Source organism: Streptomyces sp. NPDC111802, assembly GCF_055634335.1.
In genome coordinates this window covers 1-57,671 of the sequence record NZ_JBVKCZ010000002.1, presented here as the reverse complement: position 1 = coordinate 57,671, position 57,671 = coordinate 1, and the positions used below count along the sequence as shown (strand labels likewise).

The window sequence follows — 57,671 nt, the reverse complement described above, 5'->3', positions numbered from 1 at the left end:
CTCGGGGCCGGGGCCGATCCGCAGGCGGCGATCACCGCGTGTGTGGCCGTACTCGTCGTGGCCTGCCCCTGCGCGCTGGGCCTGGCCACCCCCACCGCGCTCATGGCCGCCACCGGACGCGGCGCCCAACTCGGCGTCCTGGTCCGGGGCCCGCAGGCCCTGGAGGGGCTCCAGCACATCGACACCGTCGTCCTCGACAAGACCGGCACCCTCACCTCCGGGCACATGAGCGTCGCCCGGGTCACGGCCGTGCCCGGCGGACTCGGCACGGAGGCGGTGCTGCGGCTGGCCGGCGCGGCGGAGCAGGGCTCGGAACACCCACTGGGCCACGCCGTCGTCGCATACGCCCGCAGGACACAGCCCGAGCGGGGCCCGCTGCCCGAAGTGCGGGACTTCCGCGCGGAGCCCGGCCGGGGTGTGCGCGGCCGGGTCGACGGCCGTCTGGTCGAAGTCCTCGCGCCGGACGGCGAGTTGCCCGCCGCGCTGGCGGAGGGGCTACCGGTCGCGGAGGCCGCCGCGCACACGTCGGTCCTGGTGCGCATCGACGGGACCGCACAGGCGCTGATCGAGATCGGGGACGTCGTACGCCCCGGCAGCTACCGGGCCGTGGACCGGCTGCGGCGCCTCGGCGTCCGCCCCGTGCTCGCCACCGGTGACCGGGAGGCACCGGCCCGAGCGGTCGCGTCCGTCCTCGGCATCGAGGAGGTGCACGCCCGCCGCACACCCGAGGACAAGGCCGACCTCGTACGGGAGTTGAGAGCACGGGGCCGCCGGGTCGCGGTCGTCGGCGACGGCGTCAACGACGCGGCGGCGCTGGCCTGCGCCGACCTCGGCATCGCCATGGGCACGGGCACGGACGTCGCGATCGGGGCCGCCGACGTGACCCTGGTGCGCGGCGACATCGAGGCGCTCGGGGACGCCGTACGGCTCGCCCGGCGCACCCTGGGCACGATCCGCGCCAACCTGCTGTGGGCCTTCGGCTACAACGTGGTGACCGTGCCCCTCGCCATGGTCGGTCTGCTCAACCCGATGGTCGCCGCGGTCGCCATGTCGGTGAGTTCGCTGCTCGTGGTGGGCAACAGCCTGCGGCTACGGGCCTGGCAGCCGACGCCCGCCGGGAGCCCTCGGCACGTCGGAGCCGGAGGTGGTTCCCGATGACCCCGCCCACCGCGGCTCCCCGGACCCGGCGCCGGGTCGCCGACGGACTGCTCGCCGTGCTCGTCCCGATCGCCATGTGCGGTGTCGCCCTGGGGGGCCTGACCACCTGGGCGAACTACGGCAACGCGGGCAGCCCCGCGCGGATCGCGGTCGCCGACGGGCGGGTCTTCCTGCCCTACGGCGATGTCCGGGACACCGCGGCGTTCTTCCGGATCGCCAACTCCGGCGGTGCGGACGACCGCCTGCTCAAGGTGACGTCGTCCGAGGCGGAGGACGGTACCGAACTCAGCCGGCACCACATGATCAGCGACAGCGCGGCGTCCGCGGAGACGGTGCACTCGGCCCGGGTCCCGGCCGGTGGCGGTCTCGTCATGTCGCCGTTCGGCCTGGACGTGACGCTGCGGGCGCGGCCGGAGTGGGAGGAGGGCACCTTCGTGCCGTTCACGCTGCACTTCGAGTACGCCGGCCGGATCGAGGTGCAGGCGGTCGTCGTCCGCCCTGGCGGCGCCGGGTGAGGACAGCCCCACTCCCTTAGTGGTCGGTCTGCGGGCGCGCCCGGTTCCCTTGCATCGATGTGTCCTGTATCACTCTTCTGGGCTTGAGTGCGAGACAGGGGTGTTGTGCGTACCCACCCGTGACGAGCGGGCCCAGGATGCGAGGATGAGGGCCGTCATGACAGCTGGGTGGGGTGTGCGCACGATACGGGCCGCGGTGTTCGCGTCGGTCTGTGTGCTGCTCGCCGCCCTCGGCCACGTACTGATGTCGGGCGCCACCGTCCCTTGGTGGACACTGGCGGCCGGTGTGCTCGTCACGGGCGGTGCGGGCTGGTGTCTGGCGGGCCGGGAGCGTGGACTCGGGCTGGTCGTGTCCGTCGTGGTCGTCGCTCAGGGCGGGTTGCACGCGGTCTTCGAGTTCGCGCAGTCCTCCGCTGCCGCCGGGCATGACGACATGGGCACCGTGTCCACCCACATGGGTTCCTTGGACACCATGGGTTCCATGGGTTCCATGGGGGCCATGGACTCTCTGGGTTCCATGGGTGCGGGCCACATGGGCATGGGCCACATGGGCGCAGGGCACACAGGCGGGGGCCACATGGGCGCCGGCCACACAGCCATGGGCCACGACATGACCGGCACCTCATCGCTAGGCATGTTCGCCGCCCACACACTGGCCGCGCTGCTGTGCGGGCTGTGGCTGGGCCACGGTGAGCGTGCCGCGTTCCGCATCCTGCGTGCCGTCGCCGGCTGGCTGGCCGCGCCGCTGCGGCTGTCGCTCACCCTGCCCGTACCGCCGCACCGCCCGCGCCTCAGGCCGCGGCGCGGTCGCTCCGACCGGGCGCCGCGGCTGCTTCCGCTCGTCCACACGATCACCTCTCGGGGACCTCCGGCGGGGACCGCTGTCGTCTGAGACAGCCGGTTCCCCGAGGCCGCACGGCCACGGACGTCGAGTCGTCGACGCCGACCGTGCCCTCGGGCCCCGGCCGTACCTGCCGTACGGCCGAATCCCCTGCTTCCCGGACTCGTCCGGTACGGCGTGCCCGACACGTCGCGCGCCGGCGTGCCTCGATGCCCGGTGGTGACGCCCTCGTGGCCGCCGCCGTACCGGAGTCCGGTCTACCCGAGAAGGACTTCAAGTGATCACTCCTGCTCTGCCCGCACGCGCGGCGCGCGTGCGGCACACGATGGCGGACGACACTGCGACAGCGGCCTCCGGCGACGAGTCGACGACCGCGTGGGCGCTGGCGGCCGGCGGCGGCGACCCGGACGCCGCCGACCGGTTCGTCCGCTCACTGCACCGCGACGTCGTGCGGTACGTGGCGCATCTCTCCGCCGATCCGCAGGCCGCTGACGATCTGGCACAGGACACGTTCCTGCGGGCGCTCGGCAGCCTGCACCGGTTCGAGGGCCGCTCCTCGGCGCGGGCGTGGCTGCTGTCCATCGCGCGTCGCGCGGTGATCGACAGCCACCGTTATGCCGCCGCCCGGCCACGGCTGTGCGACACCGACGACTGGACGCTGATGGCGGAACGCGCCCAGCCGACCGGCCTGCCCGGGTTCGACGACGGCATCGCGCTGCTCGACCTGCTGGACGCGCTGCCCGACGAGCGCCGCGAGGCGTTCGTCCTGACCCAGTTGGTGGGCCTGCCCTATGTGGAGGCGGCCGAGATGAGCGACTGCCCCGTCGGGACGGTCCGCTCACGCGTGGCCCGGGCCAGGGCGACCCTCGTCGAACTGCTCACGGAGGCCGAGGCGGACACCGAGGCCGTGGCCGAACCGGTCGCCGTGGCCGCCTGACCTGGAAACCCGGTGTCGGTTCCCCTGCCGGGAACTGACACCGGGTTCGCCCCGACTACTGGATCGGGCGGTGGAGATCCGCCCGAGCATCCAGTGGATCCAGGGGAGTTGTTTCGATGCGTTCTCGTAGGTGGCGGGCGACGACGGCCGTGGCGCTCGGCGGCCTGTTGGCGGCGGGCTGCGGCAGCGCGGGCGACGGCGCGGCAGGCTCGGCCGCCGGCAAGGGCTCCACGGGCTACCCGGTCACCGTCACCGACTGCGCCGGCGCGAGAACGACATTCACCTCGGCCCCGAAGCACATCGTCACCAGCAACGCCTCCAGTCTCGAACTACTGCTGCGACTGGGCGCCGGGGACAAGGTGATCGGCACCGGCTTCCCACCCGGCAAGGGCACCCTGCCGGGCGAACTCGACGCCCGGGCCCAGCGGGTGAAGGTGCTCGGCGAGAACGTCATCCCCAAGGAGAAGCTCCTCGGCTCCGGCGCCGACCTGTACATCGACACCTTCGCCTCGATGGACATGGGCGCCGGGATGGGGGACACGCCGAGCGAGGAGGAGTTCAAGGCGGCCGGGATCAAGCACACCTTCCTGAAGTCCACGGCCTGCGCCGCCATGAGCGAGGACCCGGTCACCGACCTGTCCGCCGTCCAGGACGACATCACCTCCCTCGGCGCGGTCACGGGCACGAGCGCGAAGGCGAGGGAACTCGTCGACGGGATGAAGGAGAAGGTGGGCGCCGTCCGGAAGCTGGTGGCCGGCACCCCCGAGGACGAGCGGCCCACGTACTTCTTCTTCGACTACGACGCCGGAACCAAGCAGCCCATGGCCGTCTGCAACCGTCAGATCGCCAACGCGGTCATCACCCTCGCCGGGGCCCGCAACGTCTTCGCCGACTGCGACGGCGACTACAAGCAGGTCGGCTGGGAGGACGTGATCGCGAAGAACCCGGACTGGATCCAGCTCGCCGTGCGCAACCGGGGCAGCGAGGCCGCGAACGACAAGGCGTTCGAGGAGGCTCAGAAGTGGCTGGAGTCGAACTCCGCCACCAAGGGCCTCAAGGCCGTCAAGGAGGGCCACTTCCTGCGCATCGGCTCCGAGCGGACCACGATCGCCGGTGTCGCCAACGCCGCTGCCGTCGAGGAGATCGCGCGGACGCTGTACCCCGGCAAGGTCGGCTGACCGTGACCGACACCCTGGTGGGCCGGAAGGACACGGCGGATCCGCAGGAGCGCTCCCGGACGCGCTCCGTGCCCGCCGCGCCGCTTGTCCTCGCCCTCGCCCTGGCACTGCCGGCCGCCCTCACCGCGGCGGTGTCCTGGGGCTCGACGTCCATACCGGCCGGGGAGGTGTGGGCGGTGGTCTGGCGCCGGCTGTCCGGTGCGGCACCCGGCCCCGGCACCGACGACCTGATCGTCTGGCAACTCCGCCTGCCCCGCGCCCTGTTGGCGGCCCTCGTCGGCGCGGGCCTCGGTCTGTGCGGTACGGCGACGCAGGCACTGGTGCGCAACCCGCTGGCCGACCCGTACTTCCTCGGCATCTCCAACGGCGCCTCCCTCGGCGCGGTCGCCGCGATCGTGCTCGGCCTCGGCACGGGCGGCGCGCTCGGACTCGGCCTGTCCGGCGCGGCCTTCGCGGGCGCCCTCGGCACCTTCGCACTGGTATGGACGGTGGCCCGGCGCCGCGGGGGATTCGCGCCGCTACGGTTGGTGCTGGCCGGGGTGGCGATCGGGCAGTTCCTGTCCGGGTTCACCAGCTACCTCGTGCTCCAGGCCGGTGACGAGCAGCAGACCCACAGCGTGCTGTTCTGGCTCATGGGCAGCCTGAGCGGCGCGAGCTGGCCGCTGCTCGCCGCCCCCGCCGTCGCCGTTCCCGGCACGCTGCTGTGGCTGCTGGCCCGCGCCCGGGGGCTCAACGCCTTGACCATGGGTGACGAGACGGCGGCCGGACTCGGCGTCGACGCCACCCGACTGCGCCGGGAACTGTTCACGCTCACCAGCCTGCTGACCGGCGTCCTCGTCGCCGTGTCCGGCGCGATCGCCTTCGTCGCGCTCATGGTGCCGCACGCCTGCCGCCTGGTCGTCGGCGGCGACCACCGCCGTCTGCTGCCCGTCTCGGCGCTGTTCGGGGCGCTGCTCCTGGTCGTCGTCGACATCGTGTGCCGTACGGCCATGGACACGCAGGAGCTGCCGGTCGGCGTGGTCACCTCGCTCATCGGGGCCCCGGCACTGCTGTACGTGCTGGACCGGCGCCTGGGGAGCGGGAGTTGAGGACCTGGAGGAGTCCAAGGTGAGAATCGACATCGAGGACCTGCATGTCGCGTACGCCGGCCGTACGGTCGTCGCGGGCGCCCACCTGATCGCGTCGGAGGGCGAGATCACCGGCCTCGTCGGGCCGAACGGCAGCGGCAAGTCCACGCTGCTGCGCACCGTCTACCGGCACCTGAAGCCGGCCGCCGGCCGGGTCCTGCTCTCCGGCACCGACCTGCGCCGGCTGGGCTCCGCCGAGGCGGCCCGACATGTCGCCGCGCTGCCGCAGGAGCGCGGCGGTGACTTCGAGCTGACCGTACGCGAGGTAGTCGCCATGGGCCGTACGCCCTACAAGCGGGCCTTCGCAGGGGAGGACGCCACCGACCGGGACGTCATCACCCGCGCCCTGGCGGACGTCGGCATGGCCCGGCACACCGGGCGCCCTTTCGCCGAACTGTCCGGCGGCGAACGTCAACGCGTCCTGCTGGCCCGTGCCTTCGCCCAGCAGCCGGACGTCCTGGTCCTGGACGAGCCCACCAACCACCTCGACATCCGCCACCAGGTGGAACTCCTCGCCCTGCTGCGGGCAGGACGCCGTACCACCCTGGTGTCGCTGCACGACCTCAACGCCGCCGCCTCCGTCTGCGACCGGCTGCACGTCCTGCACGGCGGCCGGGTGGTCGCCTCCGGCCCGCCCCGCGAGGTGCTGCGACCAGCCCTGCTGGCCGAGGTGTTCGGCGTACGGGCGAGCGTCATCGACCACCCGCTGACCGGAGACCCGCTGATCGCCTTCGACCACCGCACCCCGGCGGGCGAACCGGTCCCGGAACCCGTCCCCACCGACACCGTCCCCACCTGATCCAGGAGCCCGCATGTGCGGAATCACCGGCTGGGCGTCCTTCCACGGCGACGCCCGCACCCAGGCCCCGGTCATCGAGGCCATGACCGGCCGGCTCGCCCGGCGCGGCCCCGATGCCGGGGGCGTATGGCTGGGAGAGCGGGCCGCGATCGGCCATCGCCGTCTCGCCGTCATCGACCTCGAAGGCGGCGTGCAGCCGATGACCGATCGGCCGCACGAGCCCACCGCCGTGCTCAGCTACAGCGGAGAGGTCTACAACCACCACGCGCTGCGCGCGCAGCTGCGCGGCCGCGGCCACCGCTTCGACACCCGCAGCGACACCGAGGTCGTGCTGCGCGCCTACGCCGAGTGGGGGGACGGACTCGCCGACCACCTGGAGGGCATGTTCGCCTTCGCCGTCTGGGACGAGCGCGCCCAGCGGCTGCTCCTCGTCCGTGACCGGCTCGGCGTCAAACCGCTGTTCTGGGCGGCCGTCGACGGAGGACTCGCCTTCGCCTCCGAGCCCAAGGCGCTCTTCGCGCACCCCGAGCTACGGCCCCGGGTGGACGCGGACGGGCTGCGGGAGGCGTACAGCCTGCTGTTCAACACCGGGCCCACGGTGTGGTCCGGTGTACGGGAGGTCGAGCCGGGCGGCCTGCTCGTCCTGGACCGGGACGGCATCCGCGAGCGCCGCTACTGGCAGTTGGAGGCCGGTGCGCACCAGGACGACCGGGACGCCACCGTGGACCGGATCGCCCACCTGGTCGGCACGGCCGCCCGCAGTCGGACGGAGGCCGACGTCCCGCTGTGCAGCCTGCTGTCCGGCGGCATCGACTCCACCGTCCTGACCGCCCTGTTCGCCGACGAACTCCGCCTGCGCGAGGGCCCGGACACCCGCCTGCGCTCCTATGCCGTCGACTACAGCGACCAGGCCGAGCGGTTCACCGGTGACGTCCTGCGTACCGGGCACGACACCCCCTACGCCACCGAGGCGGGCGCGTTCATCGGCACCGACCACAGCACGGTCGTACTGGACCCGCGTGCGCTGCTCGACCCCGAGCACCGCAGGGCCGTCGTCGTGGCACGTGACTCGCCGATCGGCGTCGGAGACATGGACACCTCGCTGTACCTGCTGTTCGGGGAGATACGGCGGCACTCCACCGTCGCACTGTCCGGCGAGGCCGCCGACGAGGTCTTCGGCGGCTACCCCTGGTTCCACAGCCCCAAGGCACTCGCGGCCGACACCTTCCCCTGGCTGCTGGTCACCGGCGACGAGGCCGCGATGCCCCTCGCCCCCGAACTGGACCTGAACATCGGCGAGTTCCGCGCCGACACCTACCGCAGCGCCCTGGCCGCCGTACCCCACCTCGACGGCGAGACCCCCGCCGAGCACCGGCAGCGCGAGATGCAGCACCTGTCCCTGACCCGCTGGCTGCGTCAACTCCTGCACCGCAAGGACCGGTTGAGCATGGCCCGGGGACTGGAGGTCCGCGTGCCGTACTGCGACCACCGGCTCGTCCAGTACGCCTTCGACGTCCCCTGGGCGCTGAAGAGCTTCGACGGACGCGAGAAGAGTCTGCTGCGCGCCGCCGGAGCGGGGCTGGCGCCCGACTCGGTGCTGCGGCGTCCCAAGAACCACTATCCGGCCACCCACCACCCCGACTACAACCGCGGCCTGCAGGACCTGGCCCGTGACGCCCTCGCCGACGAGCAGGTCCGGGCGCTGGCCGACGAGAGTCGCGTCAAACCCTGCCTCGACACCCCGCCCGAGCGGCTGGAGTGGGGCCACCGCCTGCGCCTCGAACGCGTCGTGGACCTCGCCCTGTGGCTGGACCACCACAAGCCCGAACTCGCCCTCTGAGGAGCCCCGCGCATGACCCTCCAGGAACCCCTTCCGGCCGTGGACGGCGGCGGCACCCCGGCGAGTGGCGGTGGCAAGGAACCGCTCCCCGACCCGGTCCCGCTCATGGGCTGCCCGTACAAGGCCGACCCCTATCCCTTGTACGAGCGGATGCGCGAGGTCGGGCCGGTCCACCGCGTCCTCTTCCCGAGCGGCGTACGAGCCTGGCTCGTCACCGGCTACGAAGCCGCGCACGCCGCCCTGAACGACGACCGCCTCGGCAAGAACCACGACCGGGGCAACGACGGCTGGCGCGCCCGCGCCTCGATCATGCCCGAGCCGCAGCACTCCCGGCTCCAGGTCCATCTCCTCCACCAGGACCCGCCGAAGCACACCCGCATGCGGCGCTTCGTGACGGACGCGTTCACCCCCCGCCGGATCGAGCAACTGGAGCCCCGGTTCCAGGAGGTGGCCGACAGTCTGGTCGACACCCTCCCGGAGGGCGGTCCCGCCGACCTCGTCGCCGGTTTCGCCGCCTGCTTCCCCTTCCAGGTTCTCGCCGAAGTCATCGGCCTGCCGGGGGAGTTGGCCGAGCGCTTCGACCGCGACTGGGGCAAGGTGGTCCAGCCGGTCGGTCCGACGGATCCGGGACGGCCGCTGTACGAGGCACGGCTGCACGGTCTGGAGAGCTATATCGCCGAGGTCGTCGCCCATAAGCGGGAGCACGGGGGCGAGGACCTGCTGGGCCGCCTCGTCGGGGCACGCGACCGGGGTGAACTGGCCCAGGAGGAGCTGGACTCGATGATCTTCCAGCTGCTGGTCGCGGGCCAGGAGCCGGTCACGAACCAAATCACGACAGCCCTGATCGCCCTGTTCCGCCACCCCGACCAGCTCGCCCGGCTGCGCGACGACCCCGGCCTGCTGCCCCGCGCCGTCGAGGAACTCCTGCGCCACGACAGCGCCTTCGAGCTGACCACCTGGCGCTTCTTCGACCGGGACAGCGATCTGCACGGCACCGAGGTGCCGGCCGGCGACTCCGTGATCGTCTCCCTGTGTGCCGCCAACCGCGACCCGCGCCGCTTTGCCGACCCCGACGCCCTCGACCTCGACCGCAGCCCCAACCCCCACCTCGCCTTCGGCCACGGCATCCACTTCTGCCCCGGAGCCGCCCTCGCCCGCGCCGAACTCAGGATCGCCCTCGGCACCCTGCTCGCCCGGCTGCCCGGTCTGCACCTCGCGATCAGGGACGAGGACATCGAGTGGATCCCGTCCGTCCTGGGCCGCGGCACGCACCAGCTGCCCGTCGGCTACGACCGACGCCTGTGAGACCTGCTCACGGCTGATCCCCCTCACCTGAACGACAGCGCCCGGCCCGCCGAGGCGCCACGCCCGCATGCCCCGGAGGAACGACATGCTGCTGACGACCGCACCGGACACCCTCCCCAGGATTACCGCCACCCGGATCCTGAACCTGCTCCTGCCGCACCACCGCACGACCGACCACGACCAGGCCCCGGCCGAGGCCTTCCCGCTTCAGCTGCGCCGGATCTCCGACTTCGTCCGCGCCGGCGCCCCGATCGTGTTCACCCTGCCCGGCTTCCCCTGCAAGTCACCCAACCCGGCCAAGACCCTGGGCCACCTCCCCGACATGGGCGAACGCCTCTCCCTCACGTTCCTCGACACACTGTGCGCGGAGATCGAGAGGGTCCATCCGCCCGGCGCCCGCGTCGTCATCTGCTCGGACGGTCATGTCTTCGGCGATCTGATCCATGTCCCCGACCACCACATCGACGCCTACGCGGACGAACTGCGCACGCTCATACGGGAGTCGGGCCTGAGTCACCTGTCCGTTCTCGACCTGCGCGACATCCTCGGCGACCTCCCGCCCGACACAAAACGCGCCCATGTCCATGACCGCCACGCCCCCACCCTGGACGCGCTGCGCACCGAGGTCCGCACCGACGCCCCCACCCTCGCCCTGTACCGGGGCATCACCCGCTTCCTGGTCGAGGACACCGCCGACTTCACCGGCACCCGCTCCGCCCTCCAACGCGAATGCCGCAGACGGGCGTACGGCGTCATCCAGCGCAGCCGGGCCTGGGGCGCGCTGATCGCCGAGCACCATCCGAGCGCCGTACGTCTGTCGATCCACCCGCAACCGATCGGCGCCTCCAAGTTCGGCATCCGGCTCCTCGACACCCCGGACGTCTGGACCACCCCCTGGCACTCGGCCGCCCTGCGGCAGCCCGACGGCAGCTGGACCCTCATGCCCCGCGCGAGGGCCGAGCGGCTCGGCCGCCTCGTGCACCGCGACGGAAGACCGAGCCACTTCGAGCGCGTCGGCGCCGGTGATCACCGCTCCTCGGTGACCGTCCGCAGATACGCGCCGAGCCGCGCGACGGCCGACGGGTCGCGGGGGCTCTCGACCAGGTCGACATAGTCGAGTACGAAGATCCGCCGGTGCTTGAGGACCGGTCCGCCCGGCAGCGCTCATCGCTGTCGCGCCATCTCACGGGCCTGATCCGCGGCGCTCGCTGGCCCGGCGCCGCGCACGGCTCCCCGGCGGCCCGCAGCGGCGGCAGCGCGCGGCTCCGTGATCGACTGGAGGCCCGTGCGGCACCGGCGTACCGTCGAATGGTGGCGGGAACCAGCCACCGAGCCCTCGCCACGGCGCGATGCCATGACTAATGCCGAGCCGACACCCGAAGCACGGGCCACCCCGCAGGAGACGGAGCGGGGCGAGGGCCGCGGCAGCGGCATGGCGCTGTTCGTCATCGCGTCGTGCCAGCTGATGGTGGTGCTCGACATCACCATCGTGAACATCGCCCTGCCGCACATCCAGAGCGCGCTGGACTTCTCCACGACGAGCCTGTCCTGGGTGGTCAACGCCTACACGCTCACCTTCGGCGGTCTGCTGCTGCTCGGCGGCAGGATGGGCGACATCCTCGGCAGACGGCGCGTGTTCATCTTCGGCGTCCTGCTCTTCGTCCTCGCCTCGCTGCTCGGCGGACTGTCCCAGAACTCCTGGCAACTCCTCGCCGCCCGCGCCCTGCAAGGCGTCGGCGGCGCCATCGCGTCCCCGACCGCCCTCGCCCTGATCAGCACGACCTTCCGTGAAGGGCCCGCACGCAACAGGGCGTTCGGCGTCTTCGCCGCGGTCTCCGCGGGCGGCGGCGCGATCGGACTGCTGATGGGCGGCATCCTGGTCGAGTGGCTCAACTGGCGCTGGGTGCTGTTCGTCAACGTGCCGATCGGGCTGCTCATCGTGCTGGCCACCCCGCGCTATATCCGGGAGTCCGAGCGCCACCCAGGGCACTTCGACATCGCGGGCGCGCTGACCTCCACCATCGGCATGGTGCTGCTGGTGTACGGGTTCATCCGGGCCGCGCAGGACGGCTGGCGGGATCCGCTCACGCTGGGCGCGTTCGGGGCGGCCGTCGTGTTCCTGGTGCTGTTCGTCCTGGTCGAGCAGCGCTCCAGACAGCCCATCACACCGCTGCACATGTTCGCGGACCGCAACCGGGCGGGCACGTACGGCATGATGCTGAGCCTGGCCGCCGCGATCTTCGGCATGTTCTTCTTCCTGACGCTCTTCGTGCAGGACGTGCTCGACTTCAGCCCGCTGGAAGCCGGACTGGCCTTCCTGCCGGTGAGCGCCGTGATCGCGGTGGGCGCGGGGCTGGCCTCTCAGCTCCTGCCGAAGTACGGGCCCAAGCCGTTCATGGTGACGGGCGCCATCCTCGCCGCCGCGGGCCTGTCCTGGCTGACCCTGACGGATGTCGACTCCACCTACCTCGGCAGCATCCTCGGCCCGATACTCGTCTTCAGCCTCGGCATGGGCATGGAGTTCGTGTCCCTGACCCTGATGGCGCTGTCCAACGTGACGACCCAGGAGACGGGCGCCGCCTCGGGTCTGCTCAACGCCACGCAGCAGGTCGGCGGTTCGCTCGGCCTGTCCATCCTGGTCACGATGTTCGGTACGGCCAGCCGCAACGAGGCCGACAAGCAGATCCCCGCCTTCATGTCCCAGGCGACCCCCGCGGAGCGGCTGCGCTTCGAACGTACCGGTCAGCTCCCGTCGCAGTACGCCGACGAGATCCTCGCCTCGGGAGTCTCCGCCGCCTTCATCATGGCCGCGATCTTCACGGGCATCGCGGCGGTGATCGCCCTGCTCGTCATCCAGGTCCGCCCCTCCGACCTGGAGCGGCTGCAGGGCGGCGGGATGCCGACGCCCTGACTGGACGTCTGTCGTTGGCGCATCCGTCACTCCGCGCTCTTACTGTGCGCGCCATGAGAAGAATTACGATCATGGTCAGTGCCGCGGTGCTGACCGCCGGCCTCGCGTCCCCCGCCGCGGCCGACCGCGGTGGGCAGGACTTCGGACGGGCCACGCTGACCGGCTTCGCGTCGCTGCCCGCCGAGACGTTCGTGCCGGGCAGCGAGCCGTCCGGCTCCGCCATCGGCGCGGGCCCCTTCAACGGGATCGCGGCGCCCTTCGCGCACCAGCCGGTGCAGGGCTTCAGCGGTGTCGTGAACCGGCGTGACGGCACCTTCGACGTGCTGTCGGACAACGGCTACGGCAACAAGGCCAACAGCGCCGACTTCCTGCTCCGCGTCCACCGCATCAAGCCGGACACGCGCACCGGCGAGGTCACGGTGCTCGGCGGGTTCAACCTCAGCGACCCCGACCACCATGTGCCGTTCCCGCTCACCCGGGCCGACCGGGTGCTCACCGGTGCCGACTTCGACGTCGAGTCGATCCAGCGGATGCCCGACGGGACGTACTGGACGGGCGACGAGTTCGGCCCCTGGCTGCTGCACTTCTCCGCGAAGGGCCGCCTCCTGGAGGCTCCCATCGCGCTCGACGGGGTGAAGGCGCCGGAGAACCCGTACCTGAACGGTGCCCAGCCGAACATCGCGAGCAGCAAGGGCTTCGAGGGCCTGGTCCGCTCCGTGGACGGCCGCCGTCTCTACCCACTCCTCGAAGGCACCGTGAACGGGGACACGCCCGGTGATCTGCGGTTCAGCGAGTTCGACCTGCGGGGGCGTGCGTACACCGGCAAGCGGTTCGTCTACCGACTGGAGTCGACCGCGAACGCCATCGGTGACGCCATCGCCGTGGACCGGCACCGGTTCCTGGTCATCGAGCGCGACGGCGGGCAGGGCGACACGGCCAGGTTCAAGCGGATCTACCTCGCCGACACCCGGGACCGCGACGGCGACGGGCTGATGGACAAGACCCTGGTCGCCGACCTGCTGGACATCGCCGACCCCAAGGGGCTCGGCGGCTTCGGGGAGACCTTCCGCTTCCCGTTCCAGACGATCGAGGACGTGAACCTCGTCGACGACCGGACGCTGGCCGTCCTGAACGACAACAACTTCCCGTTCTCCTCGGGCCGTACGGCGGGCAAGGCGGACGACAACGAGTTCATCACCATCCGGCTCGCGGAGCGGCTGCACGCCGACAAGCGCGCGTTTCGCTGACGTCCGATCGCGGCTGGACCGGTCGTGGGGGCGATCGGTCCAGCACGCGGAACGACATATTCGGCGCCGTCCATGATCCGGCGCCCCCGGAGACGCAAGCCCGCTGGCCTGACGCGTGCATCGGGCTGATCGACGATCAGATCGCCCAACTGGCCCAGGCCGCCCCGCCCTTGCTCCGCGCGGTCTGCGCTCGGACGCCGCGGAGCCTGACGGACCGTGCCGGACACCGTTCGCCCTGTCACCGGTGACAGTTCTCGCGCCCCATCCGATGAGTGACTTGTGGGGAAGACGCGAGCGACTGGTGCACTTGATGTGTGACCACGTTCACCCCGATGTGGCAGAAAGTGATGAATTCTTTACGCAAGTGACGCGTAAAGGACGGTAACCCAGACAACGTCCGTGGAGGTTTCGAGTGCGACCGTTCACCCTCAACTACGCGATACCCAGAGGGCTTCCGAGCGGGGTGACCCCGTATCACTTCGACCCGGCCCGGCAACTGAACATCCTGCCCGACGGCCGGCCCGCCGTCAGTGACCCGGACCTGATGCTGGCGGCCGGCACGACGACGTCCACCGCCGGGTCCGCGACTCACTTCGACGACTGACGGACAGGGCCGCGCATGACGGTTCTGATCCTCACGTCCGACGAGGACGTGACCGCCGACATGGTGGTGTCCAGGCTGCACGGGACGGGAACGCCCGTGATGCGTCTGGACCCCGCCGACCTGCCGGGCAAGGCCGTGCTGTCCGCCGACTACGCCCACGGCGACTTCGACGGCCATCTGTCGGTCAACGGACACGTGCTCAGCATGGGCGGCCTGCGCTCCATCTGGGTGCGCAGGCCCGGCGAACCGGCCGCGCACGCGGCCGAGCCCTCGGCATGGCTGACCGCGGAGACCCGGCAGGCGCTGTACGGGATGCTCCACTCCGCCGCCGCACGGTGGATGAACCATCCGCGCAGCGCCGACCAGGCCCGGCTGAAGCCCTGGCAGTTGCGGGTCGCCCACCTCAGCGGCTTCGCCGTACCGCCGACGGTGTTCACCACGTCACCCCGGCTGGCGCGGGAGTTCGCCGAGGAGTACCGGGACGTCGTGGTGAAGTCCGCCTCGGGGCCGCCGCCCGGTGAGCCGGCGCTGGCCCTGCCCACCACCCTCGTCGGCCCCGACGCGGACTTCTCGGCCGTCGCGGCCGGGCCCGCGCTGCTCCAGAGATACGTCCCCAAACGGGCCGACATCCGCCTCACCAGCGTCGGCACCCGGCTGTTCGCCGCACGCAAGACCGCCGAACCCGACCAGGTCGACGGCCGCTACGGCGACACCGGGCACGGCTGGGATCCGATCCAAGTACCGGACCGTATCGGCAAGTCGGTGTACGAGTACGTCACGCTGGCCGGACTGGCGTACGCCGCCTTCGACTTCGCCGAGGACGAGGACGGCATCTGGTGGTTCCTGGAGTGCAACCAGGGCGGCCAGTTCGGCTTCGTCGAACTGGAGACCGGGCAGCCGATCGCGGAGGCGGTCGCCCTGTGGCTGGCACAGCGCAGGGCGGACCGCCGCGGTGGGTGAGCCGGGCCGAGGCCCGCGCCGTACGGCTTACCCCGCCAGCTCCTTGCGGATGCGGTCCAGCATGAACGCCGACGACTCCTCGGCCCGCTCCTCCCAGGCGAAGACGCAGGCGGTGGCGACGCCGTCGAAGTTCAGCTCGCGCAGCGTGCCGAAGAAGGCGTCCCAGTCGACCTCGCCCTGGCCGATGTCCAGGTGCTGGTGGATACGAGCCGGGGTGCCGGGCGGGTTGAGGATGTAGCGCAGGCCGGACGAGCCCTTGTGATTGAAGGAGTCCGCGATGTGCACGTGCTGGAGCTTGTCGCCGGCGTAGCGCAGCATCGCGGCGATGTCGGCGCCGACCTGCGAGGCCCCGGAGAGGTGGAAGGAGTGCGGGGCGCAGTGGAGGTAGTTCACCCACGGCTTGTTGATCGCGCGGACCAGGTCGACCGCGGGCGTGTTCTCCTCGCAGAAGTCGTCCGGGTGCGCCTCCAGGTTCAGCGCGATGCCTTCGCGTTCGAACAGCGGGAGCAGTTCCTCCATCGAGCGCCAGAACGCGGCCTCGCTCTCGGCGGCGCGTTCCGGGCGGCCGTTGAACTCGCTGTTCATGAGCGGGCATTCGAGGTCGGCGGTGATCTCGATCATCCGCTTCCAGTAGCGGACGGCCGCCTGTCGCTCCGTCTCGTCCGGGGAGGACCACTGGTACAGCGGCAGCACGGAGGACAGCCGCACGCCGTGGGTGCGCAGCGCGTTCTTCAGCTCCGCGATCCGCTCGTCGTCCGCGCGTGGGTGCAGGAAGAAGGGCATGAAGTCGTTGCGCGGCGACAACTCGATGTACTCGTAGCCGAGTTCGGCGACCGTGCGCACCATCTCGTCGAGAGGCAGCGAGCGGAGCATGTACGGGTCGAGGGCGATTTTCACGCGGCACCTCCGTAGCAGGCGGGACGGGGCTTGATGTCCGTGGCGACGACCCGGCCCGACTCCAGGGCCTCGACGGTCGCGGCGGTGATGACGGTGGCGGCGTAACCGTCCCAGGCGGAGGGGCCGGTGGGCTCGTCGCCGGCGGCGGTGCCCGCGATCCACTCGCGGAACTCGGTGTCGAAGGCATCTCGGAAGCGGCCCACCCAGTCCGTGAGCACCTCGGTGCTGTGCCGAGCCGCGGTGCGTACGCCGACCGTGGCGGGGTCGGGCAGCCGGACGAGGCCCTCCTCGCCGACGGCCTCGCACTGGATGTCGTAGCCGTACTGGCAGTTGACGAAGACCTCCAGATCGATACGGACGCCCTTGGCGGTCTCGAAGAGCATGATCTGCGGGTCCCTGAGGTGCGCGAACCGCTTGCTCGTGGCGCGCGGGGTGATCACCTGGGTGGAGACGATCTCGTCGTCCAGCAGCCAGCGCAGTACGTCCACCTCGTGCACCGCCGTGTCGAGGGCGGCCATCGAGGAGGTGTACGACTCCGGGACGGTCGGATTACGGTGGGCGCAGTGCACGATCAGCGGCTCGCCGATCCGGCCGGCGTCGATGACCTGCTTCATCTGCCGGTAACCGGCGTCGTAGCGGCGCATGAAGCCGACCTGGACCAGACGGCGGCCGTGCGCGGTCTCGGCCTCGACGATCCGCAGGCAGTCCTCGGCGGTGGTGGCCAGCGGCTTCTCGCAGAACACCGGCTTTCCGGCGGCGATCGCGTTCAGCACGTGCTCGGCGTGGGTCGGGCCCCAGGACGTCACGAGGACGGCGTCGACGTCGTCCGCCGCGATCACGGCAGCACCGTCGGGCAGCACTCGGGCGCCGACGGGGGCCGCCGCGTCCTCGGCACGGGCGGCGTCTATGTCGGTGACCGCGGTGACCCGGGCGCCGGTGACGGTGTCGGTCAGCCGCCGGATGTGCTCCGTGCCGATCCAGCCGGTGCCGATGACGCCTACTCGCACAGTCATGCGTGGTGGTCCTTTCTGCGGTCCCCGGCCGCGATGGGCCCGGGAACGGGGGTGATCACGAGAAGCGCGCCCGGAGTTCGGCTTCGAGGGATTCGAGCGAGCGGCCCTTCGTCTCGGGGACGTAGAGCTTCACGAAGGTGAGCGAGAAGATGCCCGCCACCACGAACAGGAAGAAGGTGTGGGAGATCCCGATGCCGGACACCAGCGACGGGAAGACCAGCCCGATCACGAAGTTGGTCAGCCACAGCACCACGGCCGCGACACCCATTCCGAAGCCGCGCATCCGCATCGGGAAGATCTCCGACAGCATCAGCCAGGTCACCGGCGAGATCGCGCCCTGCTGGAAGGCGAGGAAGGTGACGGTCATGGCGAGCACGGCGAAGGCACGGGCGTCACCGGACGGCAGCACCAGCGAGAACACGCCGATCAGCAACAGGGCTGCGGTGGTGCCGGTCTGACCGGCCATCAGCATGGGACGGCGATTGACCCGGCCGAGCAGCCAGATGCCGACGAAGGTGGCCAGCACCGAGATCACACCGTTGGCGATGTTCGCGGTCAGGGCGCTGTCGGCGGCGAAGCCGGCGTCGGTGAGGATCTTGGTGCCGTAGTACATGATCGTGTTGACGCCGGTGATCTGCTGCACGATGGCGATGCCGAAGCCGACGAACATCAGCTTGCGGATCCATGGCGTGGCCTTCATGTCCTGCCAGCCGCCGAGCTTCTCCTGCTCCTCCTTGACGGCGAGCGCGGAGACCTCGGCGAGTTCGGCCTCGGCACGCTGCTGGGACCTGACCTGTTCGAGGACTTCCAGAGCCTCGCTGAACCGTGCCTTGGAGGCGAGCCAGCGCGGGCTCTCCGGCATGACCAGCATGCCGAACCACAGCACGACGGCCGGGATGGTGGCGATCACGAGCATCCAGCGCCACACCCCGCCGGACTCCCCGCCCACCTGGGCGATGACCGCGTTGGAGGTGAACGCCAGCAACTGGCCGCTGACGATCATGAGTTCGTTACGCGTGACCAGGGCACCGCGCCGCTCGGCGGGGGAGACCTCCGCGAGGTAGACCGGCACCGTGACCGAGGCGCCGCCCACCGCGAGTCCGAGCACGAAACGGGCGACGACCATGACGGCGGTCGTCGGCGCGAGCGTGCAGCCGAGCGCGCCGATGAAGAACAGCACCGCGAGGACGAGGATCGTACGGCGCCGGCCGCGCGCGTCCGACAACCGCCCGCCGGCGACGGCACCGAGGGCCGCGCCCAGCAGCAGCGAACTGGTGACCATGCCCTCGGTGACCGCGGTCAGGCCGAGGTCGTCGGTCATGTACGGCAGGGCGCCGTTGATGACGCCGGTGTCGTAGCCGAAGAGCAGTCCGCCGAAGGTGGCGATGACGGTGATGAGCCGCAGTCGTCGGGAGACCGCGGGCGGGGCGTCCGGTGTGACGGCGGCGGGGGCCTCGGTCGCCTCGTCCCTGACATCCATGGGTCGCTCCCCTCACCGGTGATCGGGCGTCTTGAGGGCGGGGCGTCGCGTCCCGGACAGGCCGCAGCCCGCCAGGTGCTCACGCGTACCCACGGCGATGGGCAGCGGCACCTCGGCGGCGCACGGGTACAGGTCCTGCTCGACCATCACGAACAACTCGGCGTCCAGCCGGGCGAGTTCGGCCACGACATCGGCGGGATTCGGCACTCCCGCGGGCGGCGAGACACACACGCCGCGCCTGACCGCCTCACCGAACGACAGGTCCTCCGCCGCGACCTGGACGAGGATGTCCGGGTCCATCTGCTTGATGTGGACGTACCCGACGCGCTCACCGAGACGCCTGATGAGGTCGACGTTGTCGCCGCCGCCGTAGGCGACATGCCCGGTGTCCAGGCAGAGGTTCGTCCAGCGGCGGTCCGACTCGTTCAGCAGCCGCTCGATCTCCGGCTGGGTCTGGATGTGGCTGTCGGCGTGCGGATGGATGACGAGGCGTACGTCGTAGTCGTCGAGGAGCAACCGGCCGAGCCGGTCGGCGGCCTTGCCGAAGCCCGCCCACTGCTCGGCGGTCAGCACCGGGGACTCGGTGAACGCGCCGGTCCTCTCGTCCCGGTACATGGGCGGGATGAGGACCAGGTGGTGGGCGCCGGCGGCGGCCGTCAGCTCGGCGACCCGGCGGACATGAGCGAGCATCCCGTCCCACGCCTCGGGGCGGTGCAGCGCGCCGAAGGCGGTGCCGCCGGAGACCTTGAGGCCGCGCGCGTCGAGCTCCTCCTTGAGCCGCCGAGGGTCGGTGGGGAGGTAGCCGTACGGCCCGAGCTCCAGCCACTCGTACCCTGCCTCGGCGAGCTCGTCGAGGAAGCGGGTGTACGGGACCTGCTGGTCGTCCTCGGGGAACCACACGCCCCATGAGTCGGGGGCGGAGCCCAGGCACAGGTTGCCCGCGGTGGTGCGGAGTGAGGTTGGCGCCGTTGCCATGACAAGTCCTTCGGGGAGGGGGACGGACGTCAGTGGTGGTGTCCACGCATCTTCTGTCGCGCGCTACTAGCGCGCTCTAGTACGAGTACGATGACCCTGGTCCAAATGTCATGTCAATAGGTTGTTGCCGGGAGATTTCCCAGACCTGGCTAAGGTGAACGGCGTCGAAGGGTGGGTTCACAGGTGGATGCGGCAGGCCGTCAGCGGCCCACGATGACGGACGTCGCCTCGAAGGCGGGCGTCTCCCGGGCGCTCGTCTCCATCGTCTTCCGAGGTCTGCCCGGCGCCAGCGGCGAGACCCGCGAGCGGGTGCTGCGCGTGGCCGACGAGATCGGGTACCGCCCGGACTACGCGGCCCGGCTGCTCGCCCGGGGCCGCAGCCGCACCCTCGGCGTGATGTTCATCGTCCACCAGACCTTCCACACGGACCTCATCGCGGGCATCTACCCGGAGGCAGAGCGGCTCGGCTACGACGTGCTGCTCTCCGGGACGACCCCCGGCCGCAGCGAGGCCAAAGCGATCGAGGCACTGCTCGGCCACCGCTGCGAGGGACTGATCCTGATCGCACCCGACGCCGAACCGGCCTACCTCGACGAGCTCGGACACCGTGCGGCGACCGTCTCGGTCGCCCGTCGCGCTCCCGGCGCCCATGTGGACTTCGTGCACAGCGCCGAGGGCAAGGGACTGCGGCAGGCCATGGAGCATCTCGTCGAGCTGGGCCATCGCCGGATCGTGCACATCGACGGCGGACGCGGCCCCGGCTCGGCCGAGCGGCGGCGTGCCTACCGGGCCGCGATGCGCAGGCACGGGCTGGAGGCCGAGCTGCGGGTGATCCCGGGCGCGCACACCGAGGAGTCGGGTATCGAGACGGGTCGCCTGTTGCTGGCGGAACGCGACCAGGGACTGCCCCTGCCCACGGCGGTCCTCGCGGGCAACGACCGGTGCGCGATGGGCCTGTTGATGACCCTGACCCGGGCCGGCGTGGACGTCCCGCGCGACATGTCCGTGGTCGGCTACGACGACAGTCATCTCTCCCACCTGATGCCGATCGGTCTGACCACCGTCCGCCAGGACGCTGTCCTCATGGCCGAGCGCGCGGTCCGCTACGCCGTGGAACGACTGGACAACCCGGAACTCGAGCCGCGCGAGGCCGTGTTGGACCCCCAACTCGTCATCCGGGGCACGAGCGGGCCGGCCCCGCAGGAGCCGGCCTGACAGCAGTACGGCGGCGAGACCGGCCGCGCCCCGTCGCGAACGCGGCCGGTCCCGCCGGTCCCTGTACGCGCCTAGCGCGTGCCCTTCGCGGCGAACTCGGCGACCGCGTCGACGTTGTCCTTGGTGATGAAGGCGGGCCCGGTCAGCACCGGAGCGGTGCCGCCGCCGCTGAAGTTGCCGTTCGTCCTGTACAGCCACAGCGAGTCGACGGCGAGGTAACCCTGGAGGTAGGGCTGCTGGTCGACGGCGAACTCGACCTTGCCGTCCTGAACGGCCGTCACCAGCTCCTTGTTGAGGTCGAACGTCGCGACCTTGGCGTTGCCGCCCGCGTCCGACACCGACTGCACGGCGGTCAGCGCGAACGGGGCGCCGAGCGTGACGACTTGGTCGATGGAGGAGTCCTGCTGGAGTTTGGCGGTGATCGTCGACTTCACGGACGGCATGTCGGTTCCGTTGACGTAGAGGATGTCCGTCCGGCCCTTGAACCCCTTCTTCAGGCCGGCGCAGCGAGCCTCCAGCGCGACATGGCCCTGCTCCTGGATGACACAGAGGGCGTGCTTGGCGCCGACCTCGCCCAGCCGCTCGCCGAAGGCCTCGCCGGCGATGTTCTCGTCCTGCCCGAAGTACTCGAGCATGCCGAGGCCCTTCCAGTCGTCCAGGCCGGCGTTGAAGCCGACGACCGGGATGCCGGCCGACGTGGCCTTGGCCACCACGGCCTTCATGGCGCTCGGCTTGGCGGCGGTGAGGGCGATGCCGTCGACCTTCTGGTCGATGGCGTTCTGCACCAGGTTGGCCTGGTTGCCGGCGGTCGGGTCACTGGAGTAGACGAGCTTGATGTTGTCCTTGGCCGCGGCGGCCTCGGCACCCTTGCGGATCAGGTCCCAGAAGGTGTCGCCCGGGGCCGCGTGAGTGATCATGGCCACGGTCATCCGGGGAGTGGTGGCCTTGCCCGCCGAGGCGTCCGCGGAGCCTTCCTCGGACTGCTTCCCGCCGGAGCTGCTGGAGCATCCCGCGGCGAACAGGGCGGTGGCCAGAGCGGCCGCCGTCAGGGTGGCGGCTCGGTGGTGTCTGCGCATGTCCCATGCACCTCGCTGTGCTGGTCGGGGCGGGTCTCAGGTGGGGGGAGGTTCACGGGTACCGCCCGTTGGATACCGACTGGAGCGCTGCACTAGAGCGCTCTAGTGGCAGGTACTATGCGGCCGTCCGTAAGGGATGTCAATGGGTTTGTCAGGACGTATCGACAAAGCCGCAACGCAAGACACCCCGCCTCGAAGGAGACGGGGTGGTGAGGGCCGGTCGACCGCTCAGGCGGGGCGTATCGCGCTGTGGATCGCCGCCTCGCCGGCGTAGTGGATCGACTCCTCGCGGATGATGGCCCCCGGGCCCGGGGCGTGGATCATCATGCCGTTCCCGGAGTAGATGCCGACGTGACCGACGTGAAAGAGCACCAGATCGCCGGGCTCCAGATGGGTCAGGGCGACTCCCTGTCCGGCGGTCGCTTGCTCCTGGGCGGTGCGGGGGAGTGTGATGCCGGCGGCCTTCCAGGCGGCCTGTGTGAGACCGGGGCCGTCGTACGCCTCCGGTCCGGTCGTGCCCCAGACGCAGGGCTTGCCGAGCTGGGCGCGGGCGAACTCCAGGGCGCGGACGGATCGGGTGTCCTGCGACCCGGTCGAGGTGATGGCGGGGCTCGGGCCGAGGGTCTGGTCAGTGACCGGGATCGTGAGGGCGTCCTCGATGGGGGCCGGCGCGGTCGTGGGCCAGGCGGTCGCGCCGGGTGGGACCGTGGTGAGGTCGGCGGCCGACTGGGCTTGCAGTGCCTGCCACTGCGCCTCGGGTGAGGGCTGGGTCACGTCGGGCGTCGCGCTCCAGGCGTCGGAGGTGGGCAGGGCGACCGGCGCCGTGAGCGGATCGCTCTGCCGCGCGAGGTGCATGGACAGCAACTCCCGGGCCCGGTCCAGCTTGCGCTGGTTCTGCACCTTGGTGGCCCGCAGTGCGGAGCGCCGCTGCGGCTCGGCCGTCGGTGCGGTGTCCGGGGCGGTGCCCAGGGCGATGTCCGGAGCGTTTCCGGACGGGAGAGCGAGGACCGGCGGGATGACCTGGGTGGCCTGAAGATCCGCGTCCGGGGCCTGCGGGGCGGTCGGCGGGGCGGTGAGCTCCGGCATGGCAGTCGTGCCGATGGCCGGAGCGGACGTCGACTCGGCGGCCGGCGCGGCCGTGAGCTCCAGCGCCGGGCGGGCGGAGGAGTCCCGCGCCCGGTCGAGGCCCTCCAGCGCACGCGGGGGTCGGCGCGGGGTGGGCCGGTCCGGTGTCCGGTCGCTCGGCAGCGCCGCCTGCACGGTCGGACCCAGCTTTGCGCGCGCGACGTCGAACCACTGCCGGGTGACGCTGTCGAGCGCGGGGTCGCCGCCCCTGCTCTCGCCGGCGCGGGGCGCGGCGGCGTCCGCCGGCCGGGCGGCCCGCTTGCGCGGTCCCGTCGACGACGCGCGGGTGGCGTTGAAGGTTCCCGTGTCGGTCTCTGCCCGGTCGTAGAGCGAGGCGACGCGTTGGCTGACCTCTTCGCGGCTGGGCGCCTCGTCCGCGAGCGAGGGGGTGGCGCCCGCCGTCTGGCCGAGCAGGGCCACCGAGGTGAGGGCCGCCGACGCGAGTGCGGAGTTGCGCATGCCGGGCAGGCTGAGAGCCCCCGGCCGCGCGGTGCCTTCCGGCGCCATGGGCGACGTACTCCTTCCTGATCCGCCTACCGAGTCAGCGGTGGGGGTACCCCCGGGCCGTTCAGGCTCTGGGGGAGGGCTCGGGCGGTCGGTTCCGGAAGGTGTGCCCTACGGCCCTTGCCCCGAGAGGCAGTTGGGCCGATTCACCCCGAGTTCGGTTGGGTCCCCGGCTCCGGTGACCCCCTGTGTGGGCGTACCGGACTCGGCGGAGGCCGCGCGTCCCGGCGGGGTTCGCCGGAGGTCGTCGTGCGGCCTGAGCCGTAACCTAACCAACTTGTGCGCCTCCCGTGAAGGTTGAGGCGCTAAATGTCCGATACATTTCTGTGACCTTCGACGCTTGGGCGGCGCGGGTGCCCGGTTCACTTCGCGGTGCGCCGACGCCGCCACGCTGCGTAGTGGTCCAGGACCGTCTGCTCGATCGGGCGGTAGGTGATGCCCAGTTCGCTCACACTGCGGCTGTTGTCCACCCGGAATCGGATGCCAAGGTGTTTGCGGATGTAATCCTGGCTCAGTCCGAAGGCCGGGCCCAGGACGCGTACCGGCCAGTGCGGGAGCGCGGTGCGCGGGAGGCGTAGGTCGCGGGGATATCGGGTCCGGAGGATGCGGGACATCTCGTGGAACGACGTCATGGTCTCGGAGGCCACGATGTAACGGCCCTTCGCGTCCGGGTGCTCGGCCGCCGCGATGTGCGCGTCGGCCACTTCGCGCACATCCACCGTGGTGAAGCTGAAGTCCGGTGCGCCGTAGAAGAAGTAGCCCTTGAACAGCTCCTGGAGCAGGAACAGGCTGCCCGACTCCGAGGTGGGTGTGAGGGAAGGGCCCAGGATCAGACCGGGGTTGACCGACACCATGCGCCAACGCCCCTGCGCGGCCTCCGCGTCCCACGCGGCGCGTTCGGCGACCGTCTTCGCGTAGTGGTACGGATTGTTCTCCACCGTGCTGGTGGTGTTGAAGTACCGCTCCGACAGCACCCCGTCGTCCATCTCCAGGACGTCCGCGTAATCGCCGAAGATCGCGCCAACGGTGGAGGTGAGGACGAGTCTGTCCACCGTGGGCGTCCGCTCGATGGCCGCCAGCACATTGCGCGTGCCGAACAGGGCCGGGTCGACCATCTCCCGGCGCCCGTCCCTGATCTTCTCCGGCATGCGGAACGGCGACGCCACATGGAACACCGTCCGGCACCCGGCCATCGCCTCGTCGAAGGAGCCCTCGGCCAGCAAGTCCGCCTCGAACAGCGACAGTTGACCGGGAAGCGCCTGCTGCATCTCCCGCAGCGGCCGCACCTTGGCCGTGGCCGCGGTGCTCCGTACGGTGGCGTGCACCCGGTGGCCGCGCTCCAGCAGCCGCTTCACCAGATGACTGCCGACGAACCCGCTGCCACCGGTCACCAGCACGGCCGTCGACCCGTCTGCGCTCACCCTCATCACCTCGGTGTCCGTGTTGTGTGCGGGTCCAGGTCCAGCAGGAACACTCCGGCCCGGCGTCGAGTTCACCGGCCCCGGGTCACCAGCGTGGCAGCCGGAGTTCGTACTCGGGATGGATCCGCCGCATGTACCCGGTGTCGTCACGGGAGCGTATTCCCGAGTCGACGTACAGCCGGTGCAGCCGGTCGAGCGCGTCATGGTCGAGTTGTACGCCCAGGCCGGGTCCCGTGGGGACCTCGACCGCCCCGTCGCGAAGTTGCAGGACGCCGGGGACGATCACGTCGTCGGCCGAGTTCCACGGGTAGTGCGTGTCGCAGGAGTGGTCCAGGTGGGGGAGGGCCGCCGCCACATGGGTCATGGCCGCGAGGCTGATGCCCAGGTGCGAGTTGGAGTGCATCGACAGTGCGATTCCGAACGCCTCGCAGACGGCGGCCAGTTCACGGGTGCGGCGCAGTCCGCCCCAGTAGTGGTGGTCGGTCAGGAGCACCTGGATCGCGTTCTGCTCGATCGCCGGCTTCAGGTGCTCCCAGGCGATCACACACATGTTGGTGGCAAGGGGGAGCGGCGCGTCCTTCGCGACTTCGGCCATGCCGGGGATGGTCGCGGTCGGGTCCTCCAGATACTCCAGTACGCCGTCCAGCTCGCGCGCCACGTACCGCGAAGTATCCACCGTCCAGGCCGAGTTGGGGTCCAGGCGCAACGGCTGATCGGGGAAGGCCTCCGCCAGCGCCCTGATCGCCGCGATCTCCTCGTCGGGCGGGAAGACGCCGCCCTTGAGCTTGAACGAGCGGAAACCGTAGCGCTGTCGCATCAGCCGGGCCTGCTCGACGATCCCGGCGGGGTCGAGCGCCTCGCCCCAGTCGTCGCCGACCGCCGGGTGGCCGTCGAGGGCCGGGTGCTCCGCCCACTTGTAGAAGAGGTACGCGGCGAAGGGCACCGAGTCCCGGACCCTGCCGCCGAGCAGATCGCTGACCGGCCGGCCGAGCAGTCTGCCCTGGGCGTCGAGGCAGGCGACCTCCACCGCCGAGGTGGTCCAGCCGCGCTCGTGGGAGCTGGGCACGGTGGGCAGCAGCGCGGCGTCGATCGCGGAAGTGACGGCCGTCGTGTCGAACACGTCCATGCCGACGACCACCTTCGCGGCTGCCCGCAGTCGCTCCAGGCGGGTGACGCCGCCCGGGGACTCGCCGAGGCCCACCGTGCCGTCCTCCAGGACGAGTTGGAGGACGACGCGCAGGGCGAGCGGCTCGTGGACGCCGTTGGAGTTGAGCAGGGGCGGGTCGCGGAAGGCGATCGGGGTGACGATCAGCTCCCGGATCCGGGTGCCGTCGGTGGAGCTCATGCGTGGACCGCCTTCAGGTCGTGGTCGATGAGTTTCGCCGACCATTTGTTCATGTGCGTGAGCTCACTTCACACCTCTAAATGATCGGCCAAGCTACGAATCGTCTCCGTCGTATGTCAAGACATGGCCGTCGCAGTTCGGGCGACCCCTCAGTGGCGGTCTCCGTGAGGGCGGGTTCGGGTCACCCCCGGAAAACCGGCCACGGACGGTTGTGTACGACTCGGGGAGGTCGCACGTACGTACGACCAGTCGAACGGCGGTTGTTTGGGCGTTCCTCACGGGCCGAGGCCCGTCCGGCGTCCCCCGGCGGCAACCGGTGTGCAGAATCTGTGAACCACCTGGCCGGGGCGCGCAGGCGTGATGTGCGGATGCCGGGAGGGCGCCTTCACCAAACCCCCTCCCGGGGTGGCCTGAAGGCGCCTTGCTCGGTCAACTTCGAACGCACCAAGGTGGGTTGAGCACTTGAGCATCAGGAGTCACAAGCGCGTTGCTTGGCCCGGACGGACCGACAAGTCCGGGTACTGACGGGGGAAACTGATGCGGTGCGCCGACCGCCGCCCTTGATTCATGGGGGCTCTTCGTGCGCCCGTCCGGCACTTCTCCCTGCCATCTCTTGGTGCCCATGTCCCGGTGCCCGAGACAGGGATAAGGAGGGGGAAAGCCGATGAGCGCGGTGAGCGCCGCCAAGCCGACGTATCCCGGCGTCTACGTCGAAGAGCTTCCCAGCAGCACCCGTACGATCTCGACCTTGACCACGTCCGTGACCGCCTTTGTGGGCCACACCCGACGCGGTCCGCTCAACGAGCCGGTACGCGTCACCAGCTTCGCGGAGTTCGAGCGCCGCTTCGGCGGCCTGAGCGCACAGAGCGCCGTCGGCTACGCCGTCCACCAGTTCTTCGGCAACGGCGGCACCGTCGCGGTGATCGTCCGAGTCGCCAAGGCCGGCAGTGGCAAGGCCGCCTGTGTCACCCTCAAGTCCACCGAGGGCCACAGCGAGGGCCCGGTCCTCGAAGTGCACGCCAAGGAACCCGGCGTCTGGGGCAACGGCCTGCGCGTCGCCGTCGACCACGACACACCGTGCCCCGACGAAACCTTCAACCTGAGGGTCTACGACGCCAAGGGCGACGCCCGGGAGAGCTTCACCGGGCTGTCCATGGACCCCGCGAACGGCCGCTACGCGCAGACCGTGATCAACGCGGCCTCGAAGCTGATCCGCGTCGAGGTCGTCGGCGAGGGCCGCCCCGACCCGTCGGGCACCGTCTCCAAGCCCTTCGGCGACGAACTCCCGAACCTGGCCGTCGACCTGACCGTCAAGATCGGCGAGGTGGAGCGCGAGTTCACGCTCTACGACCCCGACTGCGACGGCGAAGCCCCGTGCAGCGTCGCCGAGTTGGCGCTGCTCCTGGAGCGCAAGCTGCGCGCGCTGCCCGACGCGCCCGGCAAGCAGGCCTACGCCGGTGCCGAGGTCACCGCCTTCGGCCGCCGTATCCAGGTCGTCGCCGGCTCCACCGACCCCGAGGACGTCGTCCGCTTCCTCGGCGAGTGCGCCAACGACCTCGGTCTGGAGGCCTCCGTCAACCCGCCGGTCTTCCCGCTGGAGGGCGGCGAGGACGGCGAGGCGCCCGGCCCGCGCGACCTGATCGGCAGCGAGGGCGACAAGACCGGCATCCAGGCGCTGCGCGGCGTCGCCGACGTCAACCTGCTGGCGCTGCCCGAGCTCGCGGCGTACGAGAAGACCGAGGACGCCCTCACGGTCATCTCGGCCGCCCAGCGGCTGTGCGCCGAGCGGCGGATCTTCCTGCTGGTCGACGCGCCGAGCACCTGGGCGAATGTCGACACCGCACGTGCCGGGCTCGCCGCCTTCGACGCCGTGCGCGGCAACCACGCGGGCCTGTACTTCCCGCACCTGCAGCTCACCGACCCGCTCACGGGCCGGCTTCGCTCCTTCCCGCCGTCCGGCGCGGTCGCCGGTGTCATCGCCCGCACCGACTCCGAGCGCGGCGTGTGGAAGGCCCCCGCCGGCACCGAGGCGCGGCTCGCGGGCGTGCACTCGCTCACCGTCAACCTGACCGACCGTGAGACCGGTCTGCTCAACCCGCTCGGCGTCAACTGCCTGCGCACCTTCCCGGTCACCGGGCCGGTCGTGTGGGGCGCGCGCACGCTGGAGGGATCGGACGCGCTCGACAGCGAGTGGAAGTACGTCCCCGTCCGGCGGCTCGCGCTGCACGTCGAGGAGAGCCTCCAGCGCGGCCTGCAGTGGGTGGTGTTCGAGCCCAACGACGAGAACCTGTGGCAGCAGATCCGGCTCGCCGCCTCCTCGTATCTGCACACCCTCTTCCGCCAGGGCGCCTTCAAGGGCGGCACCCCGCGCGAGGCGTACTTCGTCAAGTGCGACAGCGACACGACGACGACCGAGGACATCGAGAACGGCATCGTCAACGTCCTCGTCGGCATCGCACCGGTCCGGCCGGCGGAGTTCGTGATCGTCAAAATCCAGCAGACGTCCGGGCAGTTCGCGCTCTAGGCGCGGGGAATCGTGGAGAACTGAAGGAATCCGATGGCTGAGTTCACGGTCAACGCGCATCGCTTCGACCCCTACAAGAACTTCAAGTTCCTGGTCCTGTGGGACGGTCGGACGGTCGCGGGCATCAGCAAGATCAGTCCGCTCAAGCGGACGACGGAAGTCGTCAAGCACCGGCACGGAGGCGACCCGTCCTCTCCCCGCAAGTCTCCCGGTCGCTCCGAGTTCGAGGGCATCACCCTGGAGCGCGGCGTCACCCACGACCCCGAGTTCGACCGCTGGGCCAACAAGGTCTGGCAGGTCGGCGCGGGCCTCGGCTCCGAGGTGTCCCTCGCCGACTTCCGCAAGGACATCGTCATCCAGGTCCTCAACGAGGCCGGCCAGGTCGCCGTCTCGCACAAGCTGTACCGGACCTGGCCGAGCGAGTACCAGGTCCTCGGCGAGCTGGACGCCAACGCCAACGCGGTGGCCATCCAGTCGCTGAAGCTCGAGTGCGAGGGCTGGGAGCGGGACTACGAGGTGCCCGAGCCGGAGGAGCCGTCGTTCCTCAACCCAGCTTGAGCAGTGGGTAGTTGAGGGGGGGACAACGAGATGGCGATCACCGGGGCGGCCGAGCTGCTGGCCACCTGGGAGGCGGGCCTCGCCGAGGCACCGACGGGGCGCGCCCTGCTGCTGCACCGCACGGCCCGCCCGGACGTCGACGCCGCGACCCTGCCGGTGCTGCCGGTGGGGTCGCGCGAGGCCGACCTGTTCGCGCTGCGCCGGGCCCTGTTCGGGGAGCGGATGCAGGTACGGCTGGCCTGCTCGGCGTGCGGGGAGGACATGGAGTTCGACCTGGACGCCGGGCAGTTCGCGCGGTCGCTCGGCGGACCGGGTGACTCCGTGGTGCGGGTCGAGCAGGACGGCTGGGACGTGGAGTTCCGGCTGCCCGGGGTCGCCGACCTGACGGCGGCGGCCCGGACCGCGGACCCGCGTGCCGCCCTGCTCGCGCGCTGTGTCGTCTCGGCGGAGCGCGCCGGGACGGCCGTACCCGCCGAGCATCTGCCCGCCCCGGTCCAGCGCCGGATCGCCGAGGCCGTGGAGGCCGGCGACCCGGGCGCCGACGTGACGCTCAACATCGCCTGCCCCGAGTGCGGCGAGGCCACCCGGGCCGAGCTGGACATCGCCTCCTACCTGTGGACCGAACTGGACGCCTGGGCGAGGGATCTGCTGCTCGACGTCCATCTGCTCGCCACGTCGTACGGCTGGAGCGAGCCGGAGATCCTGGCGCTCAGCCCGCTGCGGCGCCGCTACTACCTGGAGCTGTGTGCGGATGTCTGACACCGACGGGGCGCCGGTGCCCGACTTCCTCGACCGGCTGATCGCCCGGCACGCCCCGGCCGCCGCCGGTCCGCGCCCGGGCGTGGTGAAGGTACGGCCCCGGCTGCCCGGCCCGTTCGAGCGGATCGAGGCCGTACGGAGCACCGCGCCGGAACCCGACGACGGCTCCGACCTGCTGTGGCCCGCGGCCAAGCCGTCGGACGTGCGGCAGGTTCCGGCGCCGCGTCCGGCCGCGCCCGCCGCCCGCTCGCACACCGAACGGGAGCGGACGGTCGTACGCACCGAACACACCCCGGCCGAACCGGCGCCCCGGCCCACCGGGAGGACGCTGCCCGAGGCGCCGCTGCTGCGTCCCGTCGCGCCGGTCGCGCCCGGACCCCGGCCGGCACCGGACGCCGTGCGGTGGGCGGCGGGTCGAGGGCGCCCGGAGCGGGGCGCCACCCAGAGCGCGGCGTCCGTGCCCATCCCCCCGGGGACGGACGCCGCTACCCCCGCCGCCGTGTCGACCCCCCTGCGGCCCAGCGCCGCGGACACGGCGGCGGCCCGCGACGCCGTACGACAGGCCGCCGCCCGGCGTCCCGCGCGGGCGCCCGAGCAGGTGGTCCAGGTGCAGATCGGGCGGCTGGAGGTGACGGCGGGAGCGTCGCCGTCCGGCGGGCCACGGCAGCGGACGCCGTCGACCGGGCGGCCGGGCGCGGCCTTGAGCCTCGCGGAGTATCTGGCGCGAGGGCGGGAGTGACATGGAGCTGCTTCGGCAGGACGAGGGCCTGCGGCGCGGCCGGCAGGACGACGAGACGGACCGAGGAACCGAGGAACCGACGCCATGAGCAACGCACTCGCCATCGCCCATGTCACCCAGGCCCTCGCCCTGCTGCTCGCGTCCAACGTGGGCCCGGAGTTCGACGAGGCCGTGAAGGTGGAGCCGCACCGGCCGCCGACGGAGCCGCCGGACTACCCCACCATCAACGTGTTCCTTTACCAGGTCACGCCCAACACCGCGCTGCGCAACAACGACCTGCCCACCCGGGCGTCCGACGGCACGCTGGTCAAGCGGCCGGTCGCCGCGCTGGATCTGCACTACCTCATCAGCGCGTACGGCGACGAGACGACACTGGTCGGGCAGCGGCTGATCGGCTCCGTGGTACGGACCCTGCACGAGATACCGGTGCTGCCGAAGGACGTCATCGAGGAGACCGGCCAACTCCCGCACCTGGCGGGCAGCGACCTGGCGGAGGCCGCGCAGCGGGTGCGGTTCACGCCCACGGTGATGGACATCGACGAGACGTCGAAGCTCTGGGGGATGCTCTACCAGACGCCGTACTCGCTGTCGGTGGTCTACCAGGCGACCCTGGTCCTCATCGACGGCCGTGAGCAGCCCGCGCCGGCGAAGCCGGTGGAGCGGCCGGAGGTGCGGGTGCTGCCGTTCGGGGCACCGGGAGCGCCGGTCCCTCCGGGGCGCGAGCCGAAAATCGACGAACCGTCAACTGAGCCATCGCCGACGGGCGTTGAGAAGAAGGCGGTCGAGGAGCCCGAATCGGCCGGTGGCGCCAAGAAGGTCGCGAAAGCCCCGGCCAAGACCGCCCCCAAGGCTCCGGCACGGGCCCGCAGGACCGCCCGCGCGAGCAAGTCGGCGCAGCCGGAGCCACGTAAGGGCACGGAGGGCTGAGACGAAGTGGAAGCGACGGGGGGAGGTAGGGGAATGGGAACGAACGAGCCGGGCACGGCGGGTACTTCGGGCACGGCGGGCGGACCGGACGCCGGCGTCACGCTGACCGCGGAGATCCGGCGCGTCCTGACCCGGATCGACGCCCACGCCGCCGGAGCCGCGGAGGCCACCGGCCCGGAGGCGGCCGTACCGAGCACCACCGGCTCCGCGAGCCCGGCGCCCGTCGCCGCCCCGGGCACCGCCCCCCTCGACGCCCTCGTCAGCTGCTTCGGCCTCACCCCCTTCGAACGCGACCTGATCCTCCTCACCGCCGCCGACGAGCTGGACCCCACCACCGCGGCCCGCTGCGCCGCCGCCTGCGGTGATCCCCAGCGGGCGTACCCGACGTTCTCGCTCGCCCTGGCCGCCCTCGCCGAGCCCCACTGGAGCGCGCTCACACCCGTCGCGCCGCTGCGCCGCTGGCGGATCGTCGAACTCGACGACGAGTCCCGGCTGACGACCTCCCGGCTACGGCTCGACGAGCGGATCCTGCACTTCCTGCTGGGCTCGCCCTACCTGGACGCCCGGCTGCACGGCCGCCTGCGTCGCACGCCGGTGCCGGAGCAACTGCCGCCGTCGTACGACCTGGCCGCGAGCCGGGTCGCCGAGGGCTGGACGACCGGGGCCAGCCCCGACGCGCCGCTGCTCGTCGAAGTGACCGGCGGCGACCTGCGCAGCCGGGCCGACATCGGTGCCGCGGCCGCCGCCCGGTCCGGGCTGGGGCTGTACGCCCTGGGTGCCGAGGACATGCCCACCGACCCCGCCGAACGCGACCGGCTCGCCCGGCTCTGGCAGCGCGAGGCCATCCTGCTGCCCGCCGCGCTGCTGGTCGAGGTCGGCGATCTGGACCGCGACCAGCGGGCGGCGACCGAGGCGTTCCTGGCCGGGGCCGCCGTACCGGTCGTCGTCTCCAGCGAGGACCCGCTGCGCACGGACCGCCCGCACGGCACACGGGTCGCCGTGCCCCGCCTCGACGACGAGGAGCAGGTCGAGCTGTGGGCCCGGGCGATCCAACCGATCGCCGACCTCGACGACGGTGAACTGCGCTCCCTGGTCGCCCAGTTCCAGCTGCCGCCGCATGTCATACGGTCCGCCGCCGCGACCGTACGCCGCAGGCTGCCGTACGAGGACCTCGACGCCGCCCAACTCGCCTGGCGGGCCGGCCTGGAGGAGGCCCGGATCGGCATGGACGAGCTGGGCCGCCGTATCGAACCGGAGGCGGGCTGGGGCGACCTGGTCCTCCACGACCGGCAGACCGGGGTCCTGCGCGAGATCGTCGCCCATGTACGGCAGCGGGCGACCGTCCACCAGGAGTGGGGATTCGCCGGCACCCTGCGCCGCGGCCTCGGCGTCACCGCGCTGTTCGCGGGCGGCTCCGGCACCGGCAAGACACTCGCCGCCGAGGTCATGGCCAAGGAACTCGGCCTCGACCTGTTCATCGTCGACCTCTCCCAGGTCGTCAGCAAGTACATCGGCGAGACCGAGAAGAACCTCCGCCGTGTCTTCGACGCCGCCGAACGCGGCGGCGCGCTGCTGCTGTTCGACGAGGCCGACGCCCTGTTCGGCAAGCGCAGCGAGGTCAAGGACAGTCACGACCGGTACGCCAACCTCGAAGTGAGCTATCTGCTGATGCGCATGGAGGCCTACCGCGGCCTCGCCATCCTCACCACCAACATGAAGAAGGCCCTCGACACCGCCTTTCTGCGACGCATCCGCTTCGTCGTCGACTTCCCCTTCCCGGCCGAGCACGAACGCGCCGAGATCTGGCGGCGGGTGCTGCCGTCGCGGGCCCCGGTCAAGGACATCGACCCGGGCCTGCTGGCCCAACTCACCGTCGCGGGCGGCTCGATCCGCAACATCGCGCTGTCCGGGGCGTTCCTCGCCGCCGAGGAGGGCGACCGCCTGCAGATGCGGCACATGCTGGCGGCGGCCCGTACCGAGTACCAGAAGCTGGAGCGGTCCCTGACTCCGGGGGAGGTGCGGGGATGGGTGTGAACTCCGAGGACGGGGGTCCCCGCGAGATCCGGGTGGAGATCGGCGAACTCGCCCTGAACGGCTTCCGTGTCGACCCCGAGCGGGTGACGGACGCCTTCGAGCGCGAGCTGACCCGCCTGATCCGCGTCCACGGCGTGCCGTTGGCGGCCGACGGCGCCCTGACCGCCGACACCCTCTCCGTTCTGCCGCCCCTGCCCGCCGGCCTGTCCGCCCGCCGTCTCGGCCAGGAGCTGGCCCGCGCGGTGCACGAAGGGCTCAGCGGCCACGGGGAGGTGACGCGATGAGTTCCCAGGCCCAGGACGCCCGCGCCGAGCAGGCCGCCGAACAGCGCCGCAAGAAGCGCAAGGAGCGCGCCGCCAAGTCCCGTACGCCGGAGCCGAAGGACATCGTCAGCGGCGCGGGACAGCCTCTCGACCCCGGCGTGCGGCGGGAGTTGGAGGAGCGGCTCGGCCACGACCTCAGCCGCGTACGCCTGCACACCGACCGCGACGCCGGGCAGCTGACCGACCTCCTCGGCGCGGACGCGGTCGCCGTCGGCCAGGACGTCTTCTTCGCCGAGGGCGCCTTCAAGCCCGGAACCGACGAGGGTCGGCGCCTCCTCGCCCACGAGCTGCTGCACACCGTTCAGAACCCGCACGGCCTCGGCACGCTGCGGGCGGGACGGGAGCTGGGCGCGGTCAGCCTGCCGCAGCAGGCGATCGAGCGGGAGGCGGAGGCCGCGGCACGGGAGCTCGTGGCGCAGCAGGAGACCGAGGGCGCCGAGCAGGCCGACGTCGAGCAGGGGCAGGCCACGCCGGGCTGGCTGCGGTACGCCACGGTCGACGCCGACCGGGGCCGCAGCGAGGCGATCGACCCGGCGACCCTCGTGGACCGCCTCGCCAACTCGGTCGTCCGCTCCCTGCGCGGCGACCCCGAGGACCTCTCCCAGCGCACCCGCAAGCAACTCGCCCGGCTGCCCGAGGAGTTGCTCGACGGTGTCCTCGTCCGGCTGGAGAACCGGCTGCTCGGTTCGGAGCACGACCGGGTCCTCGATCTGGTCGAGGAGATCGAGGCGTACGACGACCACGCCGAGGACGGCCTGGAGCGGGAGGCGCACGATGCCCCCGATCTGGAGCCCGACACCGCCGAGGAAGTGCGCACCGAGCGCGAGAACGCCGTACGGACCGCTGAGGAGCGGCGGGCGGAGGAGGACCGGCCCCGTCTCGCGCCTGGGCCGGAGAAGGACCAGACCGTCGAGGAAGGCGGGATCGGCAGCACTCCGCAGAACGGCGGGACGCGGGAGCACGGAACCACGCCCGAGGGCGGGGGTGCGCCCGGCAGGGCACCGGAGCGGGAGGCGCCGGCCGGGAAGGGAACCGGGGCGGCGGAGGGTCCGGCATCGGGTGGGGCCGCGGCTCGTGAGGGGGAGTCCGCGTCCTCCTCGGCGGCTTCCGGCGGGGGCCGGCGGCAGGGCGAGAGCGGGTCCGGCGACTCGGCGTCGGGCCGGGGGCCCACGGACTCGGCCGCCAGGGAGAAGTCCGGGGGCTCCGGCAAGGAGAAGGACAAGGGCGGCCAGGAGCAGACCGAGCACAAGGACGCGGCCGCCGCGAGCAAGGAGGAGTCCGCGGCGAAGAACCGCCCGGGCGCGGCCGAGGCCGCCGCGGCCGGACGGCAGCTGAAGCAGCAGGACAGGAAGGGGCAGCAGAAGCCGGCCGGTTCGCCGACGGCGGCCGGCAAGGACGCCCAACTGCCCGGCAGGGTCAGCACCCTGGACGGCAAGCGCAACCAGGACCTCGCCCCGGAGGAGGAGACCGACGAGGACCCGTTCGGGTCCGGCAGCGAGTCGGAGGTCGAGGTCGGGGGAGAGGAGCCGAGCGCCTGGGACGTCAAGCTCCAGCCGGAGGACTTCGTACCGCAGCAGGACCTCGACGTGTCCGCCGTACCGACCGCGGACGAGCTGGACCCGTCGGCGCCCGCGGCCGCCCAAAGCGCCCCGTCCTTCCCGGCGCCGCCCCCGACGAGGGCCGAGCAGGTGCAGGCCGAACGGGAGGCGGAGGACGCCGAGGACGAGGCGGCGGAGCCGGAGGAGGAGCCGGCCGACGTCGTCATGGGGCCGGAGTCGTCCGTCCCGGAGACCGAGGGCGGCCCCGACAGCGGCACCGGGCTCGGCGGCCTCGGGCTGGACCGGGCCGCCGCGCCGTCCACGGGCACCCGCGACCCCAAGAAGGGCGACGACCCCAAGGCCGGCCCCGTCGCCGCGCAGACCACGGTGCAGGAAGCACCGGGCAGGCAGGAGAGCAAGTCCGAGGGCGGCGGCGACGCCAAGGAGCCGGCGGCCAAGGAGGAGAAGGGGACCGCCGCGGCCGGGGACAACTCGGGCGCCGCCCCGGAGAAGGAGTCCCAGCAGGCCACGGGGGGCCGGTCGGCGCAGGGCGACGCCGGGGCGAAGGAGACGGCGGGCGGCTCCACGGGAGGCGAGCGGGCCGGGGGCGGCGGCTCGGCCGAGGCCGGTGCACAGGGGACCCAGGGTTCCCAGGAGGCGGCCGGCTCAGCGGCACCGCAGGACATGTCCGAGGTGGGCGGTGGCGCTACGGCACCTGGTGCCTCGGGTGCCTCGGGATCCTCGGGTACTTCGGGCGCGTCCGGCGCCGAGTCGGCGAGTGAGCCACCGGCACAGGAGCCGCGTGGCGAAGGCAGTGGCCGTACGGAGTCCCCGGCCGCCTCGGCGAAGGCCGCTTCCGCACCCGCGCCCGCCGCGAAGTCGGAGCCGGCGGCGTCGGCGAAGGCGGCCTCCGCGGCCGCCTCGGCCTCCGGGCCGAAGGCCGAGGCGGAGAGCGCGCCGGCGCCGAAGTCGGCATCGGGCGGAGGCTCGCGGGGCGGCGGCGGTGGCGGGGCCGGTGGAGCCGGTGGCGGTGGCGGCAGTGGGGCCGCTCCGGCGCGCGGCAAGGGCAAGAAGGATTCGGCTCCGGTGCCGAACCTCGCCGGGGTCTCCCCGGAGGCCGGACTGTCGACGGCGTCGAAGCTCAAGCCGCACAAGGCACTTCAGGCGATGGGCGGGGTCGGCGGTGCGGTGGACCGCTCGGTCGGCGACGAACACAAGGAGCTGGCCGCAGCGCCCCCGTCGATGCAACGTCCGGCGGGCGCGCCGCAGACCTTGCAGGGCAAGCCGAAGACAGACGCCCCCGCCGAGTACTCGCAGGACAAGCCGCAGGAAGCTCAGGCACCGGAGCAGGAGAACGCCGAGGTCAAGGGCGCCAAGGAGCCCGAGGGCCAGATCGAGGCGGAGCGGGCCGAGGAGCCCGGCGGCTGGGACACCTTCAAGATGGCCCTCGGCTTCGGCATCGGCAAGGTCGCGAGCTGGCTCGGCTTCGAGGTGGACGCGCAGGAGCTGGCCGCCAAGTTCGCCGGGCTGCCCACGAAGGACGAGGCGCTCAAGCAGGCACAGGCGGGCAACGCGCCGGGCGTGGAGATGAAGGGCTCGGCGGAGCAGACGGCCGGCGAGCAGGACGGCCATGTCGACGCCAAGGGGCAGGAGACGGTGTCCACGGCCCGCGACGACTCCGGTCGCGGCATGGGCGAGGACCAGGTCTATCCCAACGCCCCCAAGGAGGAGTTGAGCGCTCAGGTACCGGGGGCGCAGGGCGGCGAGGGCGCCTCGGTCGGGGGTGGCGGCGCGACCGGCGCCGTACCGCCGGAGGCGGCCTCGGAGGTCGCCGAGCACGAGCAGGGGCCTCAGTTCCAGGCGGCGTTCAGCGACGGCCAGAAGTCCATGTCCGAGGGGCGGCAGGCCAAGGACCGCGACTTCCGGGACTCACAGGCCAAGCACAAGCGGCAGGTCGACGCCGAGATCGCGACCAACACCGAGACGCAGGCCGGTGAGCGCGAGAAGGCGATGGGCGACGTCACCGCTCAGCGCGAGGGCTGGCGCAAGGAGCAGGACGAGGAGCTCAAGAGCCTCGGCGACAAGAAGACGGAGCGGCACGACAAGGTCCGCAAGGACGTCGAGGACCAGGAGAAGAAGACCGACGACAACGTCGAGAAGGAGAAGGAGGGCAGCGACAAGAAGATCCAGGACGAGAGCGACAAGGCGGAGCGCGACGCGGAGAAGCAGCGCGACGGCGCCGTCGAGGACTCCGGCAACTGGATCACCAAGGCCTTCGACTGGATCAAGCAGAAGGTCATCGAGATCAAGAACGCGATCGTCCGTGTCATCCGGGCGGCGCGGGACGCGGTCGTCGGCTTCATCAAGAACTTCAAGGAAACGGTCGAGCGCTGGATCAACGAGGCGCGCAAGGGCATCGTCGAGGCGATCAAGAACCTCATCAAGGACCTGATCGAGTTCGCCGTCGCCATGGTCCGGGCGGTGATCGAACTGGCGGCCCGCATCCGCAAGTTCATCACCGACCTGATCGCGGCGGCGATAGCCCTCGTCAACCGTCTGGCCGAGGCGCTGAAGAAGGCGATCGGCGACCTGCTCAACGCCATCGGCAAACTCCTGAGCAGCATCCTGGACGTCCTGAAGAAGGCGCTCCTGGACGTGGTCAAGGCGATCGTGGACGCGGTCAAGGCGGTCCTGCAGTTCGCGTCGCGCATGCTGAGCGCGCTCGGTGAGTTCATGCTCATCGCGGTCGACTTCCTCTCCGACCCCGGTGGCTGGCTGAGCGGGGCGAAGAACTCCGCGGTGGACGGCGCGAAGAACCACCTGTTCCGCGAGGTCAAGTCGGCCGTCAAGGAATGGTTCCAGTCCAAGATCCAGGAGATCATCGGCATACCGAAGGCCATCCTCGACAAGCTGATCAAGGGCGGCATCGCCCTGGAACAGATCGTCAAGGAGGCATGGGACGCGATAGTCCCCCAACTCCCCCTGATCATCGGCGAGATCGTCATCACCAAGGTCATCGCCAAGCTGATTCCGGGCGCGGGCTGGGTGATGGCGGTGATCGACGCGATCCGCACGGCCATCGGTGCCCTCGGGGAGATCCTGCGCGCGATGGGCGCCGTCCTCGACTGGCTCAAGGCAGTCCGCAGCGGCGGCGCCGGCATCCTCTTCGCCAAGGCGGTCGCGGCGGGCATCGTCGCCCTGCTCGAACTGGCCTACGAGGCGCTGATCAGCGGCATCGGCAAGTACGTGGCGAAGGTGGGCCGCCGCTTCAAGGACCTGGCGGCGAAGCTGGGCGGTAAGGGCAAGGGCAAGGGGTCGGGGGCGGACGGCTCGGACGACAAGCGGGGAGACAGGAAGCCGACTCAGGAGGACCCCGCGAAGAAGCCGGGGACGCCCGGCCGGCCGACGACCGCGACGGCACCCAGGCCGGGGCAGGGCAAGAACGGCACACCCGACAGTCCCCGGACACCGGGCGCGGACACCAAGAGGCCCACGCCCGCGACGAGCAAGGACAAGAACGGCAAGCCGAAGGACGCGGACGAGAAGCCGGACACCAGGCCGACCCCGACGACCAAGCCGAAGCCGAAGGCAGAGCCCCCGGCCAAGCCGAAGCCCGAACCATCCGCGAAGCCGAAGGACACCGACGGCAAGGGCCCGGACAAGCCGAGGGACGACAAGGACACGACCGCGTCCAAGCCGAGGGACGACAAGTCCCCGGCCAAGCCGAAGTCCTCCGACCAGGACGCCCCGGGCAAGCGCAAGCCCGACGCGGACAGGGACCCGGGTCGCGACAAGACCAAGCCCAAGCCCAAGTCCAAGCCCAAGGACAAGGACGGCGACAGGCCCGGCAAGCCGAAGAAGAAGGACGAGGACGGCAAGCAGCGCAAGCCCAAACACGAGGGCAAGGGGCCGGGGAAGCCGAAGCGCGACAGGCACGAGGACGGGAAGCCCAAGGATCGGGACCCCAAGAAGGAGAAGCAGCAGAAGAAGGATCGACGGAAGAAGGAAGGGGACTCCAAGGAGTCCAAGGACGCGCGGCTTGAGAAGATCATCGCGCGCATCCGCCCGAAGATCGGTGGTCTGCTGCGAAGGCCGGTTCAGGAGCGTGTCCTGGACGCCGCGCTCGGCGGCATGCGGGCCTGGTACCGCTTGACGAGCCTCACGAAGAACGGCCCCCATGCCTTCCAGGTCGTGGCCACGCTGAACCCGAGCGGAAAGGCAGAGGACGGCTACCAGCTTTCCGGTCCGGAGATCCGGCCGATCATCCGGGAAGTCACCAACGAGCTGCTCGATCGCGAGGAAGTTCTCGAGCGTGCACGTGAATTGCGCCGGCAGAAGCACGAGGCTCAGGAATCCGCCGACCGTCAGGGAATCGACGAGGCGTTGCAGATCAACGGTGGGGATATTCCAGCAGCCGTGCGGTATCTCCTCGACCGTGGTGAAGAACTGGACGTATCGAGGCCTGGCGAAGATGAGCTTCGCGCCGGTCCCTACAAGGTCGGCACGGGAAAGATGGAGCTCTATGACGTAGGTGAGAACCAGGAAAGGGTGAAGGAGCAGAAACAGAAGTGGGGCTTGACCAATCTGATCACGCAGGGGATCGGTAAATACCAGCATCTCCCTGAGGGGAAGGAGTTGGACCCCGAAAGCGTAAGCCGCCGGATGCCCGAGGAAAGTCTGAGGAGTGTCGGCCTGTCTGGTCCGCGTTTCGCCCTCGGTCTTCGTACCTACGTTCTTGAGGGAAAGGCGCCCGAAGGCTTCACGGATGCTCAGGCTGAATTGGTGCGGAATGCCCACTGGTTGATGTTCGTCCGGGAGTCCCACCGCAATCCGACCAACTTGGCGTACGCCGCCATGACAGCCGATCTGCTCAGCTACGGCCCTGAACGAGGCGGCCTGACGCCGCATCAGGCGTTCGCCGAGTACGAGGGAGTGCGGCTCGGTGACCGCGGCCGGTTCCCCATGTCCATGTTGGGGGCGTCCGCGGCAGCGCAGGGAAATGAACAGGAAGAGGTTGGAGGGCAGACGACAGGACTGAAGAGCACTAAGGCGAAGCGTGATGAGCTGAAAAAGCGTGAAGGTGAATTGGCGGAGCAATGGCTGCTGGCCAGAATGAAGCTGGAGGACATCGAGTTCGACAGTGAGGACGACGCCAAACAGAAGGCGCGTCAGATGATCCGTGAGTTCCTGCTAAGGTTCTACGGACTTGAATGAGGAGAGGTGCCATATGACGGATTTTATTGAGCGATTGGTCATCAAGCCCGGTTTCACGTCGGATGACGTTGACTTCGTGTCCATGCAGCGTGGGTGGATTCTGCAGCGGGCCCGGATTCCGGAGGGCGGAGCACACGTCGACACCTGGGTCACGCTGGACCGCAAGACCGAGATCCACCAGGTCGACGACCAGCCCATCGGCACCCGGTACTTCACCCTGCGGGGACCCGGCAGCGAAGAAGTGGCTCGGCACATCCGCCAGGACTGCGACATCTGGTCGATCGATGAGGCGCTGGACGCGCTACGCGGGGCGGACGCCCGGGACGAGAAGCTGAGGCTGGTCTACGCCGTGGCACTCTCCGCCGGGGAGCAGGACGCGGAACGTGTCGTGGAGGAGTTCCGAAACGTCGTGAGTGATCCCGATGCCGGGGTTCGCCAGGCCGTGGTCATCGCCACGGGGTACTTTCCGCAACCCGGTCTGGTCGAACTGGTAGGGGAACTGCGGGACAGCGACCCCGTGGACCACGTCCGCCGAAACGCGGCGATTTTGCTGGACGGACTTTCCGAAGGGAACTGACATGCGCCCCCTCGTTCCGGCTTTCCGCCGGCCCTTGCCCACGGAGACCGCGCGGTGACCCGCTACGCCGACATCCCCAGACCCATCCGCTCCGGAATAGTCGTGGTCAACCCCGACACCGGCACCCCCCAGCGGATCATCGTCCTGCAGTTCAACCCTGACACCCTCGAGCGCAGCGTCGCCCCCCAGTCCGCCGGCGACAGCGGTGACTCCGGAAGCGGTGGCGCCGGCAGTGGTGACCGTAATGAGGCCCTCCGGCTGAAGGGGCCCGCACAGGAGACCTGGAAGTTCACCGCCGAGATAGACGCCACCGACCAGTTCGAGATCGCCGCGCCCGACGGGATCCACCCCCAACTCGCCACCCTCGAAATGCTGGTGCAGCCGACCGTCGCTCAACTCCGGGCCGCGAGCAGGCTGTCGCAGAAGGGTGCCATCGAGATCAGCCCGATCGAGATGCCGCTCACCCTCTTCACTTGGGGGAGTAAGCGGGTCATGCCCGTCCGGCTCACCGAGCTCTCCGTCAATGAGTCGGCCTTTGACGTCAATCTCAATCCGATCCGTGCCTCCCTCAGTATCGGCATGAAGATCCTCACCGTCAGCGATCTGCCTGCCGGCCACCGCGGCGCCGATCTCTACATGGCGCACCTCGCGCAGAAGGAACGGCTCGCCGCGGCTGCCCGTGGTGGCGGCCTCGGCTCGCTGGGACTCGGTGGCATCGGAACCAACGTCGTGATCGGAAGGGGCTGAGCAGCACACCATGGCCGAGATCGAGCCCTACGAGAACGCCCTGGACGCCATACCGGGAGCCCACCCCTACCCCCGCACCAGCCGCTACCACGACGCCGAGACAGGGATCCATCGCCGCCCCGACGGCACCGAAGTCCGCTACACCAAGCGTCGTCTGCTCCCCCCACTCGACCAGACCTCCGACAGCGACGTCACCCAGCCCCACACCGTCGGCGCCGGCGAACGGCCTGACCTGCTCGCACAGCGCTACTTCGGCGACGTCGGCCAGTGGTGGCAGATCGCCGACGCCAACCCCGTACTCGATCCACGGGAGTTGACGGACGAGGCGGGGCGCGTCATCGACATCCCGCTCGCCGGCGGGTTCCCGGGCGGCAGGGGAGACCGGCGTGTTTGATCTGCCCGTGGGGCAGGGCCCCGTTCACATCACGCTCCTGATGGGGCCCAAGCTCGCCCGGCCCGTCCCGGCCGAGGTGACCGAGGCCCTGCTGTCCGCCCAGATCACCGCCACAGCGGGGGAGCGCAGCGGCTTCCAGCTCGCCTTCGACCTCACCAAAAACGGGCTCATCAGCAGACGGCTGCTACCGGAAGGGTTCTTCGATCCGAAGACCCGGCTCATCGTCACCGTCTCCGTCAAGGGCACTGCGGATGTCCTCTTCGACGGGCTCGTCGTCCGGCACGAGGTCGGCGCCAGCAACCAGCCGGGGCACTCCACCCTCACCGTCACCGGCGAGGACCTCACCCTCCTCATGGATCTGGAGGAGCGCACCGCCCGGTACCCGAACCTGCCGCCCTCCGAGCGCGTGCTCGCCATCCTCCGGCGTTACTCCGACTACGGCATACGGCCCGACGTCTACACCGAGAAGGTCGCCCAGCCCCCGCACCAGGACCTAAGGGTGCAGTACCAGACGGGTACCGACCTGCAATACGTCACCGAGCTCGCAAGGGCCAACGGCTACACCTTCTACCTCGAACCCGGACCCAACCCCGGCCAGTCCTCGGCCCGTTGGGGACCGGAGGTCCGCCTCGGCATCCGCCAGCACGCCCTCAACGTCAACATGGACGCCAACTCGACGGTGGACCAGCTGACCTTCGCGTACGACGGCACCGCGCGCGAAGAGCCGCAGGCCCGTTGGCAGAACCCCGCGACCCGGCAGTCGGACCTGCTCCCGCAGCCGTCCATCAGCCCGCTGCGCCCGCCCCTCGGCAAGCGGCCCACCCCGGCCCTCAAGCGCAGGACGCTCTCCGGCACGGCCAAGCACCAACGCGAGCAGGCCGAGGCCGAGTTGCTCGCTCGTGCAGCCGTGTCCGCCGACGTCGTCTCCGGTTCCGGCTCGCTCGATGTCAACCGGCACGGCTACATCCTCTCGCCCCGCCAGCTCGTCGGCGTCCGCGGCGCCGGACGGGCGTACGACGGCGACTACTTCGTCAAGTCCGTCACGCACAACCTGCGCCCGGGCTCGTACCAGCAGAACTTCACCCTCTCCAGGGAGGGGCTCGAAGCCCGCAGCGACTACGTCCGGCCCTGAGCCGCGCACCCCCACCTCTCAGACCATCGACCAGGAGCACCTCCACCATGGCGGCACCCAGCAATCGCTACCTCGGCAAGTTCCGCGGCCGGGTCGTCAGCAACGACGACCCGCTGCGCATCGGCCGTATCACCGTCGAGGTCCCGGACGTCCTCGGTGACGAGCCGTCCACCTGGGCGCTGCCCTGTCTGCCGTTCACCGGGCCGGAGTCGGGACAGTTCGTGGTGCCGCCGCCCGGCGCGGGCGTGTGGGTGGAGTTCGAGCAGGGGGATCCCAGCTTCCCGGTGTGGACCGGGTGCTGGTACGGGGCCGCCGACGAGCTTCCGCCCGACGCGCGGCGGGAGCTTCAGGGCAACTCGCCGAACAAGCCCGTCGTCGTGCAGACGCCGCAGGCGCACAAGCTCGTCATGAACGACACGCCGGGTGCCGAACAGGGGATTCTGCTGCAGGCCCAGGGCGGCGCGTACATCCGTATCACCAAGGAGGCCGTGGTCATCTCGACCGGCGCCGGCGCCGAGGTCCTGCTGCGCGGCAACGAAGTGACCATCAATGAGGGCCAGTTGACCGTGCTCTCGAAGCGATGAAGCGATGAACCGATGAAGCGATGAAAGCGACGAAGGAAGACGGGGGATCCAGAACCATGCCCGGGAGTCTGCTCGACGCCGGCGCCGTGATCGGCTGTCCGCACGGCGGCCGTGTCGCGCCCACCACCACATCCTCCGACGGCGTACGCCTCGCGGCCGGCGCCGTCGCCACGGCCGCCCACAGCTACGTCGTCACCGGCTGCCCGCACACCGTCGACGGCGTGCCCTCGCCGTGCGTGACGGTCCGCTGGACCGCCGACGGCACCGGCATCACCGTCGACGGCGCGCCGGTGCTGCTCGACACCTCCGCGGCCGAGTGCTTCACCGCGGCCTTCGTGCCGCAGGGACCGCCCGTCGTCCAGGGCGCGCAGCGAAAGGTCACCGTCCGATGAGCCGCCACACCAGCAGTCGTCCGCGCAGCGACATCGCCTTTCCCTTCCGTGCCGACCGCCGGGGCCGTACCGCGCACGCCATGCGCGGCGAGCACGTCCACGACCTGATCGAGCAACTGCTGTTCACCAGCCCGGGCGAGCGCGTGATGCGGCCCGACTTCGGCTGCGGGCTGCTCGATCTGGTCTTCGCGCCGACCAGCCCGGAACTCATCAGCACTCTCGAACTCTCCGTCCAGGCCTCGCTCCAGCGCTGGCTCGGCGATCTCATCGAGGTGGAGGCCCTCGACGTGATCAGCGAGGACAACGTCGTCCGTGTGTATCTGTCGTACGTCATACGCGCCGACGGCGCCCGGCGCGACGACGTGTTCGAAGGGAGGACCGCGGCATGACCGGGACCACCGCCACCTCCCGCCGGGCCAAGGTCCGGGCCGCCCAGCTCAACGGCGTCGACTCCGTCGAGGTCGGCGACGACGGACTGCTGCTCACCGTCAGCTTCCTCGGGAAGGCCCCGCACGGCCTCGGGCCGGAGAACGTGCGCATCGACGGCGGCCGCCGAATCACCGGCATCACCGCCGTGGACGTCAGCGTGGAACGCGAGGAGGACCCCGAGCTCGACGACCGGCTCTACGTCACCCTCGACAAGGCAGGCGACACCTCCCGCTACCGGTTCTCCCTCGTCGAGACCGACCCTTACGGCCGGCCCGGGACGCAGCCGTATCGAGGCTTCGACCAGCGCTACCACAGCGCGACCTTCGCCTTCCGGCCCGACTGCCCCGCCCCCTTCGACTGCACGGACGGCGAGGCGGAGCCCGAGGGCTTCCCGTCCGCGCCGGTCATCGACTACACCGCCCGCGACTACAACACCATCCGCAAGCTGCTCCTGGACCGCCTCGCGCTGACCACCCCCGACTGGGTCGAGCGCAACGCGGCCGACCTGGGCGTGACCCTCGTCGAGCTGCTCGCGCACACCGGCGACCAGATCAGCTACCAGCAGGACGCGGTCGCCACCGAGGCCTACCTCGACACCGCTCGGCGACGGGTCTCGGTACGGCGGCACGTCCGGCTCATCGACTACGCGATGCACGACGGCTGCACCGCGCGTGCGTACGTCGCCGTCGAGACCGCCGGTGACCACACGCTCGCCCCGGGCACCTACCGCTTCGCCTCCGTCGACGTGCGCACCCTCGACCCGCACGACCGCCCCGAGCCGGGCACCGTCGTCGACGAGGCCGACCTCGGCGACCTCGACGAGCGCGGCTCGGTGGAGGTCTTCGAACCCGTCGTCAGCGCCGACCCGCTGGAGCTGCGCGTCGCGCACAACGCGATCCGCCTGTGGACGTGGGGCGGCGAGGTGCGCACCCTGCCGAAGGGCGCCACCTCCGCGACCCTGCGCGACGCATGGGTGGACCCGGAGACCTGCCGAGAGCGGCAACTCGACCTCCGTCCCGGCGATCTGCTCGTCCTGGAGGAGGTCAAGGGCCCGCGCACCGGCACCCCCGGCGACGCCGACCCGAGTCACCGGCAGGCCGTCCGTCTGACCTCCGTCACCCGGGCCGTGGACCGCATCGAGGACCAGCCGGTCCTGGAGGTCGCCTGGGCCGCCGAGGACGCCCTGCGCTTCCCGCTCTGCCTCACGACACACGGCGGTCGTGACTGCCTGCCCGTCGAGGACGTGACGCTCGCCCGCGGCAATGTCGTCCTGGTCGACCACGGCCGTACCCTCCACGGGCTGCCCGAGACGTTCACCGTTCCGCAGGTACCCGCCGAGGTCGCCCCGTGCGACCCTCCCGCCTTCGGCTGCCACGACCGCGACGAGGGCAACGCGCCCGCGCGGCTCATCAACTCCCTCACGGACCAGGCGGAATCGGGCGAGGCCCTGACCCCCGATGACGTCCGTGAGCTGCTCGAGGTGGTCGGCGAGGGGGCGACCAACCGCGCCGGGATCGGTCTGGAACGCGCCGGTCAGCGCCATGAGCGTGTCGTGCCCGGCACGGCGTACGCCCAGGCCGGCGCGCTGCGCACGCTGCTCGCCCAGTCCGTCTATCCCGGCATTCGGCCCCGCTTCCGCCCCGTCCTCGGCCGCGCGCCCGTCGTGCAGGCGGTGCCCTTCCCCGAGCCGGACAGGGTCGCCGCCGGGCAGGCCGAGCGGATCGCAGCGATCCCGGGGCTGGTACGGCAGCGGCTCGTCGAGCTGTGGCGCAGCGCCCGTGACCGGGACGGTCTCGCCGAGGAGGAGATCGCCGAACTCGCGGTGATCTACGGCCTGCGGATCCTGGAGCGGATCGAGCTGCGCCGTCACCCGATCCGTGCCCTGCGTGAACTCCTGTTCCGCAGCGATAAGTTGCTCGACGCCAAGCTGCGCCGTGTCGAGGTCCTCACGGCCCGCGCCCGCGCGGGCACCGTCCTGGACGGCCACATCGCCTGGGAGGTCGCCCACGGCTGGGGGCCGTCGTACGCGGCCGGGCTGCACCCCGACGAGCCGGTGCTGCGCGGCTCGGCCACCGCCGCCCTGGCCCAGGATCCGCGTCGCGCCCTGCCCGCGGTACGGCTGCACTCCGGCGAGGACGACGAGGTGTGGCAGACGCGCCGCGACTTGCTCGACAGCGGCCCCCGCGACCGGCACTTCGTCGGTGAGTTGGAGGACGACGGCCGAATCGCCCTGCGCTTCGGGGACGGACGGCACGGCGCCGAGCCGACGCCGGGTGCACGGCTCGCCGCGCACTACCGCCTCGGCGGCGGAACGGCCGGCAACGTCGGCGCGGAGGCCATCAACCACCTCGTCGTCCAGTCCGACTGCGAGCCGCCGCCCGCCGCCGTCGTACGCAACCCGCTGCCCGCCGTCGGCGGCACGGAACCCGAACCCGTCGAACAGGTACGCCAGTTGGCCCCACTCGACCTGCGCCGCACCCGGCTGCGCGCCGTCACCGCCGAGGACTACGCCGCCCTCGCCACCGCCCTGCCCGGCGTACAGCGCGCGGCGGCGGAGCTGCGCTGGACCGGCAGCGTCCAGGAGGCGCACATCGCGATCGACGCGTACGGCGACGGCGCCCCGTCGGCCGAGCTGCTCGCTTCCGTCGCCCAGGCCCTGGAGCCGTACCGGCGTATCGGCCACGACCTCGTGGTCGGCGCCGCGCGTCTCGTCCCGCTGGACATCGCGCTCACCGTGTGTGCCGAGCCGGGTCACCAGCACGGGCAGATCCTGGCCGAGCTGTACCGCGTACTCGGCAGCGGTGTGCGCGGCCTCTTCCACCCGGACGCGCTGACCTTCGGCGAACCGGTACGGCTCAGTCGGCTCGTCGCCGTCGCGGCCGCCGTGCCCGGTGTCGAGAGTGTCCAAGTCACCCGCCTGCAACGGCTGTTCGAGCCGGACCGAGGAGAGAGGGAGGACGGCGTGCTGCGGCTCGGCCCGCTGGAGATCGCCACCTGCGACAACGACCCGGACCGGCCGGAGAACGGCCGGCTGGCGATATCCCTGGGAGGTGCCCGATGACCGAGGGCACGATCACCGACGACTGCGGCTGCGGCGGCGCCTGCCGCGTCGGCCACGACGAGCGCCTCGCCCCGGCCCCGGTGCACAACCCCCCCGGCCGTACGGCCCTCGACTACCGCGTCGGCGAGTACGGCTCCTTCCGGGCCGCCCTGCTCGACCGCCTCGCCTCACCCGCGTACCCGGCCCTGGCAGGCCTCACCGTCCGCACCCCGGACGACCCGGCGATCGGCCTCCTCGACGCGACCGCGGTCCTTGGCGACCTGCTCACCTTCCACTCGGAGCGCATCGCAGACGAGGCCTACATCCGCACGGCCAACGAACATCGCTCCCTGGTCCTGCTCGGCCGCCTCGTCGGCCACCGCCCCCGCCCCGGCGTCGCCGCCGCCACTCATCTGGCGTACACCCTGGAACGCGACCCGCGCGCCGAGGCGCTGCCCGTGCTGATCCCGCGCGGTGCCCGCAGCCACAGCGTGCCGGCCTCGGCCGACGAGCAGTCCCTGACCTTCGAGACCAGCCGTGACCTGACGGCCCGCTGGGACTGGAACGAGCTGAAGGTACGCCGCCGGCGGCCCTCCCTCGTCACGCCCGAGGACCTGGAGCGCCGCTCGGAGCTCTTCGTCGAGGGCACCGCCAACTCGCTGCAGACCGGGGACCAGTTGCTCTTCGTCTTCGGCGAACAGGCGGGCGGCGAACGCAAGTTGCTGCCGATCGCGAAAGCACGTGTCGACCGGGAGGACGAGATCACCGCGATCTCCCTGCCGAAGTCGGCGCCGCCGACCCTGAAGGAACTCCTCGACGAGGCGCGGCGCTGGACCGCGGCCCCGCAGGCCCCGGGCGAGCCGGGCGACGAGCCCCCCACACCCCAGGTGCCCAACCCGCGCCCGGTCAGCCGGCTGATCGAGGACTTCGAGGACCAGGTCCTCGCGCCCCTGCGGACCGACCTGGACGGCATCAGGACACCCGAGCGACTCGCGGCGCGGCTCACCGAACCCGTCGCACGGCTCGGCGAGGCACAGGTGCTCGCCGAGCCGTACGAGGACGTGGCGGCGTGGTTCGAGCAGCTGGAGGCGGTGCTCGCCGAACTGGCGGAACGCGCACTGGAGTTGGCTCCCGCACAGCCCGTCGACGGTGAGCGGGCACGGGTCCTGAAGAGCACCGTGGATCCTCGGACGGCTGCCCTGAAGACCCTGGGCGCGGTCCTGCCCGCCCTGCGCGCCTCCACCCCCGCCCCGCAGGGCGGCCCCGGCTCCCAGCGTCCGGGCACCGACACCGCGCGCCTGCTCTCCGCCCTGAACCCCGGCCTCGGCACCCTCTACCCGGCGTGGCGGACGGCCGCCGCCCCGGGCGTCCCACGGCTGCTGCGCGAGTTGCTCGCCATGCGGGTCACCGCCGCCCCCTTCGGCGCCACGGCACCGCTCAAGCCGGTCCAGGACAACCGCGGCCGAGTCATCCGCACCGCCGACTGGCCGCTCACCGGGGCCGTGCTGGCGAGCATGCGGGTCGTGTACGACACCTCGGGCAGGACGCCGGTCCGGGCCGAGTTCCAGTACGTCGAGGGCAGCAGCTCCGACCAGCGCGCCGAGAACCTCCCGGTCGCCCAGCCGGTGAACTTCCCGCTCGGCACGGGCCAGGTCGAGCTGTCGGTGCGCTCCGGCCAGGACCGCGACCTCAACTGGCTGAACCGCCGCCCCAGCGACTCCCAGGAGCCCGGCGTCACGGCCCGTCTCCACTCGGGCCTGCCCGAGCGCACGATCTTCGTGTCCCGGCCGGACGACGAGGGCCTGGTCCATGTCGGCGTGCACAACGGCACGTCCGAGCAGATCACGCTGCGGCCGAACGCGAACGAGCAGTTCACGCACGGCGAGTACGAGGTCAGCCTCAAATACACGGTGGGTACCACCGAGCCCAACGTGGAAGTCGTCATCGCCAGCAAGCCCGAGCCGCTCAACCGCCGCGTCCTCCAGCTCGACTCGGTCCACACCGGCATCACGGTCGGCAGCTGGGTCGCCGTCCAGCGCCCCGCGAAGGGCGCCCAGGACGGCGTCCCCGGCGACGCCCACCTCGCGTTCGTCACCACCCAGGTCGTCGCGGCCCGTACGGCGGCGTACACCAACTACGGCATCACCGGACGCGGCACCGAACTCACCCTCGCCGAACCGTGGTTGGACGAGTTCGACGTCCTCCTCTCCCACATCCGCGACACCACGGTGCACGCGGCGGGCGAACCGCTCCGCCTCGCCGACGAACCGCTCGGCGAGGACGTGCACGGCAACGAGATCGAACTCGCCGAGCTGTACGACGGGTTGCGGCCCGGCCGCACGCTCATGGTGAGCGGCGAGCGCAGTGACATCCCGGGAACGGCGGGCGTCCGCGCCACCGAGGTCGTCACCATCGCCGCCGCCGACCCGGCCGTCGATCCCCAACTGCCCGGCGACCACGTCCACACCAGGCTCACCCTGACCGCCGACCTCGCGCACCGCTACCGCCGCGAGACCGTCAGGGTCCTGGGCAACGTCGTCGAGGCCACCCACGGTGAGAGCCGCGAGGAGGCCATCGGCAGCGGTGACTCGGACCGCGTGAACCAGACGTTCGCGCTCTGGCAGTCCCCGCTCACCTGGCTCGCCGACGACAATCCGCTCGGTGCCACCCCGGTTCTGGACATCCGCGTCGACGGTGTCCGGTGGCACGAGGTCGACAGTCTCGCCGGACGCGGCCCCGGCGAGCGGATCTACATCACCGGCTCCACCGCCGACGGCCGTACGACGGTGACGTTCGGCGACGGCGTCAACGGCGCGCGGCTGCCGTCCGGCCACGAGAACATCCGCGCCCGCTACCGCTTCGGCACCGGCAAGGCGGCCAACGTCGCCGCCGACCGCGTCACCCAGCCCCTCACCCGCCCGCTCGGCGTCACCCAGGTGACCAACCCGCGCCCGGCGAAGGGCGGCGCGGACGCGGACGGCCCCGGCCTGACCCGCCGTACGATCCCGCTCGCCGTCTCGGCGCTGGACCGCCTGGTCTCCGCGTCCGACTACGAGGACTTCGCCCGCTCCCGCGCCGGCATCGGCCGGGCCGCCGCGCGCGAACTCTTCGACGGCCGGCGGCGCGTGCTGCATGTGACGGTCGCGGGCACCGACGACGTGCCGATCGACGGCGACTCGGACACGCTCAAGGCCCTGCGCGGCGCGCTGACCGAGTACGGGGACATGAGCCTGCCCGTTCGGGTGGACGTGCGCGAGCTCGTCCTGCTGCTCATCGCCGCCAAGGTGAAGGTCGCTCCCGACCACGCCTGGGAGATCGTGGAGCCGCGTCTTCGCCAGGCCCTGTTCGGCCGACTCGGCTACGAGGGACGGGAGTTGGGCCGTCCGGCCCGGCTCTCGGACATCCTTGCCACGGCCCATTCCGTGCCCGGCGTCGACTACCTGGACGTCGACGTCTTCACCGGCGTCCCCGCGTCCGCCACACCCGAGGAACTCACCGGGACCCTCACCGACCCCGGCCCGCCCAAGGCGTCGGTCCCGGCGCACCCGGCCACGTACGACGAACGGGTCCACACGGTCCGCGCCGCGAACGGCGAGACCCTGTCGGAGATCTGCGCCCAGTACGGCGTCCCGCTCGCCGAACTCCTGCGCCTCAACCCCGACATCACCGACACCCGGCGCCTGGCGAAGGGCCGTTCGGTGTTCGTCTTCCGCGGTATCCGCCCGGCGCAGCTCGCGCTGCTGTCGCCGAAGGCCGCGGACACCCTGATTCTGACGGAGGTCAAGTGATGTCCCCGGACGTCAAGTTGGAGACCGCGACCCCGGCGACGACGTCCAGGGAACCCGACGGGCTCGCAGCCCTGCTGCCCCGCTGGCACCTGCTGCGCGACGCCGAGGAGGGCGAGCCGCTGCGCGCGCTGCTCGCGGTGATCGCCGAGCAGCTCGACCGGGTCCGCGACGGCGTCCAGCAGGGCTATGAGGACCTGTTCGTGGAGACGGCGGCGCCCTGGGTGCTGCCGTACCTCGGCGATCTGGTCGGCTATCGCACCCTGCCGGGCTACGAGCGGGTCCTCACGACCGGCCTGCACGAGGGTGGCCGCGCCGCCCTCGCGGAGGCCGTCGCCCCGCGCGCCGACGTGGCCGCGACCGGCGCCAACCGCCGCCGCAAGGGCACCCTGCACCTTCTGGAGGAACTCTCCGGGCAGGTCACCGGCTGGCCCGCCCGCGCCGTCGAACTGTCCCGGCAGGTCGCCCACACCCAGCCCGTGAAGCTGCACGGCGACACCGGCGTCCACCGCGGCGGACGCGGCCGGCTCGTGGACCTGCGCGACAACTCCTCGCTCGACCTCGCGGGCGGCCCCTTCGGCGCCACGGCCCGCACGGTCGACGTGCGCCGCGCCAACTCCCTTCGCAGGCAGGGTGGTTGGACTCCGGCCGGAGTCGCGCTGTTCGTCTGGCGGCTGAAGGCGCACTCGCTGACCCAGTCCCCGGCGTACTGCATCGACCGCGCACGCAACCTCTACACCTTCTCGATCCTGGGCAACGACACCCCGCTGGTCACCAAGCCGTTCCCGGAGCCGTCGCCCACGCACATCGCGACGATCGACAACGTCCCGGCGTTCATCACCCGCCGCCGGCTCCAGGACCGGCTCACCGACTACTACGGCCCCGGCAAGAGCCTCGTCATCCGGCGCGACGGCGAGGACCAGCCGGTGCCGCCGTCCGACATCGTGGTCGCCGACCTGTCCGAGTGGCGGTATCGGCCGAAGCGCGGCCAGGTGGCCGTCGACCCGGAGCTCGGGCGGATCGCGTTCGGGTCGCGGTCGGCGCCACGGAAGGGCGTGTGGGTGGACTACCAGTACGCGTCCGCCGCGGACATGGGCGGCGGCGAGTACCAGCGCCCCGACCGGGAGCCGCGTCCCGAGGCGGAGGTCTACCGGGTCGGGCCCGGGCAGCCGTACCGCCAGATCATGGACGCCTACCGCGCCTGGCAGCACGACCGGCGGGCCGACCGGACCGGTCCCGCCGGCATCATCGAGATCACGCACAGCGGCGCCTACCAGGAGCAGCTGGACTTCGACCTCGACCCCGGCGACCGCCTCGAGGTCCGCGCGGCCGAGGGCACCCGGCCGGTGATCCGACTGCTCGACTGGTACAGCAACCGCCCCGACGCCCTCAACATCCGTGCCGTGTCCGACGACTGCGCCCCGCACGAGCGTCCACGCCTCGTCCTCGACGGCCTGCTGGTCGCCGGCCGCGGTATCAACGTCACCGGCGCCATGGGCGCCGTAGTCGTACGGCACTCCACGCTCGTGCCCGGCTGGTCGCTGGAGCCCGAATGCGACCCGCACTCGCCGGAGGAACCCAGCATCGTCCTGGAGCGCACCACCGCGTGCCTCCAGATCGAGCACAGCATCCTCGGCACCATCGAGGTCATCGGCGACGAGGTGAGCGAGGACCCCCTCGACATCCATCTGCGTGACAGCGTCCTCGACGCCACCGGCCACGGCCGCGAGGCCCTGTCCGCGCCGGACTGCCGCCACGCCCACGCGGTGCTGCATCTGCACCGCACCACGGTGATCGGGGAGATCTTCACGCACGCCGTGCGGATCGCCGAGAACTCGATCCTCACCGGCAGGCTCCACGTGGCCCGGCGCGGGATCGGCTGCCTGCGGTACTCGTATGTGCCGCCCGGCTCGCGCACCCCGCGCCGGTACCGCTGCCAGCCCGATCTCGTCGGGCCCGAACAGGCCGTTCGGGTACGGCCGTTGTTCGCCTCCGAGCGCTACGGGACGCCCTGGTACGGGCTGCTCGCCGACCGGTGCGCGGAGGAGATCCGGCGCGGCTCGGACGACGGCGCCGAGATGGGCGCCTTCCACGACCTGTACCGGCCGCAGCGCGAGGACGGCCTCAGGGCACGGCTCGCGGAGTACACCCCGGCGGGCACGGACGCCGGGATCTTCTTCGTGACGTGAGGCGAGACATGACACATGACATGCGCGCCGCCGCCGTAAGCCCTACCCGCACTTTCCTGAACCAGGGGGACCCCCTTCATGCACGCTGACCTCTCCCGCCTCACGTTCCGCCCGCAGCGGCGCTACTCGGCGGTCATCGCCCAGCAGGGGCGCGTCCAGCTCGACGCCGACATCAACGAGCAGACCGCGATCCAGCTGCACCAGGCCCGCACCCTCGCCGCCGACCTGATCGGCCGGCACGGCGGACCCCGTGACGCCGCGGGCTTCAAGATCGACTACGTGGGCGGCAAGCACGACATCGACACGCTCCTCATCCACGGCGGCCGCTACTACGTCGACGGCATCCTGGTCGACGCGACCCGCCCGGCGCCCGGCGTTCCGGTCCCGGACGAGGACGCCGAGGAGCAGGACTCCGCCGCCCCTCCGGCGCACTGGACGTACTGGGACCAGCCCGACGGCTTCCGCGACCCGGAGAAGCCCGGCGACCGGCTGCCCTCGCCCGCCACATCGCCGTTCGTGGTCTACCTGAGCGTGTGGGAGCGTGCCGTCTCCGCCGCCGAGGACCCGGCGCTGCGCGAGGTCGCCCTCGGCGCCGCGATGCCGGACACCGCCGCGCGCGTGAAGGTCGTATGGCAGGTGCTGCCGCTGTCGCTGTCCGCGCTGGACATCGAGGAGACCGACCCGTCGAAGGAGGTCGTGCGGGCCGCCTTCGACAAGTGGGCGCAGAAGCAGGCCACGCCCTCCGCACGCCTCGCCGCCCGCAGCGAGCGGCCCGACCACGCCGACGAGGACCCCTGCCTGGTCAAGCCGGACGCCCGCTACCGCGGCCAGGAGAACCAGCTGTACCGCGTCGAGGTGCACTCCGGCGGCGAGGCCAAGGACGCCACCTTCAAGTGGTCCCGTGAGAACGGCTCGGTGGTCTTCCCGGTCGACGAACTCGACGGCACCTGGGTGCAGTTGGCGTCCCTCGGCCACGACGACAAGCTGGACCTGGACGTCGGCGACCACGTGGAGCTGGTCGACACCGCGTACGCCTCCCGTCTCGAACCCCTGCCCCTGCTGCGGGTCGAGGAACTGGACCTGCCGGGCCGCAGGGTCCGCCTGAGCGCCGAGCCCGACCAGGCCGTGGGGCGGCTGCCCCACCTCAACCCGTACCTGCGGCGCTGGGACCACCACGAGGGGCCCAGGCGCAAGGGGCGTACGACAGCCCTGAAGGGCGGCGCCGTCCCCGTCACGGAGGGGGAGTGGCTGCCGCTGGAGGACGGCGTCGAGGTGTACTTCGCCAAGGGCGCCGACTACCGCACCGGCGACCACTGGATCGTCCCCGCCCGCACCGCCACCGGCAACGTCGAGTGGCCCACGGACGCCGCTCGTCGCCCACTGCTCCAGGGCCCCTCCGGCATCGTCCGCGGGTTCGCGCCGCTCGCCCTGGTCAAGGGTGAGGGCGGCACCGTCGATCTGCGCCTCGCCTTCAACCCGCTGGCCAGCAGCATCCCGGCCGCTGACGAGGCGACGCTCGCGGCGGAGGAACAGGCGCGCCGGGAGGAGCAGTTGGCGGAGGACCCGTCCCGCGGGAGGTCGCACACCACGGCGGAAGCGGAGGCCTCGGCGGAAGGAGACGAGTGATGGCGAAGCCGCTGAGCGCGTCCAAGATGGTGGAGATCCTCCGTGCGGAGGGCCTGACGGTCCACGAGGTGCGCAGCTGGCGCACCCACAACCGCAACAGCAAGGGCCCCTGGGGCCCGGTGAACGGCGTGATGATCCACCACACCGTCACCAAGGGCACCGAGAACTCGGTGAACATCTGCTACAACGGCTACTCCGGGCTGCCCGGCCCGCTGTGCCACGGTGTCATCGACAAGCAGGGCCACATCCACCTCGTCGGCAACGGCCGCGCCAACCACGCCGGCCTCGGCGACAGCGACGTTCTGCGCGCCGTGATCAACGAGTCCAAGCTGCCGCACGACAACGAGGCCGACACCGACGGCAACGCCCACTTCTACGGATTCGAGTGCGTCAACCTCGGCGACGGCAAGGACCCCTGGCCCGAGGCACAGAAGGAGGCCATCGAGAAGGTCTCCGCCGCGATCTGCCGCCACCACGGCTGGAGCGAGCGCTCGGTGATCGGGCACAAGGAGTGGCAGCCCGGAAAGCAGGACCCGCGCGGCTTCACCATGGACGGCATGCGCGGGCGCATCGCGCAGCGCCTCAAGGGCGGGGGAGGAGGGGCGCCCGAGCCGGACCCGAAGCCCGCGCCCAAGCCGAAGTACGAGCCCTTCCCGGGCAGCGGCTTCTTCCACATCGGCCAGAGGTCCCCGATCATCACCGCGATGGGCCGCCGCCTGGTCGCCGAGGGGTGCGGCCGCTACGAGGAGGGCCCGAGCCCCGAGTGCACCGAGGCCGACCGCCGCTCCTACGCCGCCTGGCAGCAAAAGCTCGGCTTCAAGGGCAAGGACGCGGACGGCATCCCGGGCAAGGTCAGCTGGGACAGGCTGCACGTGCCCAACGTGTGACGGCATCGCCCACGCCCTGAATCGGCCCAGATACCCCTCGGGGGTGTCCTGGGCCGATTCCGTGCGCTCGAAGGGTCTTGCTCCCCTGGCGGAAACCCGTCACACTGGATACCGAACGAATGGTCGGTTGGGGAACGGGATTCGATGACGACTGCACACTCCGCCGAGGCGCCCGTCGAGGAGCCGCTCCGGGAACACTTCGACGCGACGATCTCACGCGACCAGCGGATCGAGCCGCGTGACTGGATGCCGGAGGGTTACCGCAAGACGCTGATCCGGCAGATCGCGCAGCATGCCCACTCGGAGATCATCGGGATGCAGCCCGAGGGTGAGTGGATCACGCGCGCGCCGTCGCTGCGCCGCAAGGCGATCCTGTTCGCCAAGGTCCAGGACGAGGCCGGGCACGGGCTGTACCTGTACTCGGCGGCGGAGACCCTGGGCGCCGACCGCGCGGACCTGACCGACCGGCTGATCGAGGGCCGCCAGAAGTACTCGTCGATCTTCAACTACCCGACGCCGAGTTTCGCCGACGTCGGGGTGATCGGCTGGTTCGTGGACGGCGCCGCGATCTGCAACCAGGTGCCGCTGTGCCGGTCGTCCTACGGGCCGTATGCGCGTGCGATGGTGCGGATCTGCAAGGAGGAGTCCTTCCATCAGCGGCAGGGCTATGAGCTGCTGATGACGATGATGCGCGGCACCGAGGCGCAGCGGGCGATGGTGCAGGACGCCGTGGACCGCTGGTGGTGGCCGTCGCTGATGATGTTCGGCCCGCCCGACGACGCCTCGCCCAACTCCGCGCA

General features: G+C 71.3%; 44 protein-coding genes (1 of these 44 running past the window's edge). 36 read left to right on the top strand and 8 right to left on the bottom strand.

Translation table 11 applies throughout. The annotated features are described in order from the left end of the window. From ACZ7NC_RS01940 to tgmB, 14 genes are all read left to right on the top strand, one after another. Nucleotides 1-1,158, top strand: partial view of a heavy metal translocating P-type ATPase gene (locus ACZ7NC_RS01940; protein WP_471484057.1) — the 3' portion only. The gene continues 1,128 nt to the left of window position 1, outside the view; the window shows 1,158 of its 2,286 coding nt (coding positions 1,129-2,286); its start codon lies off the left edge, out of view; it ends in the stop codon at nucleotides 1,156-1,158. Next, entirely contained in the window at nucleotides 1,155-1,673 is a 519-nt protein-coding gene (locus ACZ7NC_RS01935; protein ID WP_471484055.1) for a copper chaperone PCu(A)C, read from the top strand. The genes ACZ7NC_RS01940 and ACZ7NC_RS01935 overlap by 4 nt, the downstream gene beginning before the upstream one ends. 157 nt (nucleotides 1,674-1,830) lie before the next feature. Further along, complete coding sequence (locus ACZ7NC_RS01930) at nucleotides 1,831-2,565, top strand: hypothetical protein (protein WP_471484053.1); 735 nt, start codon at nucleotides 1,831-1,833, stop codon at nucleotides 2,563-2,565. A gap of 226 nt (nucleotides 2,566-2,791) precedes the next feature. Further along, the gene (locus ACZ7NC_RS01925) at nucleotides 2,792-3,451 is read left to right on the top strand and encodes a sigma-70 family RNA polymerase sigma factor (protein WP_471484051.1); all 660 of its coding nucleotides are present in this window, start codon (nucleotides 2,792-2,794) and stop codon (nucleotides 3,449-3,451) included. Between the two features lie 116 nt (nucleotides 3,452-3,567). Then, nucleotides 3,568-4,629 carry an ABC transporter substrate-binding protein gene (locus tag ACZ7NC_RS01920; RefSeq protein ID WP_471484049.1) on the top strand — a complete coding sequence of 354 codons (1,062 nt, stop codon included), beginning with the start codon at nucleotides 3,568-3,570 and terminating at the stop codon, nucleotides 4,627-4,629. Nucleotides 4,630-4,631: 2 nt separating this feature from the next. Then, on the top strand, nucleotides 4,632-5,717 hold the full coding sequence (locus tag ACZ7NC_RS01915; RefSeq protein WP_471484047.1) for a FecCD family ABC transporter permease: 1,086 nt from the start codon (nucleotides 4,632-4,634) through the stop codon (nucleotides 5,715-5,717). A 19-nt stretch (nucleotides 5,718-5,736) separates the two neighbouring features. Then, nucleotides 5,737-6,555 carry an ABC transporter ATP-binding protein gene (locus tag ACZ7NC_RS01910; RefSeq protein ID WP_471484045.1) on the top strand — a complete coding sequence of 273 codons (819 nt, stop codon included), beginning with the start codon at nucleotides 5,737-5,739 and terminating at the stop codon, nucleotides 6,553-6,555. 13 nt (nucleotides 6,556-6,568) lie between these two features. Further along, nucleotides 6,569-8,395 carry an asparagine synthase (glutamine-hydrolyzing) gene (asnB, locus tag ACZ7NC_RS01905; RefSeq protein ID WP_471484043.1) on the top strand — a complete coding sequence of 609 codons (1,827 nt, stop codon included), beginning with the start codon at nucleotides 6,569-6,571 and terminating at the stop codon, nucleotides 8,393-8,395. A gap of 12 nt (nucleotides 8,396-8,407) precedes the next feature. Continuing rightward, complete coding sequence (locus ACZ7NC_RS01900) at nucleotides 8,408-9,700, top strand: cytochrome P450 family protein (RefSeq protein ID WP_471484039.1); 1,293 nt, start codon at nucleotides 8,408-8,410, stop codon at nucleotides 9,698-9,700. A gap of 85 nt (nucleotides 9,701-9,785) precedes the next feature. Next, nucleotides 9,786-10,814: an L-tyrosine/L-tryptophan isonitrile synthase family protein gene (locus ACZ7NC_RS01895; protein ID WP_471484037.1), complete on the top strand. Its 1,029-nt coding sequence runs from the start codon at nucleotides 9,786-9,788 to the stop codon at nucleotides 10,812-10,814. Between the two features lie 318 nt (nucleotides 10,815-11,132). Beyond that, nucleotides 11,133-12,611: an MFS transporter gene (locus ACZ7NC_RS01890; protein ID WP_471484477.1), complete on the top strand. Its 1,479-nt coding sequence runs from the start codon at nucleotides 11,133-11,135 to the stop codon at nucleotides 12,609-12,611. A gap of 53 nt (nucleotides 12,612-12,664) precedes the next feature. Further along, nucleotides 12,665-13,858, top strand: coding sequence for an esterase-like activity of phytase family protein (locus tag ACZ7NC_RS01885; protein WP_471484035.1), 1,194 nt, complete (start codon nucleotides 12,665-12,667; stop codon nucleotides 13,856-13,858). Nucleotides 13,859-14,270: 412 nt separating this feature from the next. Then, nucleotides 14,271-14,462 (top strand): putative ATP-grasp-modified RiPP, encoded by a 192-nt coding sequence (gene tgmA, locus ACZ7NC_RS01880; RefSeq protein ID WP_471484033.1) that lies wholly within the window; start codon nucleotides 14,271-14,273, stop codon nucleotides 14,460-14,462. A 15-nt stretch (nucleotides 14,463-14,477) separates the two neighbouring features. Further along, nucleotides 14,478-15,422, top strand: coding sequence for an ATP-grasp ribosomal peptide maturase (gene tgmB, locus ACZ7NC_RS01875; protein WP_471484031.1), 945 nt, complete (start codon nucleotides 14,478-14,480; stop codon nucleotides 15,420-15,422). Between the two features lie 27 nt (nucleotides 15,423-15,449). On the opposite strand, the gene ACZ7NC_RS01870 is transcribed toward tgmB, so the two are convergent. From ACZ7NC_RS01870 to ACZ7NC_RS01855, 4 genes are read right to left on the bottom strand one after another with little or no spacing between them, the layout of a single operon-like run. Then, nucleotides 15,450-16,319 carry a sugar phosphate isomerase/epimerase family protein gene (locus ACZ7NC_RS01870; RefSeq protein ID WP_471484029.1) on the bottom strand — a complete coding sequence of 290 codons (870 nt, stop codon included), beginning with the start codon at nucleotides 16,317-16,319 and terminating at the stop codon, nucleotides 15,450-15,452. Beyond that, nucleotides 16,316-17,332: a Gfo/Idh/MocA family protein gene (locus tag ACZ7NC_RS01865; RefSeq protein WP_471484027.1), complete on the bottom strand. Its 1,017-nt coding sequence runs from the start codon at nucleotides 17,330-17,332 to the stop codon at nucleotides 16,316-16,318. The genes ACZ7NC_RS01870 and ACZ7NC_RS01865 overlap by 4 nt, the downstream gene beginning before the upstream one ends. A 55-nt stretch (nucleotides 17,333-17,387) precedes the next feature. Further along, nucleotides 17,388-18,812: a sugar porter family MFS transporter gene (locus ACZ7NC_RS01860; RefSeq protein WP_471484026.1), complete on the bottom strand. Its 1,425-nt coding sequence runs from the start codon at nucleotides 18,810-18,812 to the stop codon at nucleotides 17,388-17,390. 12 nt (nucleotides 18,813-18,824) lie between these two features. After that, on the bottom strand, nucleotides 18,825-19,787 hold the full coding sequence (locus ACZ7NC_RS01855; protein ID WP_471484024.1) for a TIM barrel protein: 963 nt from the start codon (nucleotides 19,785-19,787) through the stop codon (nucleotides 18,825-18,827). A gap of 213 nt (nucleotides 19,788-20,000) precedes the next feature. On the opposite strand from ACZ7NC_RS01855, the gene ACZ7NC_RS01850 reads away from it, so the two are divergent. Beyond that, a complete protein-coding gene (locus ACZ7NC_RS01850; protein ID WP_471484023.1) occupies nucleotides 20,001-21,002 on the top strand; it encodes a LacI family DNA-binding transcriptional regulator in 1,002 nt (333 codons plus the stop codon). A gap of 71 nt (nucleotides 21,003-21,073) precedes the next feature. Here the strand turns inward: ACZ7NC_RS01850 and ACZ7NC_RS01845 are convergent, their stop codons facing one another. The 4 genes from ACZ7NC_RS01845 to ACZ7NC_RS01830 all read right to left on the bottom strand — a co-directional run bounded on the left by ACZ7NC_RS01845 (nucleotide 21,074) and on the right by ACZ7NC_RS01830 (nucleotide 26,473). Beyond that, nucleotides 21,074-22,078 carry a sugar ABC transporter substrate-binding protein gene (locus ACZ7NC_RS01845; RefSeq protein WP_471484021.1) on the bottom strand — a complete coding sequence of 335 codons (1,005 nt, stop codon included), beginning with the start codon at nucleotides 22,076-22,078 and terminating at the stop codon, nucleotides 21,074-21,076. Nucleotides 22,079-22,306: 228 nt separating this feature from the next. Beyond that, entirely contained in the window at nucleotides 22,307-23,710 is a 1,404-nt protein-coding gene (locus tag ACZ7NC_RS01840) for a C40 family peptidase (RefSeq protein ID WP_471484020.1), read from the bottom strand. Nucleotides 23,711-24,069: 359 nt separating this feature from the next. Further along, a complete protein-coding gene (locus tag ACZ7NC_RS01835) occupies nucleotides 24,070-25,134 on the bottom strand; it encodes an NAD-dependent epimerase/dehydratase family protein (RefSeq protein ID WP_471484019.1) in 1,065 nt (354 codons plus the stop codon). Nucleotides 25,135-25,213: 79 nt separating this feature from the next. Next, nucleotides 25,214-26,473 carry a glucarate dehydratase family protein gene (locus tag ACZ7NC_RS01830; protein ID WP_471484018.1) on the bottom strand — a complete coding sequence of 420 codons (1,260 nt, stop codon included), beginning with the start codon at nucleotides 26,471-26,473 and terminating at the stop codon, nucleotides 25,214-25,216. Between the two features lie 664 nt (nucleotides 26,474-27,137). Between ACZ7NC_RS01830 and ACZ7NC_RS01825 the strand changes: the two genes are divergently transcribed. The 21 genes from ACZ7NC_RS01825 to paaA form a co-directional block, all read left to right on the top strand. Next, complete coding sequence (locus tag ACZ7NC_RS01825) at nucleotides 27,138-28,997, top strand: phage tail sheath subtilisin-like domain-containing protein (RefSeq protein ID WP_471484016.1); 1,860 nt, start codon at nucleotides 27,138-27,140, stop codon at nucleotides 28,995-28,997. 33 nt (nucleotides 28,998-29,030) lie between these two features. Continuing rightward, nucleotides 29,031-29,555 carry a phage tail protein gene (locus ACZ7NC_RS01820; protein ID WP_004003113.1) on the top strand — a complete coding sequence of 175 codons (525 nt, stop codon included), beginning with the start codon at nucleotides 29,031-29,033 and terminating at the stop codon, nucleotides 29,553-29,555. A gap of 30 nt (nucleotides 29,556-29,585) precedes the next feature. Next, nucleotides 29,586-30,314, top strand: a complete 729-nt coding sequence (locus tag ACZ7NC_RS01815; protein WP_471484015.1) for a T4 family baseplate hub assembly chaperone — start codon at nucleotides 29,586-29,588, stop codon at nucleotides 30,312-30,314. Next, complete coding sequence (locus ACZ7NC_RS01810; protein WP_471484013.1) at nucleotides 30,307-31,053, top strand: hypothetical protein; 747 nt, start codon at nucleotides 30,307-30,309, stop codon at nucleotides 31,051-31,053. Before ACZ7NC_RS01815 ends, ACZ7NC_RS01810 begins: the two co-directional genes overlap by 8 nt. A gap of 84 nt (nucleotides 31,054-31,137) precedes the next feature. Then, nucleotides 31,138-31,980: a Pvc16 family protein gene (locus ACZ7NC_RS01805; protein ID WP_471484012.1), complete on the top strand. Its 843-nt coding sequence runs from the start codon at nucleotides 31,138-31,140 to the stop codon at nucleotides 31,978-31,980. A gap of 33 nt (nucleotides 31,981-32,013) precedes the next feature. Beyond that, nucleotides 32,014-34,014 carry an ATP-binding protein gene (locus ACZ7NC_RS01800; protein WP_471484011.1) on the top strand — a complete coding sequence of 667 codons (2,001 nt, stop codon included), beginning with the start codon at nucleotides 32,014-32,016 and terminating at the stop codon, nucleotides 34,012-34,014. Next, a complete protein-coding gene (locus ACZ7NC_RS01795) occupies nucleotides 34,005-34,298 on the top strand; it encodes a hypothetical protein (RefSeq protein ID WP_471484010.1) in 294 nt (97 codons plus the stop codon). Before ACZ7NC_RS01800 ends, ACZ7NC_RS01795 begins: the two co-directional genes overlap by 10 nt. Continuing rightward, nucleotides 34,295-41,089 (top strand): eCIS core domain-containing protein, encoded by a 6,795-nt coding sequence (locus ACZ7NC_RS01790; RefSeq protein ID WP_471484009.1) that lies wholly within the window; start codon nucleotides 34,295-34,297, stop codon nucleotides 41,087-41,089. Before ACZ7NC_RS01795 ends, ACZ7NC_RS01790 begins: the two co-directional genes overlap by 4 nt. Then, complete coding sequence (locus tag ACZ7NC_RS01785; protein WP_471484007.1) at nucleotides 41,082-41,666, top strand: HEAT repeat domain-containing protein; 585 nt, start codon at nucleotides 41,082-41,084, stop codon at nucleotides 41,664-41,666. Before ACZ7NC_RS01790 ends, ACZ7NC_RS01785 begins: the two co-directional genes overlap by 8 nt. Before the next feature lie 54 nt (nucleotides 41,667-41,720). Further along, entirely contained in the window at nucleotides 41,721-42,413 is a 693-nt protein-coding gene (locus tag ACZ7NC_RS01780; protein ID WP_471484006.1) for a hypothetical protein, read from the top strand. A 10-nt stretch (nucleotides 42,414-42,423) separates the two neighbouring features. Continuing rightward, the gene (locus ACZ7NC_RS01775; protein ID WP_471484004.1) at nucleotides 42,424-42,807 is read left to right on the top strand and encodes a hypothetical protein; all 384 of its coding nucleotides are present in this window, start codon (nucleotides 42,424-42,426) and stop codon (nucleotides 42,805-42,807) included. Beyond that, a complete protein-coding gene (locus ACZ7NC_RS01770) occupies nucleotides 42,800-43,939 on the top strand; it encodes a hypothetical protein (protein ID WP_471484003.1) in 1,140 nt (379 codons plus the stop codon). Before ACZ7NC_RS01775 ends, ACZ7NC_RS01770 begins: the two co-directional genes overlap by 8 nt. A 47-nt stretch (nucleotides 43,940-43,986) precedes the next feature. Beyond that, the gene (locus ACZ7NC_RS01765; RefSeq protein ID WP_471484002.1) at nucleotides 43,987-44,523 is read left to right on the top strand and encodes a phage baseplate assembly protein V; all 537 of its coding nucleotides are present in this window, start codon (nucleotides 43,987-43,989) and stop codon (nucleotides 44,521-44,523) included. Nucleotides 44,524-44,579: 56 nt separating this feature from the next. Then, entirely contained in the window at nucleotides 44,580-44,915 is a 336-nt protein-coding gene (locus tag ACZ7NC_RS01760) for a hypothetical protein (protein WP_471484001.1), read from the top strand. Further along, complete coding sequence (locus ACZ7NC_RS01755; protein ID WP_471483999.1) at nucleotides 44,912-45,304, top strand: GPW/gp25 family protein; 393 nt, start codon at nucleotides 44,912-44,914, stop codon at nucleotides 45,302-45,304. The genes ACZ7NC_RS01760 and ACZ7NC_RS01755 overlap by 4 nt, the downstream gene beginning before the upstream one ends. Beyond that, a complete protein-coding gene (locus ACZ7NC_RS01750) occupies nucleotides 45,301-48,405 on the top strand; it encodes a putative baseplate assembly protein (protein WP_471483998.1) in 3,105 nt (1,034 codons plus the stop codon). The genes ACZ7NC_RS01755 and ACZ7NC_RS01750 overlap by 4 nt, the downstream gene beginning before the upstream one ends. Beyond that, on the top strand, nucleotides 48,402-52,172 hold the full coding sequence (locus ACZ7NC_RS01745) for a putative baseplate assembly protein (protein WP_471483996.1): 3,771 nt from the start codon (nucleotides 48,402-48,404) through the stop codon (nucleotides 52,170-52,172). The genes ACZ7NC_RS01750 and ACZ7NC_RS01745 overlap by 4 nt, the downstream gene beginning before the upstream one ends. Then, nucleotides 52,172-54,358, top strand: coding sequence for a hypothetical protein (locus ACZ7NC_RS01740; protein ID WP_471483994.1), 2,187 nt, complete (start codon nucleotides 52,172-52,174; stop codon nucleotides 54,356-54,358). Before ACZ7NC_RS01745 ends, ACZ7NC_RS01740 begins: the two co-directional genes overlap by 1 nt. 78 nt (nucleotides 54,359-54,436) lie before the next feature. Continuing rightward, nucleotides 54,437-55,984, top strand: a complete 1,548-nt coding sequence (locus ACZ7NC_RS01735; protein ID WP_471483993.1) for a DUF6519 domain-containing protein — start codon at nucleotides 54,437-54,439, stop codon at nucleotides 55,982-55,984. Beyond that, on the top strand, nucleotides 55,984-56,871 hold the full coding sequence (locus ACZ7NC_RS01730) for a peptidoglycan-binding protein (RefSeq protein WP_471483990.1): 888 nt from the start codon (nucleotides 55,984-55,986) through the stop codon (nucleotides 56,869-56,871). The genes ACZ7NC_RS01735 and ACZ7NC_RS01730 overlap by 1 nt, the downstream gene beginning before the upstream one ends. 144 nt (nucleotides 56,872-57,015) lie before the next feature. Then, the coding region (gene paaA / locus ACZ7NC_RS01725) for a 1,2-phenylacetyl-CoA epoxidase subunit PaaA (RefSeq protein ID WP_471483989.1) at nucleotides 57,016-57,671 on the top strand (656 nt) is incomplete at its 3' end.

Excerpts from the sequence above, each read along its gene's own strand:
- ACZ7NC_RS01845 (WP_471484021.1), bottom strand. The coding sequence starts at position 22,078 with ATGCGCAGACACCACCGAGCCGCCACCCTGACGGCGGCCGCTCTGGCC.
- ACZ7NC_RS01730 (WP_471483990.1), top strand. The coding sequence starts at position 55,984 with ATGGCGAAGCCGCTGAGCGCGTCCAAGATGGTGGAGATCCTCCGTGCG.
- ACZ7NC_RS01935 (WP_471484055.1), top strand. The coding sequence starts at position 1,155 with ATGACCCCGCCCACCGCGGCTCCCCGGACCCGGCGCCGGGTCGCCGAC.
- ACZ7NC_RS01835 (WP_471484019.1), bottom strand. The coding sequence starts at position 25,134 with ATGAGGGTGAGCGCAGACGGGTCGACGGCCGTGCTGGTGACCGGTGGC.
- ACZ7NC_RS01850 (WP_471484023.1), top strand. The coding sequence starts at position 20,001 with ATGACGGACGTCGCCTCGAAGGCGGGCGTCTCCCGGGCGCTCGTCTCC.
- ACZ7NC_RS01740 (WP_471483994.1), top strand. The coding sequence starts at position 52,172 with ATGTCCCCGGACGTCAAGTTGGAGACCGCGACCCCGGCGACGACGTCC.
- ACZ7NC_RS01900 (WP_471484039.1), top strand. The coding sequence starts at position 8,408 with ATGACCCTCCAGGAACCCCTTCCGGCCGTGGACGGCGGCGGCACCCCG.
- ACZ7NC_RS01800 (WP_471484011.1), top strand. The coding sequence starts at position 32,014 with ATGGGAACGAACGAGCCGGGCACGGCGGGTACTTCGGGCACGGCGGGC.
- ACZ7NC_RS01930 (WP_471484053.1), top strand. The coding sequence starts at position 1,831 with ATGACAGCTGGGTGGGGTGTGCGCACGATACGGGCCGCGGTGTTCGCG.
- ACZ7NC_RS01825 (WP_471484016.1), top strand. The coding sequence starts at position 27,138 with ATGAGCGCGGTGAGCGCCGCCAAGCCGACGTATCCCGGCGTCTACGTC.
- ACZ7NC_RS01815 (WP_471484015.1), top strand. The coding sequence starts at position 29,586 with ATGGCGATCACCGGGGCGGCCGAGCTGCTGGCCACCTGGGAGGCGGGC.
- ACZ7NC_RS01760 (WP_471484001.1), top strand. The coding sequence starts at position 44,580 with ATGCCCGGGAGTCTGCTCGACGCCGGCGCCGTGATCGGCTGTCCGCAC.
- ACZ7NC_RS01885 (WP_471484035.1), top strand. The coding sequence starts at position 12,665 with ATGAGAAGAATTACGATCATGGTCAGTGCCGCGGTGCTGACCGCCGGC.
- ACZ7NC_RS01865 (WP_471484027.1), bottom strand. The coding sequence starts at position 17,332 with ATGACTGTGCGAGTAGGCGTCATCGGCACCGGCTGGATCGGCACGGAG.
- ACZ7NC_RS01895 (WP_471484037.1), top strand. The coding sequence starts at position 9,786 with ATGCTGCTGACGACCGCACCGGACACCCTCCCCAGGATTACCGCCACC.
- tgmB (WP_471484031.1), top strand. The coding sequence starts at position 14,478 with ATGACGGTTCTGATCCTCACGTCCGACGAGGACGTGACCGCCGACATG.
- ACZ7NC_RS01810 (WP_471484013.1), top strand. The coding sequence starts at position 30,307 with ATGTCTGACACCGACGGGGCGCCGGTGCCCGACTTCCTCGACCGGCTG.
- ACZ7NC_RS01745 (WP_471483996.1), top strand. The coding sequence starts at position 48,402 with ATGACCGAGGGCACGATCACCGACGACTGCGGCTGCGGCGGCGCCTGC.
- ACZ7NC_RS01775 (WP_471484004.1), top strand. The coding sequence starts at position 42,424 with ATGGCCGAGATCGAGCCCTACGAGAACGCCCTGGACGCCATACCGGGA.
- ACZ7NC_RS01765 (WP_471484002.1), top strand. The coding sequence starts at position 43,987 with ATGGCGGCACCCAGCAATCGCTACCTCGGCAAGTTCCGCGGCCGGGTC.
- ACZ7NC_RS01790 (WP_471484009.1), top strand. The coding sequence starts at position 34,295 with ATGAGTTCCCAGGCCCAGGACGCCCGCGCCGAGCAGGCCGCCGAACAG.
- ACZ7NC_RS01855 (WP_471484024.1), bottom strand. The coding sequence starts at position 19,787 with ATGGCAACGGCGCCAACCTCACTCCGCACCACCGCGGGCAACCTGTGC.
- ACZ7NC_RS01805 (WP_471484012.1), top strand. The coding sequence starts at position 31,138 with ATGAGCAACGCACTCGCCATCGCCCATGTCACCCAGGCCCTCGCCCTG.
- ACZ7NC_RS01795 (WP_471484010.1), top strand. The coding sequence starts at position 34,005 with ATGGGTGTGAACTCCGAGGACGGGGGTCCCCGCGAGATCCGGGTGGAG.
- ACZ7NC_RS01890 (WP_471484477.1), top strand. The coding sequence starts at position 11,133 with ATGGCGCTGTTCGTCATCGCGTCGTGCCAGCTGATGGTGGTGCTCGAC.
- ACZ7NC_RS01820 (WP_004003113.1), top strand. The coding sequence starts at position 29,031 with ATGGCTGAGTTCACGGTCAACGCGCATCGCTTCGACCCCTACAAGAAC.
- asnB (WP_471484043.1), top strand. The coding sequence starts at position 6,569 with ATGTGCGGAATCACCGGCTGGGCGTCCTTCCACGGCGACGCCCGCACC.
- ACZ7NC_RS01755 (WP_471483999.1), top strand. The coding sequence starts at position 44,912 with ATGAGCCGCCACACCAGCAGTCGTCCGCGCAGCGACATCGCCTTTCCC.
- ACZ7NC_RS01830 (WP_471484018.1), bottom strand. The coding sequence starts at position 26,473 with ATGAGCTCCACCGACGGCACCCGGATCCGGGAGCTGATCGTCACCCCG.
- ACZ7NC_RS01840 (WP_471484020.1), bottom strand. The coding sequence starts at position 23,710 with ATGGCGCCGGAAGGCACCGCGCGGCCGGGGGCTCTCAGCCTGCCCGGC.
- ACZ7NC_RS01735 (WP_471483993.1), top strand. The coding sequence starts at position 54,437 with ATGCACGCTGACCTCTCCCGCCTCACGTTCCGCCCGCAGCGGCGCTAC.
- ACZ7NC_RS01860 (WP_471484026.1), bottom strand. The coding sequence starts at position 18,812 with ATGGATGTCAGGGACGAGGCGACCGAGGCCCCCGCCGCCGTCACACCG.
- ACZ7NC_RS01920 (WP_471484049.1), top strand. The coding sequence starts at position 3,568 with ATGCGTTCTCGTAGGTGGCGGGCGACGACGGCCGTGGCGCTCGGCGGC.
- ACZ7NC_RS01750 (WP_471483998.1), top strand. The coding sequence starts at position 45,301 with ATGACCGGGACCACCGCCACCTCCCGCCGGGCCAAGGTCCGGGCCGCC.